Origin of the sequence: Calothrix anomala FACHB-343 (assembly GCF_014696435.1) — a bacterium.
GTDB lineage: Bacteria > Cyanobacteriota > Cyanobacteriia > Cyanobacteriales > Nostocaceae > Aulosira > Aulosira anomala_A.
The window spans coordinates 1-53,857 of the sequence record NZ_JACJQG010000070.1 but is presented as its reverse complement, the minus strand read 5'-3'; the positions used below and the strand labels follow the sequence as shown (position 1 = coordinate 53,857).

At 40.8% G+C, this 53,857-nt stretch carries 42 protein-coding genes and 1 tRNA gene; 27 read left to right on the top strand and 16 right to left on the bottom strand.

All coding sequences use genetic code 11. The annotated features are described in order from the left end of the window. Positions 1–344: 344 nt before the first annotated feature. A complete protein-coding gene (locus H6G08_RS29705; RefSeq protein WP_190549673.1) occupies positions 345–632 on the bottom strand; it encodes a hypothetical protein in 288 nt (95 codons plus the stop codon). A 523-nt stretch (positions 633–1,155) separates the two neighbouring features. Between H6G08_RS29705 and H6G08_RS29700 the strand changes: the two genes are divergently transcribed. Beyond that, positions 1,156–2,352, top strand: a complete 1,197-nt coding sequence (locus H6G08_RS29700) for a site-2 protease family protein (RefSeq protein WP_190549671.1) — start codon at positions 1,156–1,158, stop codon at positions 2,350–2,352. A 144-nt stretch (positions 2,353–2,496) separates the two neighbouring features. On the opposite strand, the gene H6G08_RS29695 is transcribed toward H6G08_RS29700, so the two are convergent. Beyond that, positions 2,497–4,263, bottom strand: coding sequence for a WD40 domain-containing protein (locus tag H6G08_RS29695; protein WP_190549668.1), 1,767 nt, complete (start codon positions 4,261–4,263; stop codon positions 2,497–2,499). Positions 4,264–4,439: 176 nt separating this feature from the next. On the opposite strand from H6G08_RS29695, the gene H6G08_RS29690 reads away from it, so the two are divergent. Further along, positions 4,440–5,633 (top strand): Coenzyme F420 hydrogenase/dehydrogenase, beta subunit C-terminal domain, encoded by a 1,194-nt coding sequence (locus H6G08_RS29690; RefSeq protein WP_190549660.1) that lies wholly within the window; start codon positions 4,440–4,442, stop codon positions 5,631–5,633. 184 nt (positions 5,634–5,817) lie between these two features. On the opposite strand, the gene H6G08_RS29685 is transcribed toward H6G08_RS29690, so the two are convergent. Continuing rightward, on the bottom strand, positions 5,818–7,047 hold the full coding sequence (locus H6G08_RS29685; RefSeq protein WP_190549658.1) for a methionine gamma-lyase family protein: 1,230 nt from the start codon (positions 7,045–7,047) through the stop codon (positions 5,818–5,820). An 83-nt stretch (positions 7,048–7,130) separates the two neighbouring features. On the opposite strand from H6G08_RS29685, the gene H6G08_RS29680 reads away from it, so the two are divergent. From H6G08_RS29680 to H6G08_RS29645, 8 genes are all read left to right on the top strand, one after another. Beyond that, complete coding sequence (locus H6G08_RS29680) at positions 7,131–7,949, top strand: acyl-CoA desaturase (RefSeq protein WP_190549656.1); 819 nt, start codon at positions 7,131–7,133, stop codon at positions 7,947–7,949. A 217-nt stretch (positions 7,950–8,166) separates the two neighbouring features. Next, positions 8,167–9,219, top strand: coding sequence for a fatty acid desaturase (locus tag H6G08_RS29675; RefSeq protein ID WP_190549654.1), 1,053 nt, complete (start codon positions 8,167–8,169; stop codon positions 9,217–9,219). 237 nt (positions 9,220–9,456) lie between these two features. After that, on the top strand, positions 9,457–10,587 hold the full coding sequence (locus H6G08_RS29670) for a fatty acid desaturase (RefSeq protein ID WP_390626529.1): 1,131 nt from the start codon (positions 9,457–9,459) through the stop codon (positions 10,585–10,587). A gap of 101 nt (positions 10,588–10,688) precedes the next feature. After that, complete coding sequence (locus tag H6G08_RS29665; protein ID WP_190549652.1) at positions 10,689–11,810, top strand: fatty acid desaturase family protein; 1,122 nt, start codon at positions 10,689–10,691, stop codon at positions 11,808–11,810. A gap of 464 nt (positions 11,811–12,274) precedes the next feature. Then, entirely contained in the window at positions 12,275–13,150 is an 876-nt protein-coding gene (locus H6G08_RS29660; RefSeq protein ID WP_190549650.1) for a hypothetical protein, read from the top strand. Positions 13,151–13,156: 6 nt separating this feature from the next. Continuing rightward, positions 13,157–13,864: a hypothetical protein gene (locus tag H6G08_RS29655; RefSeq protein ID WP_190549648.1), complete on the top strand. Its 708-nt coding sequence runs from the start codon at positions 13,157–13,159 to the stop codon at positions 13,862–13,864. Further along, positions 13,858–14,799, top strand: a complete 942-nt coding sequence (locus H6G08_RS29650) for an ATP-grasp domain-containing protein (protein WP_190549646.1) — start codon at positions 13,858–13,860, stop codon at positions 14,797–14,799. The genes H6G08_RS29655 and H6G08_RS29650 overlap by 7 nt, the downstream gene beginning before the upstream one ends. A 593-nt stretch (positions 14,800–15,392) precedes the next feature. After that, the gene (locus H6G08_RS29645; protein WP_190549644.1) at positions 15,393–16,586 is read left to right on the top strand and encodes an MFS transporter; all 1,194 of its coding nucleotides are present in this window, start codon (positions 15,393–15,395) and stop codon (positions 16,584–16,586) included. 44 nt (positions 16,587–16,630) lie between these two features. Here H6G08_RS29645 and H6G08_RS29640 read toward each other — a convergent pair whose 3' ends face one another. Then, positions 16,631–17,797: a nucleotide-binding protein gene (locus H6G08_RS29640; protein WP_190549642.1), complete on the bottom strand. Its 1,167-nt coding sequence runs from the start codon at positions 17,795–17,797 to the stop codon at positions 16,631–16,633. 350 nt (positions 17,798–18,147) lie between these two features. Between H6G08_RS29640 and H6G08_RS29635 the strand changes: the two genes are divergently transcribed. Continuing rightward, positions 18,148–18,978 carry a metallophosphoesterase gene (locus tag H6G08_RS29635; RefSeq protein ID WP_190549640.1) on the top strand — a complete coding sequence of 277 codons (831 nt, stop codon included), beginning with the start codon at positions 18,148–18,150 and terminating at the stop codon, positions 18,976–18,978. A 163-nt stretch (positions 18,979–19,141) separates the two neighbouring features. Continuing rightward, positions 19,142–19,975, top strand: coding sequence for a metallophosphoesterase (locus tag H6G08_RS29630; RefSeq protein WP_190549638.1), 834 nt, complete (start codon positions 19,142–19,144; stop codon positions 19,973–19,975). Positions 19,976–20,978: 1,003 nt separating this feature from the next. On the opposite strand, the gene H6G08_RS29625 is transcribed toward H6G08_RS29630, so the two are convergent. Then, on the bottom strand, positions 20,979–21,785 hold the full coding sequence (locus tag H6G08_RS29625; RefSeq protein WP_190549636.1) for a tetratricopeptide repeat protein: 807 nt from the start codon (positions 21,783–21,785) through the stop codon (positions 20,979–20,981). Positions 21,786–21,977: 192 nt separating this feature from the next. Then, entirely contained in the window at positions 21,978–23,081 is a 1,104-nt protein-coding gene (gene ruvB, locus H6G08_RS29620) for a Holliday junction branch migration DNA helicase RuvB (RefSeq protein ID WP_190549634.1), read from the bottom strand. Between the two features lie 155 nt (positions 23,082–23,236). On the opposite strand from ruvB, the gene hisF reads away from it, so the two are divergent. The 3 genes from hisF (at position 23,237) to H6G08_RS29605 (ending at position 24,468) form a co-directional block, all read left to right on the top strand. Then, positions 23,237–24,010, top strand: coding sequence for an imidazole glycerol phosphate synthase subunit HisF (gene hisF / locus H6G08_RS29615; protein ID WP_096643680.1), 774 nt, complete (start codon positions 23,237–23,239; stop codon positions 24,008–24,010). A 100-nt stretch (positions 24,011–24,110) separates the two neighbouring features. Beyond that, the gene (locus H6G08_RS29610) at positions 24,111–24,302 is read left to right on the top strand and encodes a hypothetical protein (protein WP_015128896.1); all 192 of its coding nucleotides are present in this window, start codon (positions 24,111–24,113) and stop codon (positions 24,300–24,302) included. 93 nt (positions 24,303–24,395) lie between these two features. Then, positions 24,396–24,468, top strand: a tRNA-Ala gene (locus tag H6G08_RS29605). Positions 24,469–24,587: 119 nt separating this feature from the next. Here the strand turns inward: H6G08_RS29605 and H6G08_RS29600 are convergent. Further along, positions 24,588–27,119, bottom strand: coding sequence for a CPBP family glutamic-type intramembrane protease (locus tag H6G08_RS29600; RefSeq protein WP_190549632.1), 2,532 nt, complete (start codon positions 27,117–27,119; stop codon positions 24,588–24,590). 293 nt (positions 27,120–27,412) lie between these two features. On the opposite strand from H6G08_RS29600, the gene H6G08_RS29595 reads away from it, so the two are divergent. Then, positions 27,413–29,542: a serine/threonine-protein kinase gene (locus H6G08_RS29595; protein ID WP_190549630.1), complete on the top strand. Its 2,130-nt coding sequence runs from the start codon at positions 27,413–27,415 to the stop codon at positions 29,540–29,542. Between the two features lie 113 nt (positions 29,543–29,655). Here the strand turns inward: H6G08_RS29595 and H6G08_RS29590 are convergent, their stop codons facing one another. Then, complete coding sequence (locus H6G08_RS29590) at positions 29,656–31,386, bottom strand: serine/threonine-protein kinase (protein WP_190549628.1); 1,731 nt, start codon at positions 31,384–31,386, stop codon at positions 29,656–29,658. A gap of 920 nt (positions 31,387–32,306) precedes the next feature. Here H6G08_RS29590 and H6G08_RS29585 point away from each other — a divergent pair. From H6G08_RS29585 to H6G08_RS29575, 3 genes are all read left to right on the top strand, one after another. Then, entirely contained in the window at positions 32,307–33,032 is a 726-nt protein-coding gene (locus H6G08_RS29585; RefSeq protein ID WP_190549626.1) for a L,D-transpeptidase, read from the top strand. A gap of 44 nt (positions 33,033–33,076) precedes the next feature. Continuing rightward, positions 33,077–33,394, top strand: a complete 318-nt coding sequence (locus H6G08_RS29580) for an SH3 domain-containing protein (RefSeq protein WP_190549625.1) — start codon at positions 33,077–33,079, stop codon at positions 33,392–33,394. Positions 33,395–33,575: 181 nt separating this feature from the next. Then, positions 33,576–33,905, top strand: coding sequence for an SH3 domain-containing protein (locus H6G08_RS29575; RefSeq protein ID WP_190549623.1), 330 nt, complete (start codon positions 33,576–33,578; stop codon positions 33,903–33,905). A gap of 412 nt (positions 33,906–34,317) precedes the next feature. On the opposite strand, the gene H6G08_RS29570 is transcribed toward H6G08_RS29575, so the two are convergent. Continuing rightward, positions 34,318–35,865, bottom strand: a complete 1,548-nt coding sequence (locus tag H6G08_RS29570; protein ID WP_242046322.1) for a YcjF family protein — start codon at positions 35,863–35,865, stop codon at positions 34,318–34,320. After that, positions 35,798–35,944: a hypothetical protein gene (locus H6G08_RS37790; RefSeq protein WP_242045622.1), complete on the bottom strand. Its 147-nt coding sequence runs from the start codon at positions 35,942–35,944 to the stop codon at positions 35,798–35,800. The genes H6G08_RS29570 and H6G08_RS37790 overlap by 68 nt, the downstream gene beginning before the upstream one ends. 107 nt (positions 35,945–36,051) lie before the next feature. Between H6G08_RS37790 and xseA the strand changes: the two genes are divergently transcribed. Further along, the gene (gene xseA / locus H6G08_RS29565; protein WP_190549619.1) at positions 36,052–37,284 is read left to right on the top strand and encodes an exodeoxyribonuclease VII large subunit; all 1,233 of its coding nucleotides are present in this window, start codon (positions 36,052–36,054) and stop codon (positions 37,282–37,284) included. Next, the gene (gene xseB, locus H6G08_RS29560) at positions 37,281–37,514 is read left to right on the top strand and encodes an exodeoxyribonuclease VII small subunit (RefSeq protein WP_190549617.1); all 234 of its coding nucleotides are present in this window, start codon (positions 37,281–37,283) and stop codon (positions 37,512–37,514) included. The genes xseA and xseB overlap by 4 nt, the downstream gene beginning before the upstream one ends. A 116-nt stretch (positions 37,515–37,630) precedes the next feature. Here the strand turns inward: xseB and H6G08_RS29555 are convergent, their stop codons facing one another. Continuing rightward, positions 37,631–38,056 (bottom strand): type II toxin-antitoxin system VapC family toxin, encoded by a 426-nt coding sequence (locus tag H6G08_RS29555; protein WP_190549615.1) that lies wholly within the window; start codon positions 38,054–38,056, stop codon positions 37,631–37,633. Beyond that, entirely contained in the window at positions 38,053–38,283 is a 231-nt protein-coding gene (locus tag H6G08_RS37785) for a hypothetical protein (RefSeq protein ID WP_242046321.1), read from the bottom strand. Before H6G08_RS37785 ends, H6G08_RS29555 begins: the two co-directional genes overlap by 4 nt. A gap of 249 nt (positions 38,284–38,532) precedes the next feature. On the opposite strand from H6G08_RS37785, the gene H6G08_RS29545 reads away from it, so the two are divergent. From H6G08_RS29545 to pstS, 3 genes are all read left to right on the top strand, one after another. Continuing rightward, entirely contained in the window at positions 38,533–39,273 is a 741-nt protein-coding gene (locus H6G08_RS29545; protein ID WP_190549612.1) for a cytochrome c biogenesis protein CcdA, read from the top strand. Positions 39,274–39,276: 3 nt separating this feature from the next. Continuing rightward, positions 39,277–40,677, top strand: a complete 1,401-nt coding sequence (locus tag H6G08_RS29540) for a cytochrome c biogenesis protein (RefSeq protein WP_190549610.1) — start codon at positions 39,277–39,279, stop codon at positions 40,675–40,677. A 450-nt stretch (positions 40,678–41,127) separates the two neighbouring features. Then, the gene (gene pstS / locus H6G08_RS29535) at positions 41,128–42,180 is read left to right on the top strand and encodes a phosphate ABC transporter substrate-binding protein PstS (RefSeq protein WP_190549608.1); all 1,053 of its coding nucleotides are present in this window, start codon (positions 41,128–41,130) and stop codon (positions 42,178–42,180) included. Between the two features lie 955 nt (positions 42,181–43,135). On the opposite strand, the gene H6G08_RS29530 is transcribed toward pstS, so the two are convergent. The 3 genes from H6G08_RS29530 to H6G08_RS29520 all read right to left on the bottom strand — a co-directional run bounded on the left by H6G08_RS29530 (position 43,136) and on the right by H6G08_RS29520 (position 46,136). Continuing rightward, complete coding sequence (locus H6G08_RS29530) at positions 43,136–43,714, bottom strand: Uma2 family endonuclease (protein ID WP_190549606.1); 579 nt, start codon at positions 43,712–43,714, stop codon at positions 43,136–43,138. Positions 43,715–43,920: 206 nt separating this feature from the next. Then, positions 43,921–44,631, bottom strand: coding sequence for a 5'-methylthioadenosine/S-adenosylhomocysteine nucleosidase family protein (locus H6G08_RS29525; protein ID WP_190549604.1), 711 nt, complete (start codon positions 44,629–44,631; stop codon positions 43,921–43,923). 632 nt (positions 44,632–45,263) lie between these two features. Continuing rightward, complete coding sequence (locus tag H6G08_RS29520; RefSeq protein WP_190549602.1) at positions 45,264–46,136, bottom strand: ferritin-like domain-containing protein; 873 nt, start codon at positions 46,134–46,136, stop codon at positions 45,264–45,266. Between the two features lie 152 nt (positions 46,137–46,288). Here H6G08_RS29520 and H6G08_RS29515 point away from each other — a divergent pair, with 152 nt between their 5' ends. The 3 genes from H6G08_RS29515 (at position 46,289) to hpnH (ending at position 51,085) form a co-directional block, all read left to right on the top strand. Next, entirely contained in the window at positions 46,289–48,976 is a 2,688-nt protein-coding gene (locus H6G08_RS29515) for an efflux RND transporter permease subunit (RefSeq protein ID WP_190549600.1), read from the top strand. Then, on the top strand, positions 48,976–49,959 hold the full coding sequence (gene hpnA, locus H6G08_RS29510; protein WP_190549675.1) for a hopanoid-associated sugar epimerase: 984 nt from the start codon (positions 48,976–48,978) through the stop codon (positions 49,957–49,959). Before H6G08_RS29515 ends, hpnA begins: the two co-directional genes overlap by 1 nt. Positions 49,960–50,068: 109 nt before the next feature. Beyond that, a complete protein-coding gene (gene hpnH / locus H6G08_RS29505) occupies positions 50,069–51,085 on the top strand; it encodes an adenosyl-hopene transferase HpnH (protein ID WP_190549598.1) in 1,017 nt (338 codons plus the stop codon). A 60-nt stretch (positions 51,086–51,145) separates the two neighbouring features. On the opposite strand, the gene H6G08_RS29500 is transcribed toward hpnH, so the two are convergent. Beyond that, the coding region (locus H6G08_RS29500) for a cadherin-like domain-containing protein (protein WP_190549596.1) at positions 51,146–53,857 on the bottom strand (2,712 nt) is incomplete at its 5' end.

Below are 53,857 nucleotides of genomic sequence, written 5' to 3'. Positions count from 1 at the left end.
GCAGTAGCGGATGCTTGGTTAAGTACTGCCCTTGTACCAACAGCGTTGGGAATAGGGACACAAAGGTTTACGGCTTGCTGGATGAACCAAGAATCCCCTGCCTTTTCCATTAAATGAGCGTAGCAAAATTTAATCAGGCAGGGGAGTGTCAAAATTTTTAGGAATAAAAGCGGGACAATCCTGAAAATTTATTCAGGTTGTTTCTCACCTAAATTGATGCGTTGCTACCGTTTTCAGATTAACTTAACGCTAGATATATTCTGATTAACGGATTCTATAGGCAGAAAGCTAGGTGCTTAGAAGTGCTTAGTTTTCTGCCGATTTTGAATATTTAATATTATTCTTCAACTATTAAGTTTTCTGACAGCATCACAAATTATAAAAACTATTTTGTAGCAAACCCAGCGAATTGGTTTGAGAATAAAAGTAAAGATAAAACCTTGAAAGGCTTCTTTCGCTGGTTCATAACAGTAATATAAAATCATCAGTAGCGGTAAAAATAGTGCATAAATACAAAAAGCCGGAAATACAGACATATTTCTAGCAATCTGACGCACTTGAATTTCACCGCGAGATAGATTTTCGCTGTCTATTTCATCTAGGCTTTCCATGTATAAAACTGGTAAAAGCATACTGTCTATCTCAAAAATATAGTATTACTAAATCCAGCGTTAACTTAACGCTAACATAATCTCTTTTATGTAAGAGTTCGGCTATTTACAAAAATGATAAAATGGGTAAATAAGCCGATACTTGAATTGTTAAAAGTCACAAAAAATTACTGATTATTAAGTAGGGAATGCATTGATTTCAGCAGATTTGCCGAACAAGACAGAAATTTGCTGTAATAAGTGCTGCAACAGTTTTAATAAATTTGATTAGTTTTACTGTCAGTCAAATTTGCAACTTGAGAAATTATGGTTGCTGACTGGGCACTTATCAGATTTATTGATTCTTGAGGAAGAATCAATTTATTTTCTCAAAGTGATTAAATATGATTAATTGTCTATTCTAGAAATGAGAGCATTACCCTCAAGACTTGGTAGATCTGAGTTTTGAGCGATCGCTCGCCCATAGGCAAATATTGAGTATAAAAACGTACTTGTATTATTTATATCACTTGGAAATGTAAATATCTACTTTTAGGACAATGTCATGCAAACAAATTGGAAAATCGGATCTTTATTTGGCATTCCACTATTTTTAGATCCTTTGTGGTTCGTAATTTTAGGGTTAGCCACCCTCAACTTTGGGGTAGCTTATGAAGCATGGGGAAGCGTGTTAGCTTGGAGTGCGGGAATGGTAATGGCACTGCTGCTATTTGCTTCAGTGTTATTACACGAACTCGGTCATAGTTTAGCAGCGCGATCGCAAGGAATTCGAGTTAATTCCATTACCTTATTTTTATTCGGTGGAATTGCCGCAATAGAAGAAGAATCGAAAACACCGTTTAAAGCATTTCAAGTAGCGATCGCGGGGCCTTTAGTAAGTATTGGGTTATTTTTTATCCTGCGGTTACTATCTTATGTCTTACCAGAAACTAGCCCCATTAGCGTTATGGTGAGCGATTTAGCGAGAATTAACTTAGTTGTCGCCTTATTTAACTTAATTCCCGGCTTACCCCTAGATGGCGGACAAGTACTCAAAGCTGCATTATGGAAAATTACAGGCGATCGCTTTCAAGCGGTACACTTAGCAGCAAGGGCGGGACAAATTTTAGGTTATGGAGCGATCGCTTTAGGTTTTGCCATAGACTTTTTTACCAGAGAACTAGCCTTAGGTTTGTGGATTGTCTTGATAGGTTGGTTTGGCATTCGCAACGCCAACACCTACGACAGCGTCACCACATTACAAGAAACTCTGTTAAAAGTCCCAGCTAGCGATGCAATGACTCGCGATTTTCGCGTAGTTGACGCCGAGCAAACATTGCGTTCCTTTGCTGATTCCTATTTATTAGATAGTAATGCGCCACCAATTTATTTTGCAGCTGCTGATGGACGTTATCGCGGTATGGTTGCCATTGATGATTTACGCTTAGTAGAAAGAAGCGCCTGGGAAACTCAAACTATCCAAAGTATCGTGCATCCTTTATCAGAAATACCTACAATTGCCGAATCTACTGTTTTAGCAGAAGTAATTAATAAAATGGAGAATGAACAGTTACCAAGGATTACCGTAATTTCTCCTGCTGGTGCAGTAGCTGGCGTCATCGATCGCGGAGATATTGTCAGGACAATAGCGCAAAAACTCAATTTACGAATTGGTGATGCAGAAATTAAACGCATCAAAGAAGATGGTAATTATCCCTCAGGTTTGCAATTAGGTGCAATTGCCAAATCAACTACAAATTAATTATGAATAGGGCATGGCAATGCCATGCCCCTACCAATTGGTCACATTTTTTTTGAGAAGAATGATTAGTTAAATTTTCCAACCTGATGGTTTTACCGCAACAAAAACCGACAATTAATTAACTCGGCTTTGATTATTAACTTGCTATTGTTTGAGAAACTTTTGATAAGCCTGATTAAGTGCTTGCATTGATGCTTTAGCATTCTCAGAAGTATTGATATCAGGATGATACAATCTAGCTAATTGACGGTAAGCAAGCTTTACTTCTTGAGGATGAGCATTTTTATCGACACCCAAAACTTCCCACCAAGAGCTAGAAAGTAAATTATGGATTATTAATTCTTCAAAGCTTTGAGTTTGTTGCCAAATTTTGGCTGTACCATGATTACCCCCACTAATCAAGGTTTTACCATCTGGGCTAAAAGCTACGGGACTAAATCCATAAAAAGTTTGGATAATTTCCCCTGTTAGAATATCCCAAATGTTAATTATACCATCACTGCTGCTACTAGCTAAAGTTTTCCCATCACGGCTGAGACTAATAGATAAAATAGCCGTTTTGTGTCCATTTAGAGTACGGATTAATTCGCCATTGTTGAGATGCCAAAGTTTAATTGTGGTGTCTGTACTGCCACTAATCAAAGTTTGACTATCAGCACAAATAGCAATTGTATTAACTGCTCCTAAATGTGCAGATAATATAAAGCGCTGTTTACCAGTTTTGATATCCCAAATTCTGATAGTTTTATCTGCACTACCACTAATAATATAGTTACCATCTGGACTGAAAACAACAGATATAACTGCATCTAAATGTCCATTTAACGTAGATTTGATTGTTCCCGTATCACTTCCCCAAATTCTGATAGTTTTATCGCTACTACCACTAGCAATGTATTTACCATCTGGACTAAAAGCTACTGAATTAACAAAACCATTATGACTGTAGGGAGAGTTTAAATAAGAATATGTCCGCCAGAATTTTTGAGTATTTATCTGCCAACTGCTAATTTTGCGATCGCCACTACCACTGATAATTTTCTGTCCATCGGGACTAATCGCTACAGATAAAACGGCTTCTGCTTGCCCAGAGAAGGTATACAGCCATTTTCCAGTCCTTAAATCCCAGAGATGAACTTGTTTGTCATTACTGCCAGTAGCCAGGATTTTACCATCAGGACTAAGAGCGATCGCATTGATTGCCGCTAAGTGTCCCTTAAGTGTGTTCACACATTTCCAAGCTTCAGTTGCTGGGATGATGACAGGAATTATTTTTTTTTGAGTTTTGGGAGTCTCAGGTTGAGGATTAACAAATTTATCATTCTGGGTTTTCTGTTTTTCCTTGAATTTAGCCTTCAATACTTGCAACTCATCTTCAATTTCCAAAGCCGCAAATTTTTGATTGAGATCCTCACCAGATAAAAATGCTTCCAACTCCATCACTGCTGCGGCAGAATAATCCATCTGTAAGACTTTCTCTTCCATTCGTTCAAAAACCTGTGTGGGAGTTTCCCGAATTTCCGATTCATCTAAAAGCTTGGCGATACCATAAGCAGCCAGTCCTACCACCGCACCAACTCCTACCATAGGTACTGTACCAATACCAAACGCCAGCCCTATTTTTGGTGCAACTAATCCCATACCACCCACGACGCTAGAAAAGCCAGCACCACCAACTGCGCCAATTCCCATTGCACCGAAAGCAGCCGCATCTCCTTGTGCTATTGCTGTAAAAGCGCCATAAACTGCTGCACCACCGACAGCACCAATCCCAACTACTGGAACTGTACCAATTCCTACAGCACCAAATCCTCCGGCTAACCCCATCCCGCCAACTGTTGCGGAAACACCAGCGCCTGTTATGCTACCTCCAGCAATAAATGCTGCACCTGTTTGAGAATTTTTAGTCACTTTAAATTGATTTGGAGAATCTCTTAATCAACGATGCTCCAAATAAAAAACAGATGAGAATGGAAAAAATACTTAAAACTGTGTCTATCCTCTTCATGCTCAATTTCTATCGTGAAGTGCATAGCCTATGAAGGTATTGTAGTAAAAGCGATGCCTGGATAAAACAACGAATTTATATGACTTCGGTTTCTCCTCATAAAAAAGCCAAAGCCTTAAAACCCACTAGCCGCCGCCCTGCTAAAGAACTGTGCAGCGAGTGTGGATTGTGCGATACATACTACATCCACTACGTCAAAGAAGCCTGCGCTTTCATTAATCAGCAGATTGGCGACTTAGAAACACAAGCCCACAACCGCCCCCGCAACCTCGATAACCCCGATGAACTCTACTTTGGCGTTCATCAAGACATGATGGCGGCGCGGAAACAGCAGCCTATCGAAGGCGCACAATGGACGGGTATTGTCAGTTCCCTCGCCATTGAAATGTTGAATCGCGGCATAGTTGAAGGTGTTGTTTGCGTGCAAAATACCAAAGAAGATCGCTTTCAACCAATGCCCATCATCGCCCGTACCCCAGAGGAAATACTGGCAGCACGAGTAAATAAACCAACACTATCGCCCAATCTCTCAGTTTTAGAGGAAATCGAAAAATCGGGGATGAAGCGGCTATTAGTAATTGGCGTTGGTTGCCAAATCCAGGCATTAAGAGCCGTAGAAAAACAACTAGGCTTAGAAAAGCTCTATGTTTTAGGTACACCTTGCGTAGATAATGTCACCCGCGCTGGACTGCAAAAATTCTTAGAAACCACCAGCCGCTCGCCTGAAACAGTCGTGCATTATGAATTTATGCAAGACTTCCGCGTTCACTTCAAACATGAGGACGGATCTACAGAAACCGTGCCCTTCTTTGGCTTAAAAACCAACAAACTCAAAGATGTCTTTGCCCCCTCATGTATGAGTTGCTTTGATTACGTTAATTCCCTAGCCGATTTAGTTGTCGGCTACATGGGCGCGCCCTTTGGCTGGCAATGGATTGTGGTGAGAAATGATACAGGTAAAGAAATGCTGGACTTGGTAAAAGATCAGTTAGATACTCAACCTGTAATGTCCCAAGGTAATCGTAAAGAAGCTGTACAGCAAAGCATTCCGGCTTACGATAAAGCTGTGACTTTACCAATGTGGGCAGCAAAATTAATGGGTGTGGTAATTGAGAGAATCGGCCCGAAAGGTTTAGAATATGCAAGATTTTCGATTGATTCTCACTTTACGCGGAATTATCTGTATGTGAAGCGGAATCATCCGGAGAAATTAGAGGCGCATGTGCCGGAGTATGCTAAACGGATTGTTGAACAGTATAAGTTACCGGAATAAAAGGCAGAGGGCAGAGGGCAGGAGGCAGAAGGAAAAATGGTCTTTGCATTTTTGCGGCTACAGTCAAAAGCCAGGAAAACGAAGGGTAAAAAATATACCAAAATTAAAGATTTGGTGGCTCTAATTACTGATTAAGTGAATATTCCCACCCTACTTAAACAAAACCTCCTGCCTCCTGCCTTCCTCAAGCAGGCCCCACAGATGCGATCGCCGCTTCCAATGCGATCGCAATATGCGTCCAATGCGTCCCCCCTTGGCAATAAACTACATAAGGCTCGCGCAACGGCCCGTCCGCAGAAAATTCTAAGGTGCTACCCTCAATAAACGTGCCTCCAGCCATGACTACTTGGCTCTCATACCCCGGCATTTCATCGGGGATGGGGTCTAGGTAGGAACCGATAGGAGAATTCTGTTGTACGGCTTTACAGAAGGCAATTAGCTTTTCGGCGGAACCGAGTTTGATGGCTTGAATGACATCGCCACGGGGCGCTAAAGGTGCTGGATTGACAGGATAACCTAATTTATCAAATACATACCCTGTCAGATAAGTGCCTTTCATCGCTTCTCCTACCATCTGGGGTGCGAGAAATAAGCCTTGGAATAAAAGCCGATTTTGGTCAAAGGTAGCACCGCCATAACTGCCAATCCCAGGGGCGGTAAGGCGACAGGCTGCGGCTTCGACTAAGTCAGCACGACCGGCGACATAGCCACCGGCAGTGACAATAGTGCCACCTGGATTTTTAATTAAGGAACCAGCCATTAAATCGGCACCCACATGGGTGGGTTCTTGAGTTTCGATAAATTCGCCGTAGCAATTGTCTACAAAGCACACAGTATTGGGATTTTGCTGTTTGACTAATTTGACAATTTTTTCAATATCAGCAATCGATAAACTCGGTCGCCAAGAATAACCACAAGAACGTTGTATTAATACTAAACCTGTGTTATTAGCCACGCTAGTACTTAAAGCCTGCCAATCTATAGTTCCTTCGCTAGTTAAGTCTAATTGGCGGTAATTTATGCCAAACTCAATAAGGGAGCCTTGTCCTTGACCCCTTAAACCAATGACTTCTTCGAGCGTATCGTAGGGAGAACCGACCACTGCTAACATTTCATCTCCAGGACGCAACACACCAAATAAGGCACAAGCGATCGCGTGAGTCCCAGACACAAACTGCACCCGTACTGCCGCAGCCTCGGCACCCATTACTTCGGCAAAAACTTTATCTAAAGTTTCTCTTCCTAAATCATCGTGACCGTAGCCACTTACACCTGCAAAGTGGTGTGCCCCTACACGTTGGTGACGAAAGGCATTTAAAACTCGTTGAAGATTTTGCTTGACCTGAGCGTCAATTCCAGAAAAAATCTCTAACAGTGCCTGTTCTGCTTGCCGCAGCTGTTCCAAGCTGTTCATTGGTTCCTCATTAAAAATTAAATAAATATGCGGATTTTTGGGATCGCGCAGATTAGGCTTAACCGTTCCTATTCAGGTTTCTCATGACAATTGCTACCTCAACCAAACTTCAAATTAACTGGGTTAATACCCTATTCTTTGCTGCGTTGCACATCGGAGCGCTGTTTGCCTTGCTACCTAGCAACTTTAGCTGGACAGCAGTTGGTGTCGGTTTATTGCTCTACTGGATAACTGGTGGATTAGGTATTACTTTGGGTTTTCACCGCCTGGTTACCCATCGCAGTTTTCAAACTCCCAAATGGTTGGAATATCTACTGGTGCTTTGTGGAACTCTCGCCTGTCAAGGCGGGCCAATTGAGTGGGTAGGTACACACCGTATCCATCATCTACACTCGGATACGGAAAAAGACCCCCATGATTCTAATAAGGGTTTTTGGTGGAGCCATATGGGTTGGCTGATTTATCACGCACCCGCTCACGCTGAAGTTCCTCGCTTCACTAAAGACATTGCCGAAGACCCAGTTTATCAGTTTTTGCAAAAATATTTTATTCTCGTCCAAGTGGCTCTGGGTTTGTTGCTGTTGGCGATAGGTGGTTGGCCGATGGTTGTTTGGGGAATTTTTGTGCGGATTGTCTGGGTTTACCACTGCACTTGGTTAGTAAATAGTGCTACTCACAAGTTCGGTTACCGCACCTATGAATCTGGCGATAACTCAACCAATTGCTGGTGGGTAGCTGTACTGGTATTTGGTGAAGGCTGGCACAATAATCACCACGCTTACCAATACTCAGCTCGTCACGGCTTGGAATGGTGGGAAATTGATCTGACTTGGATGACGATTCAATTGCTACAACTGCTTGGTCTCGCTACAAATGTAAAGCTAGCAGAGAAAAAGTCATAAGTCAGTCAATGCGGCTCAGTCCAACCTTGACATGAGAAGGTTGACTGTAGACAGTAAATTAGTGACAAAGTTTTCTTAGCAACAAAAATATCCATTTACTAATTCCGCATACAGGATGGGTTAGGTTGCTATAATCCAAAACGTTAATGTTAAGAAACTTTGCGGCAAACCACTTTGTGGTGTGTAGGTGATAGGTTGTGTTGTTTTTCAGGTTTTCATGACTACATCAATAATCAAAAATCAAAATCAAACTTATGACCTTGGGAACTCCGACCTAAGGCTAAAAGATATTATTAAAACCTTGCCAAAGGAGTGCTTTAAAAAAAATCGGTTTAAAGCTTGGACAAATGTGGCGATCGCAGTTTTGATGGTTGCTTTAGGCTACGTCAGTATCGCTATTTCTCCTTGGTTTCTCTTACCCTTTGCTTGGATTTTTACAGGCACTGCTTTAACAGGTTTTTTTGTCATCGCTCATGATTGCGGTCATCGTTCGTTTGCTAACCGTCGTTGGGTAAATGATTTAGTCGGGCATGTATTACTCCTACCTTTGATTTATCCCTTCCACAGTTGGCGGATTAAGCACAATCATCACCATAAACATACAAATAAACTGGATGAAGACAACGCTTGGCATCCAATTAGACCAGAAGTATTTGAAACTTGGGGCCCATTCCGCAAAGCAGTATTTGAAGGCTTTATGCGTAATCGCCTTTGGTGGCTAGGTTCTATTGGACATTGGGCAGTTGTTCATTTTGATTGGCGGAATTTCAAAACCAAAGACCAATCTAGTATTAAATTCTCTGTAGCTGTAGTTGTTCTATTTGCTGTAGTTGCTTTCCCGCTTCTCATCGCCACAACTGGTATTTGGGGATTTGTCAAATTTTGGCTGTTACCCTGGATGGTTTACCATTTTTGGATGAGTACTTTCACAATTGTTCACCATACTACCTTTGATGTTCCTTTTGTCGCCGCTCACAAGTGGAACGAGGCACTAGCACAACTATCTGGTACTATTCATTGTGATTATCCACGCTGGATAGAATTTCTCTGCCACGATATCAATGTCCACGTACCACATCATCTATCTACGGCAATCCCTTCTTATAATCTGCGATTAGCTTACAAGAGCATCAAAGAAAATTGGCAGCCTTACTTACATGATGAAAGTAAATTTTCTTGGGCATTAATGAAGGAAATTACAGATAAATGTCAACTCTACGTCACTGATGTGGGCTATATCACATTTGACGAATATCATGCAGGGCGATAAATCAAAGATGAAGTATAACTGGGGGAGTTGTATAATATGATTCCGACCAGTTATGTCTTGATCTGTGCTTTAATTTAACCTTGTTTAGCAATCTTAATTCTGGCAGTTTCTCTTAATGAAAATTGTTTAAGAAATTGCCAGAAACGTCCTCGTGCGGGTTTTTGAGAACAGAAATGTCTTCCATAATTTCCATTGCAGAGGTAACTTTTCCTTGCTTTGAGCAAGACTAGAATCTACATTTCATCGAATCCAGTGTCATTAAATAGTATTCCTGCCAATAACCCTCAGCTAATCCCTGTTTCTAGCTCACAATCATCTGCAAATTTACCAAAATTGCCCTTTACCCTTCAGGAATTAAAAGCTGCAATCCCTCCTGAATGTTTTCAGCCAGATTTAGGTAAATCTCTTTATTACTTTTTCCGAGACATCCTGATTATTGGTCTACTCTATGCAGTGGCTAATTACCTAGATTCTTGGTTTTTCTGGCCGATTTTTTGGCTCATGCAAGGAACAATGTTTTGGGCTTTGTTTGTAGTTGGACATGACTGCGGACATCAATCTTTTTCTAAAAAGAAATGGCTCAACGATTTGATTGGTCATCTTGCACATACACCAATACTCGTCCCTTATCATGGTTGGCGAATTAGCCACAGAACCCACCATCTCAATACTGGCAATATCGATAATGATGAAAGCTGGTATCCTGTGAGCGAATCACAATATAAAGAAATGCCGTGGGAACAAAAGATAGGCCGATATTATGTGTTTTTCTTGGCTTATCCGGTATATCTGTTTAAACGCTCTCCTAATAAAGAGGGTTCTCACTTTTTACCCGGTAGCCCACTGTTCAAGCCATCAGAAAAATGGGATGTGATTACTAGCACTGTCCTATGGACTTGCATGGTAGCTTTGCTTGGGTTTCTCACATATCAATGGGGTTGGATGTGGTTATTAAAAAATTACGCCGTACCCTACATTGTGTTTATCATTTGGCTAGATGTGGTGACTTTTCTGCATCATACTGAGCCAGATATCCCCTGGTATCGAGGAGAAGATTGGACTTTCTTAAAGGGTGCTATTTCTAGCATTGACCGTAATTACGGTTTCATCAATCATATCCATCACGATATTGGTACTCATGTAGCTCACCATATCTTTCTCAATATTCCTCACTACAATTTGTTAAAAGCAACTGCAGCAATTAAACCTGTAATGGGGGAATTTTTCCGTGAGTCTCACGAACCAATATGGAAGTCGTTATGGCGTTCATGTATCAGCTGTCATTTTGTACCAGATTCTGGGGGAAAAGTTTACTATACATCTCATAGTAAACGCTATAAAAGTTCATCAATAGACAATATTGTCTGAAGTGAACCCTAAGCGTAGGTTAGGAGATTTGAAGTTTATTGATACTGCATATCTCCCTACGCTTTTTATGTTTCGACATGAAATTTACGCGAGCAAATTCTATGACAACGACACCAGAAACAAGAGTCACTTTTACTAAAAACCTTGGTTTTAGAAAAGAACTCAATAAGCGAGTAGATGCTTATTTTAAGTCTAATAACATTGCTCCCAGAGATAATCCTGCAATGTATTTTAAAACATTCACTATCGCAATATGGGTGATTTCTGCTTGGACATTTACTCTGTTCGGCCCGCCGCAAATCTGGCTAAAAATAATTGGCTGTATGGTTTTAGGTTTGGGTATTGCTGCTGTAGGATTTAGTATTGGACATGATGCTAATCATGGTGGCTATTCGAGTAAAAAATGGGTGAATACTCTGATAGGTTCGATATATGACGTAATTGGATTATCTAGTTATTTATGGCGATATCGACATAATTTTTTACATCATACTTACACCAATATTTTAGGTCATGATGTGGAAATACATGGTGATGGCTTAGTGCGGATGACTCCTTATATGGAGCATAAATGGTATCACAGATTTCAACATATATTTATTTTATCTATCTATACAATCATTCCTATTTACTGGTCTTTTGCTGATATACATATCATTCTGTTTAAGCGTAAATATCATTCCCATGTAGTTCCTACACCTAAACCGCTAGATATGCTGATTCTGTTTGGCGGTAAAATTATTTGGTTAGCACTGTTTTTAGGAATACCCATTGCTGTTGGATACAGCCCAATACAAGCATTATTAGGATTTATCATCACTTACATGACCTATGGCTTTTGGATTTGTATCGTCTTTATGCTGGCTCACGTAATGGATACAGCAGAGTTTATCCAACCAAATGGACAACCAGAAGAAATTGATGATGAATGGGCGATTTTTCAAATTAGAACAACTGTAGATTTTGCACCCAAGAATTATTTTCTGAATTGGTATTTGGGCGGATTAAATTATCAAGTTGTTCATCATTTATTTCCCCAAATCTGTCATATTCACTATCCGAAAATTGCTCCTATTTTGGCAGAGTTATGTGAAGAGTATGGGGTTAAGTATAATGTATATCCCACATTTTGGGGAGCGCTGGCTTCTAACTTCCGATGGCTGAAATATTTAGGAACTACACCAAATGTAGAATATCAAGTTTTACCTTTAGTTAAGAGCTAGGACAATTTATCTTTCTCTTTGCTAGTATTTTTTGGGGACATAGTTATACTATGTCCCTGATTTTTTTGCGACTAATACAAAAGGCGATCGCATTACACCAATTTAAATAGCAAAACAGTTCAGTTAGCGGCAAAAACCTTAAGCTGCGTAGGTTGGGTTGAGGAACGAAACCCAACATTTCCAGGGGTTTTTTGGGTTTCACTTCGTTCAACCCAACCTACAATTATCCTTAACTGAACCATATTGATATAAATAGAACTTACGCAAAAATTGCCAAAAAGCTTAATTTATTGAACCGCCAACGCGCAGCTTCTCCCCTTGGGAGAAGAATTCGTAGGGTGTGTCAACAAGGATTGATCGTGCAGAAGGGTTTTATTTGCCAGAAAAAGGTACCCTAAGGGGTAATACCCATCACCCAATCTAGAAAGTTAAGTTTGATATGTAGTTGCTCTGTAAACAAATATATGACAGACATATCAATCGGCATCATTAGACAAAAACCTACTTTAGTTTCTACTTTTGAACTACTAGTCAAACCAATTACCCCTGTTACTGCTCCTGGTACCGAAGCTGTTGCGCGTACCGTTGTTCAAGGTTACTTTTTGACTATTGCCAATACTAGTAATTCTGATGTCAAACTGACGTTGCAATTTACTGCGACTACACCAGCGTTAAATATCGCGGATACAGTGACAATCACTGATGTTCAAGGAACTAATGACTTTAGCGATCTCACCCCTGTTCCTGGCGATCCTAGCAGATTTACTTTTAGTTTGGGTATTCGAGCTAATGATACAGCTTTGCTTACTTTGCTGCCTGATGTTAGCAAAATAGAGATTGTCAAAGCTGCAAAATTAGAGATTCGCGGATATGTGGAAATTCTTGTCAATTCTCCTTCTGCAGCTACTCCTGTTAACTTGCTATTGACACCAGAACATAGAGGTACATTCTTACCTCAAAATCTATCCTCTCGCAATCTTGACTTGGATCAATTGGCTTATTCTATACCCACATCTACTGGTGGTAGCCTGTTTACCCTTTCAGGCCCTGTAGCCAAAATGAGCAAGGAGTTAAAGATAGAAGTCAAGGAGTTTGAGAAAATTCAAAAAGAGAAAGACTTCGAGAAAGTTCAAGTTGAAAAACTTCCAGAAATCGATCAATTGGCAAATCCAATTCCTGTAAATGCGGGAAATGATTTACAACGATTAATTGGTTTGATGGCTCAACGTTTGGATCAAATAGAACAGCAAATGGGTAATACCCAAAATGGTAAGTCTTTTATCCAAGCTCAAGAACGTCCCACTGTTGGTCAACAAGTAGTTAATCAACCAAGGAATTAAAACAGGGTGTTAGTTATTGTCGCCAGTCGCCATGACAAAGCCGCCGAGGCGCTGGTTGCTAATTGGGCGGCTGATGGTGTAAGCCTTCTGACACCTGAAGATTTGTCCGTGGTGGGATGGCGACAATACTTAAATTCTCCGGCAGATTCTCAAGCCGTGGTAGGTGAGCGATCGCTCTCTCTCGATCAAATTACTGGTGTTCTCTCTCGCCTACCGGCAATTTTACCACAGGAACTTTTACACATTGTCCCGGAAGACCGGGTATATGTGGCAGGGGAAATGAATGCCTTTTTGATTGCTTGGCTGTCTAGCCTCAATTGTCCAGTCTTGAACCGACCAACACCAACATATTTATTGGGGCCGGCTTGGCGATTGGAACAATGGGCTTATGCAGCTGCTCAACTGGGTATTCCGGTACGTCCAGTCCGGCGACAAAGTTCGCTGTTATCTCATGTTAATTCCCAGGTAAGCGAACCAGCTGGAGTTAAGGTGATTGTAGTAGGCGATCGCTGTTTAGGTGATGTTGATAACCAGCTAAAAGTTTATGCGAGGCGGTTGGCTGATGCGGCGCAAGTTGATTTGTTGACGGTTTCTTTTAGCAGTCGCGAAGCCTCAGCAGAGTTTGTGGGCGCTGATTTGTGGACTGATATTTCTGTACCAGATGTCAGCGATGCCATATTTGAATATCTGAGTGGAGGCGATCGCAAATGTTGATTTTATTGTGGGGAATTTCCGAAGAATCTCCTTTAGCAGCAGTCTACTCAGAACTCAATCATTTAGGTGTACCTACAGTCATCCTCGACCAACGAGATATTTTAGATACAGAAATTGAACTTTGTGTAGGCGATTTACAGCGACCGATTCAAGGACAAATTCGTACTTGGTATCAAAAAATCGACTTAAGCGAAATTACCGCAGCTTACTTACGCCCTTACGACTCCCGCCGTTTGCCGCAAATTACCGCATCAGGGGCAAATAGTCCAGCTTGGCAACATGCGATCGCGGTTGATGATACTTTGATGGGTTGGTCAGAAATTACACCTGCTTTTGTTATCAATCGCCCTTCATTCATGGCGGCTAATGGTTCTAAACCTTACCAATTACAGCAAATTCGCTCGTTAGGGTTCAAAGTTCCGGACACGCTTGTAACTACAGATCCTGAAGCTGTACGGGCTTTTTGGCAACTTCACGGTAATGTAATTTATAAATCAATTAGCGGTATTCGCAGCAAAGTCTCCCGTTTGGGAGTTGAACATTTAGAACGACTTGATGATGTAGCTTGGTGTCCGACTCAGTTTCAACAGTACATACCGGGGAGAGATTACCGCGTTCATGTTGTGGGAACTGAAGTTTTCGCCAGCGAGATAGTTTCTCAAGCTGATGATTACCGCTATGCAGCAGAGGATGATGAATCTACAGAAATTCGTGCTTGTTATCTACCACAAGAAGTAGAACAGCAATGTAGAATATTGGCAAAAGCCATAAATTTACCTCTTTGCGGTATCGATTTACGCCGGACACCAACGGGTGAATGGTACTGTTTTGAAGTAAATCCTTCACCGGGATTTACTTACTACCAACAGTTTACAGGTCAACCTATTAGTCAGGCGATCGCTAATTTACTTATAGGTAACAATCGCATTCGTTAAACTCGTTGACGGTTGACGGTTGACGGTTGACAGTCATCAGTCAACAGTCATCAGTCAACAATATCGGTTAAAATCGCCCATTTCCCTAGACAATATGCTTCACAGTTGTCAGGCTAGATTTAGCCGAAATAGTTGTTTTACACATTAAAATCTCACAAAATCTACAACTAACGACAGTTGACAAATAACTCGTGACCAATAACTAATAACTTTGGCAGAATTTTATTTTTTGATGGGTATCAACCCCTAATTCCCTTACAAACAAAATTAATAGAATAAAAAATATCTGTTGCTTGGTAATTACCAATTATCATGTTGCTTGCTGCATGGATAAATTATTAGCATTGGGCTTGAATGTGCAAAATAATACTTGTTACCAGCAAAATAAACTTGCTTTTGTGATGGGTAAATTATGAATTTATTGCTAATAATAAATAATTATTGACTGATTAAGTGCATATTTTTCCCAAGCCAAATGTAAGTATCAATTAATAGGTGGGTTGCGACATCAGCATTAGGCAATTTATAATGCGGTTTTCCTATCAGACTTGTCCCGGAATCACACCACTGGTACAAGAAAGTGAGGCACGATCGTGGTGAAAACTTTTGATGCTCGGACAGAGATTTTATGGCAACAGGTTTGGGGATTAGCGGCGTTATTGGCGGCTATTATCTTCAGTTGGATAGTGTATAGTTTCTATCAGCCAAAAATTTTACATCGGCTAGAATTTGGTGAATTAGTTGGTTGGTTAGCAATTATCCAAGGTTTATTAGCTATTGTTACCGAACCAATAATAGGTAAATTCTCCGATCGCTTACAACAATTAATAGGTAATCGCCTACCGATGATTAGTGTTGGCGTAACCTTAGCTGGGTTAATTTTGGCGATTATTTCCCTATTAGTGGAACAAAATTTACACGGAATAATCCGTTGGTTAGTACCAGTATTAATGACTGCGTGGCTATTAGCGATGATTATATTTCGCAGCCCGGCGATCGCATTATTAATCCAGTTTGCGCCGATGAGCGAATTACCCCAGGCTAATGCGGTTTTAGTCTTCGTCTTTGGCTTTGTGGCTTCACTGGAGCCAATATTAAGAATTCTGTTAAATAATTTGGGTGCGTCAATCACTTTTTTATTAGCTGCGATCGCTTTAATGATGGCTGCATATATTTTGCGATCGCTAATTCCTACGCATACCTGGAAGCCTGATTCTGCTAATGAAGAGATTCCCAGCAAAACTCACAATTTATTATTAATTTTACTGTTTGTCGTTGGTTTAGGTACAGGGTTAGAAATAAATTTGTTAATGTCCGTATTTCCCCAAGAATTACAACGTCAATTCCCGGCGGTAAGATTAGAATTTATTACCTCTAGTATCCTGATTGTATCGGCAATGGCTGCTGTAATTTTTGGCGAATGGACCGCACAAATAGGCGCTAATAAAGCGTTGTTACTCGGCTTAGGTAGCCTCACAGGCTTAATGGGTTTAGCACTATTAAACGATATCGATACATTTATCGTCGGTTATATTTTTGCTTTTGGTATCAGTGTTAGCTTAATTTTAGTCAGCATGATTCCCTTTTGCTTAGGAAAGTTACCACCACATCAAGCAGGTTTAGCTACTGGTTTATTTTTTGGTGGTGCTGCTGGTGCTACGGCTTTAGTATCGCTTTTCGTTAAACAAGGATTAATTGGAGCGTTAGGAGCATTTTTACTTTCTGAGCTAGCTTTTTTCGTAGTAGCTGGATCTGTTGTGATTATGAAAAAAATTCAAATTAGTTAATTTTGCAATCTTCTAAATATATTTTTAATGACAAGAAAAGTCTCTTAGTGATTCCGCAAAAATCCAATACCAGCTTTCGTTTCAATGTAATCAGCTAAACTGATAAAGTCTTCACGGGGATAACATCTTCCACCTATTAGATCAAATGCTAATCTACTGGCAGGATTTGTTGGGTTTTCGATAATATGTATACCCCAGTAATAAAGTAAGTCACTAGCTCTGATACAAACTTCTTCCGGGTCTATACAATGAAACTTATCATCTGTTTTACTAATTTCCTTATAAGCATCAAAATAAACATTTTTTAGAAGTTTTAATCGCCTTACTCCTGGATCTTTAAAGTTGTTGACTAGGACAAACAAATGAGCATTTTGATTCAATTCGCGTATTTCTTTAACAGTATCTTGAATAACTTTACCATGCTTGTTAATACCTAGCGGATTTAAAGTTGTTGGGATAATGCAATAATCTAATCGCTTAACTAGCTCTTCTGGATTACGCTCTAATGCAGGTGAACAATCACAGATAACTATTTGACAATCACGGGCAGAATCTTCATGCCAATCACCTTCATCAAATACTTGGATGGTTGTACCAATACCTGTAGTATTAGGAACAAAAATGCCATCACCGACTAACTTTTGTAAATTTTTTTCTGGATCTAAATCTACCAGAGCAATATTAAATCCTTGCAGGGCTAATGCTCCTGCTAAGTGTGCTGCTACAGTTGTTTTACCTACTCCTCCTTTACAAGTAAATACTCCAAAATAGACTTTTTTTGGAAGATTTGGCTTGGGGTATCCTGAATTATCTTCGTCATCAATTCCAATACCAGTATCAAAACTAATTAACTTATTTTCTTGAGCAATTACACAACGGATTTTACTATTTTTACCCCAGCTTCTAATTAATGCCTGTGCTGGGCCACCAAAACCTTTTGTAGTTACAAACAAACCAAAATTAAATTTTTTACCTTCCTCTGAATCTAAAAAATTAGCAAAAGCTAAAAGCTGAGGTGCTGTCACATTATTTTTTAGCCACTTCACCTGAACGGCACCTACTAAATTGTCTTTTTTAAGAACTAAATCATAACCACGCTGGTTTGTTTTAGCAGTTTCAACTGTCCAACCCGCCCTATGGATCAGTTTTGCTACGTGCTGCTCAAAATGAATAAAGTCTTGGATATATGCTGGCTCTAAAGATGATTGCATAAATAAAAGCTTTTGAAATTTTTTCAAATTTGCAGAGTGGTTTAATTAAATAGATTTGATAATGAGTAATATTTAAGTAATTTATTTTTTAAATATAAAAATAATGTCGCTAACTCTGTATTAAAACCACACTTCTAGTATTATTTTATTCCAAATCAACCAAGAAGGGTTGAGGGAATTTACTTCTGCTTGACAAAAGTCTTCAGCAAACAAATTTGTATTATTTAAGTATAAATGCGTAAATCAGTTACAAACTTCATGAAGTTTTGAAGAAGTTGTATCATTAGCACAGGCGATCGCATAATTTTTAGTTAAGCTATAAGCGCTAATATTTAGAATTATTGCGCTTTATGCACTGGTTACTATCTGGGCCGTTGAGTATCGAGAAATTGACGGTGAAGATTGCAGATTTACCTGCTTCCTTACAAGGTAAGAAGCTGGTGCAAATGTCAGATTTCCATTATGATGGTTGGTGCTTATCGACAGCGATGTTAAAAAGAGCGATCGCAGTTAGTAACCAAGCTGAACCAGATTTAGTTTTATTGACTGGTGACTATGTCAATGCTAATCCAAAACCGATTCATAAATTAGCTTTACATCTGAAAAATCTTCAAAGTCGCGCTGGTATTTATGCCATATTGGGTAATCACGATCTATGTTACCAACAATCAAGAGGAGAAATTACAGAGGCGTTAAATAACATTGGGATTAAAGTTCTCTGGAATGAAATCGCCTATCCATTTGGGAGTGTATTACCTTTGGTGGGTTTAGCAGATTTTTACTCAAGGGAATTTAACCCTGTAGCAGTGATGAATCACCTAGAAAATCATACTCCCCGGATTGTTTTATCTCACAACCCAGATACAGCCGAATTATTGCAAACATGGCGAGTAGATTTACAATTATCCGGTCATACTCATGGGGGACAAATTGTCATTCCCGGATTCGGGCCTGCATTACAATATTACAAAAAAATAGTGCGAAAAATTCCTAAAAAATTGCGGCGTCGAATTCCCTATTTTCGTGGCGATAAATTTGTAGTACATCGTTGGGAATGGGGACAAGGTTTCCATAAAGTAGGAAAAAATCAATTATACATCAATCGCGGGTTAGGAACTTATCTACCTGGGCGTTTATTTTGCCCGCCAGAAGTGACAGTCATCACCTTACAACGAGAGTAATTTAGTAACAAAATTACAAATAAATTAGTAATTAAATTGATTATTTTACGTATTACATATTTTCTCGCTAAATAAAAAGTGCTGTAATTGATAGCAATAAATTAAGATAGATTTTATTTTTTGGTAAGCTGTAAGCGCTGCTATTGGGAGTTTATATTGGACTATGCATTGGTTATTTACAGGACATTTAAGGGTAGATGAAATCACGGTTAAGATTGCTGATCTACCTGCATCTTTAGTAGGAACAAAGATTGTGCAATTGTCTGATTTTCATTATGATGGAATGCGGCTATCGGAATCTATGTTAGCAGAAGCGATCGCGCGTAGTAATGAAGCTGAACCCGATTTAGTTGTCTTAACCGGTGACTATGTTACTGACGATCCCTCCCCAATTTACAGATTGGCGCAACGACTCAAATATTTAGAAAGTCGTTATGGTATTTATGCCATACTTGGTAATCATGATATCCGTTACAACCAATCAAAATCAGAAATTACAGATGCTTTTACTAGCATTGGCGTGAATGTTTTATGGAATCAGATTGCCTATCCATTAGGTGAAGAATTACCCTTAATTGGATTAGCTGATTATTGGTCAAGAGAATTTCAACCTGCGCCAGTCATGGATCAAATAGACTCCGCTACACCGCGCATCGTTTTATCTCATAACCCAGATACTGCTAAAATATTGGAACAATGGCGAGTAGATTTACAGCTATCTGGTCATACCCACGGAGGACATATTGCATTACCAGGTATTGGCCCTTTAGTGTTTCACTATAAAAAGCTGTTGAAAAAACTACCCAAAAAATTGCGGTCTTGGGTGTCTTTATTTTTAGGAGATTTCTCGAAAGTGGTGCGATATTGGGAATGGGCGCAAGGTTTTCACCAAGTAGGAAATAATCAGCTATACGTCAACCGAGGTTTAGGAACTTATCGCCCAGGACGCTTATTTTGTCCCCCAGAAGTCACGGTAATTACTTTAGTTGGTCAATAGTTAGTTGTCAGTTGTCAGTTGTCAGTTGTCACTGGTAATTATTGATTTATTCTCTGCTTCGTAGTTTTGACTTTGGACTATTGACTATTGACCATTGACCATTGACCATTGACCAAAACAGTTGAAACCGCCTCTAGCTACGATGGGAGAATATCGGTAGCTTGGGCGGTTCCTTGAGAACGCAATCGTTCGAGAAATTTTAAAATTCAGAGGAAATAACTAAACTAATGTGAACTACGGACAACTTTCGCAACCCCATCTCTCAAACCAGAACTGCTTGCGCATCCACGATCCGACTAGGCAGGTATTTCTGGCTATACGTTATATCACCTCCACGACAATTATCTATCAATGAGCTTAAGGCGAAAACACTTAAACGGATGCGACAACTGAGTGGGGAAATGCGAGGAAATTAGAGCAGGAGGCACAGGCTCTAATATCAAAGGTTTTGATGAACTTTTAACCTTTCTGTACCTTGCTCTTAATGTAGCACCTTATTTTCTATCCGCACCATGTATTTACTAAACTTGATCGCTATTTATTTATTGCAATAATTTAGCAATATTTCTTAAAAATTTCCTACCTAATTAAAAGAACTCACCAATAAAATTGATGAGTTCGTAGTTAATCAAGAAAGTGCTTGGTGAATGCAGAATCAATAGGGAGCATCCCAAATGTGCAAAAACGCTCTCACCCTATAAGGGTGGGGCTAGAAATACGAAGCCTGCCTTCGCAGGCTATCAAACTTTTAGCCTGCCAAGGCAGGCTTTGTTGGTATAGCAATACCCTTCTAGGGTATTGCGTCAAAATTGGGATGCTCCCGAATCAATAGGGAGCATCCCAAATGTGCAAAAACGCCCTCACCCTATAAGGGTGGGGCTAGAAATACGAAGCCTGCCTTCGCAGGCTATCAAACTTTTAGCCTGCCAAGGCAGGCTTTGTTGGTATAGCAATACCCTTCTAGGGTATTGCGTCAAAATTGGGATGCTCCCGAATCAATATTCTACTGAAGTTTCAAAAACTTATCTAAAGCAGCTACCATGCTAGGAGGCCAACGACGGGTATTTTGCACCCAATCAATGTCTTTGTAGCGGTTATCTAGCCCATAAGCGGCTACCCAATTGCTTTCAGCTTCGCCTGGATTTCCGTTTACCCAGTAAGCAGCAGTTAAAGCTGCACGCATATCGGCAAATTTCGGATATTTACGAACAATATTGCGCATTTCGCGAATAGCTGTGTCTATTTTTCCAGTCTCATACAAAGCTAAGGCGTAGTTTGCGCGAGCAAAGGCAAAATTTGGGGCAATTTCTACGGATTTTTTATAATCTGCGATCGCATCTTCCCAATTACCCAACCCAGCTTGAGCATTACCACGATTGTTATATGCCATCGCATCGTTCGGATCTAATTCTAGGACATGATTATAATCCGCGATCGCCTCTGACCATTTACCCAAACCTTCCAATGCTGTACCACGATTTAAATAAGGATCGGTGACATTTGGGGCTAATTCTATCGCTTTGTTGTAATCTGTCAGCGCAGCTTCTAATTTATTCTGACTCACGCGAGAATTTCCGCGATTACTCCATGCACCTGCATTAGTGGGAAATTGCTCAATTATCTGTGTCCAGAAACCTTCCGCCGTGGCAAAATCACCTTTATTTGTGGCTGCAAAAGCCTGATTTGCCCATTCATTTCCCTGTTCTAATTGCTCTTGCGTAAATGTGGGTTGTGGAGATTGTGCCATGACTGGTGTTGCCCAGCCAAACACAACCAACAGACTGAGAAAAATACTAATTAACTGAATCATCTAATTTGTCGATTTGTGTCTATCTGTAATGGGCATAGGGCATAGGGCATGGGGCATGGGATGTGGGGACAAGGAGGACAAACAATTCAAAATTCAAAATTAAGAATTCTATTTGACTTTTGACTTTTGACTTTTGACTTTTGACTTTTAGCCAATGCCCAATGCCCCATACCCATTTCCTATCTAAAATCATTACAGCAAAGACATCTGTTCGTTAGGTGGCTTAAAACCTAAATGTTTGTATGCTGCGGTTGTGGCTGTTCTCCCACGGGGGGTGCGGCTAAGATAGCCAATTTGCATTAAATATGGTTCGTAGACTTCTTCAATTGTTTGAGTATCTTCCCCTGTGGCGGCGGCGATGGTTTCTAAGCCGACTGGCCCGCCATTAAATTGTTCAATTATCACACTCAACATTTTGCGATCTGTCCAATCTAAACCGCATGGGTCTACCTGGAATAGCTGTAATGCTTCACCAGCAATACTTTGGTTAATTTCACCAGCTTTTTTTACTTCCGCATAATCCCGGACTCGCTTTAGTAGTCGATTTGCTATCCGTGGCGTACCGCGCGATCGCCTAGCAATTTCTGTAGCTCCATCTTCTGTAATTGGGGTCTGGAGTAATTGGGCAGTCCGGAGTACAATTTTGCTGAGTTCATCAACTTCATAAAATCGGAGTTTTTGGACTAAGCCAAAGCGATCGCGTAATGGTGAAGTTAAAGCACCAACGCGAGTTGTAGCTCCCACTAGGGTAAATTTTGACAGGGGTAAACTGCGGATGCGGGCGCTGGAACCTTTACCGACGGTAATATCTAAGCGATAATCTTCCATTGCTGGATAAAGAATTTCTTCTGTCATCCGCGAAAGCCGATGAATTTCATCGACAAACAGAATATCCCCTGGTTTTAAGTTCACTAGTAGCCCTACAATATCCCGTGGACGTTCTAGTGCAGGCGCACTTGTAATTTTGTAGTTTACCCCCATTTCTGATGCTAAAATCATTGCCATTGTGGTTTTACCCAATCCCGGCGGCCCGTATAGTAGCAAATGATCCAGCACTTCATTTCGTGACTTAGCAGCTTTGATGGCAATATCTAGCACATCTTTTAAGTCTTTTTGACCAATGTAATCGGCAAATCGCTGTGGCCGAATACTTTCTTCCTGCTTACCTTGTTCATCCACAGCAGCTTCGGCTTGCAAAAGTTCTTGATGAGAAGAAGCTTTCACAGATTCCTGCGGCTGCTTTTTTGGTTGTCCATTGGGTTCTTGAGGCTGTTTTTTCGAGGAGATAATCGCCATAATTCAGCTATCAACTTTAACTTAAGGACTATGTGAGGGAGATTTGGGACACAAAACTAGGCATAAACAAGGCATCCAAAGATTTTCGCAACAGAAGACGCACGCCCATTTAAAATTTAAATTCCGGACAATTACCCAGGAGTTAAAAAAATTTTATGTTATCTAAAAGAATCTTACCTTGCTTAGATGTGAAGGCGGGACGGGTTGTTAAAGGAGTTAACTTTGTTGACCTCAAAGATGCGGGCGATCCGGTAGAACTGGCTAAGGTTTACAATGATGCCGGTGCTGATGAGTTAGTGTTTCTGGATATTACGGCGACTCATGAAGACCGAGACACAATTATTGATGTAGTTTACCGCACGGCTGAACAGGTCTTTATTCCCCTGACTGTGGGGGGAGGGATTCAAACCTTAGAAAATGTTAAAGGTTTGTTACGAGCTGGGGCAGACAAGGTTAGTATTAATTCTGCGGCAGTACGCGACCCAGACCTCATTAATCGGGCAAGCGATCGCTTTGGTAATCAATGCATAGTAGTTGCTATTGATGCTAGACGCAGAAATGACCCACAAAACCCAGGCTGGGATGTGTACGTGCGCGGTGGAAGGGAAAATACAGGTAAAGACGCCTTACTTTGGGCGAAAGAAGTTGAAAAACGGGGAGCCGGAGAATTATTAGTCACAAGTATGGATGCTGATGGGACTCAAGCCGGTTATGACCTGGAATTGACAAAATCTATCGCTAATGCTGTGCAAATTCCTGTCATTGCTTCTGGTGGTGCTGGAAATTGCGAACATATCTATGCTGCACTCACCCAGGGGAAGGCTGAAGCAGCATTATTAGCATCGCTGTTACATTACGGGCAATTGAGTGTAGAACAAATCAAAAATTATTTGCGCGATCGCTCTATTCCAGTAAGAATGCTTAACTGAACCATGAATTATCCTTATACTCACATCTATCCCAGGTCAGAGACGCTTCCCCAAAACAGTGTTAATATGAATTAACTAGTATGAATAAATATTAACAAATATGTTGATTCCTATTTTATTATTTGATGTAGCACTAGTGGCTTGGTCACTACACCTGATGGAGAAAGCCTTTGAGCACAAGGAATTCTCGCTAATGTTAGCTGGTACATTAGTCGCCCTAGCGGCTGCTGCTATGTTAGTAGTTTACTTTCTCATGGGTCACTGTATGAGCTACCTGCTACAAGTTTCTTAATTTAACTGCTGAGTACTTGTTTATTTGGTAGCCGCAAGCGATTTATTGTTGACAAACCTCATCTGTTTAGGCATAATAGATAAGGCTTCTCAAGGGGTTATAGCTCAGTTGGTAGAGCACTTCAATGGCATTGAAGGGGTCAGCGGTTCGAATCCGCTTAGCTCCACTCTTAAATTAAAGAATTATTTTCTGAAACAGAATAGTCATAACTGAGTGCTAGTGAAGGCGATCGCTCAACACATCACCATAGCACCACTTAATATTACAGCATAATTAACAGCATAATTACATCTTAGATGGCAAAATTTTTTGCTGAGGATCTAATTTGGCAATACCACCAAACATAATTAACCAAGCTACGACTACAACCCAGTGAATACAAACTATCACCCATAAAGAACCTGTTAGCCTATAGGCAACAGTGCAGATAATCCCTAACAATGTAGCTAAAGCTAAAAAATCACGCTGCATAAAGGTGGGATTGCCAGCTTTAAAAAAGGTTTTAGCATTTAATGGATGATAGAAAATAAATAGTAATAAACTGACTATTGCTGATAAACTCCAGGTGAGAAAATTGCTATGTTCGCTAGGATGAGGCAATAAAAATACCCGAAAAATCAGTTCTTCCAGCAATGCGGGTGCAAATAAGCAGCGCAAGCTTAACAAACTTTTATGTCGCCAATTTGCCGCCCAAACTTGTATATTTAAAAATTGAGATTTATGTCCATAAGGTAAGGCAATCAAGCTATAAATTAGTAACATGACAACAATTACTAACCAATCTTGAATTGTGGGAATTGCTAATGAACCTAAAAACCGATTGAACAGCAGTGACAGTGGTGCAATATCGGTAAAGGGAAGCTGAATTTGTCCTAACAATATTGTTGGCGCAATTGGTATAATATCCGCTTGCCAACCGCCTACTTGATTGGTGCGTAATACTTGCATCATCGCCCCATGTGTTAAGAATATCGTGGCAAAGTCATCATGGGCTTGTCTTGGCATGATAGTTCGCCATGTTGTCAAACCAGCCCAAATACTACGATCTTGAAATACTTTTTGGGTTTTGTCTCTTCCTGTCCCCGTTAGTATACCAGCTTGGCTTTGCCAATCAGCGCGAACTATACCCAAGGGTGCTAATTGTTTATCTAGTGATTCGCCTAATTTCATTAGCTGCTGAAAGCGTAATGCTTCTGGGTGGTTGGCGTTGGCTTTTAACCAAGTTTGAATTTTATCGTTTGCAGCGACTTGATTTTTAATTGCGAGGATAGCTGCAAATAGCGCTTGGCTGGAGTCTTGGATACATGAAGTAGCAGGTGATACCATTGCCCCACCAGTACCATCGCCAACCCGATAACGCGCCATTGTGACTTGTAATTGTCGCTGGAATTCTTCTAAAGGGGAAATTTTCATCTCGTCAAAATTGTAATCTTGGGTGACAGGAGGAAATTTGATGAGAATATCCGATACTGGGCGAGTTGCTAACCAACCGCGTTGTAAATTACCCATATAATCAGCCCATGTATGTTTAGCAGCAATAATGCCATCGGGGTTATGGGTATAGATTTGATAATATTGAGGATCAAACCGTAATTCTTGCGTAAACTCGTCGCGGATAACTTCAGCGATACCAAAAGCAAAATGTCCGGTAACTGTATATGGTACTCCTAGAGATTCTGCTTTATTGCCGCCAATGCCGCCAAACAGATGAAGTGCGATCGCTTTATCGCCTTCCTGCCATTTTACAATAGATTGACTGGGTGAATTTTGGGGATCTAGCAATAATGTATTCAATTCGCCTTTATTTTTTGCAGGATTTCGCCAATTTGTAGTTTGAATATAATTGATTGCTAATTGCTCGTCATTAATAATTTGACGGGGTTGAATTTGCAATAAAGAACGAGGCACAAGCGCCCTGACAGTAAATACATTTTTTGCATCTTGGGCACCATAAATATACCACCCATCTTTACCTGCCGGTGATTTTTCAATTGCTTGGATGCTTGAAGGTGCAAAATTTCGTGTATCGATAATTTGTTGGGGAATGCGAATAGTTTCTTGCACGCCATCAAACTTCTGAGAACTGGGGTTATAATGTTGGACTAAAAAATAATCATTTGGCGGATTTGCTGGGGAAGATAAAAGATTTTTATTGATATTTTTAATCGGATTAAGAATTTTGACTAAGCCGTAAAACCTACCAGTCACAATAATCGGTTCATGCTCAATTTGTAAAATATTTGTTTTACCGCTTGTCGCAATATTTGTCGTCGCATCTAAAGCCACAATTGTCTCATCATCAGGATTCGCACCAGCTAAAGAACGTAAAACCCCTACCTGACGGACTCCATTTAAGCGTACAGGATGAATGTTACCTTTTTTTAAGCTTTCTAAGATTTCCGCATTGAAATTTATATCTTGTTTGACAGATTCAACGTAATTGAGGACATCTGGATTATTTTGCCATTCTAAACGCACTATTTTACCTACTAAATTTTGTGCATTCGCAGGCGCATATTGTACTTCCATCCATACCCAATCTTGACCATCTTGTAATTGTTGTTCTGTTGGTAAAATTAATCTACCCACCCAATCAGCAATTGGTTTATAAATTTGAGCCTGGGGAATTTTATCAAGAGGATAAAAGCGAGATTGATTAAAATTTTGGCGGATATGTATGGCGTAATGGCTTTGTTTATCTATGGCTGGAGTGGGTTTTGCTGAAAGTTGCAAAACAGCAATTGAGGCGATCAATGCTAACAATAAAGAAATGGTAAATCTTGACCTGGTTTTGCGATTCAATCGACGCCGAATCATATAAGATCAAAAAATTTTACTTCCCAAGTATCTTACTCTAAATACGGTGTTTTGCGTCGCGGCTTATTCTTCTGTAATACTGCGTAAGCGTTGTGAAAATCTTTTTTTAATGAACCGCCAAGTACGCCAAGTACGCCAAGATAAGAGAAGAAAGTGAGAGGTTGTAGATTTCATAAATGATTGAGGATTGTTATACCTCAGCCAGTAACCGATTGAAAGTTATACCCTGTGAATCCGGTTCGCCTGTGTCAAGATTGGAATCAGATATTATCGCATTAAACTAGGCAAACCAGATGTTGGGAAACACACTTGTTGGTAGATACCAAATTGTTAGTCACTTGGGAGGAGGTGGATTTGGGGAAACGTTTGTAGCTTGTGACACTCAATTACCAGGTTCGCCGCCATGTGTCGTTAAAAAACTAAAGCCGCAAGCAAGCGATCCGGTAACTTTAGAGACTGCGAGACGTTTATTTGATACAGAGGCGCAAGTTCTGTATAAATTAGGAACTCATGCATCTATTCCCCAGCTTTTAGCATATTTTGAGGAGAATGCCGAATTCTATCTAGTACAAGAATTTATCGAAGGGCACGATCTGAGTCAAGAATTAGTACCAGGGAAAACTTTCAGTCAAGATGAGGTAATTGCTTTATTAACAGAGATATTACAAATCTTAGAATTTGTTCATCAACAAAAGGTGATTCACCGCGATGTCAATCCGCGAAATTTACTCAGACGTAAATCAAATAATCGCTTAGTTTTAATTGACTTTGGTGCGGTTAAACAAATTACTACCCAAGTGATTACACCCCAAGGACAAACTAAAGCGACTGTGGCGATTGGAACACCTGGATATCTTCCTGGAGAACAAGCACAAGGTAATCCCAAATTTAGCAGTGATATCTATGCGTTGGGGATAATTGCGATTCAAGCTTTGACAGGATTACCTCCAGAACAATTAGCAAGAGATGCTGATAGTAATGAAATTATCTGGCAAAATCAGACTCAAGTTTCGCCGGAGTTTGCCCAAATTTTAGACAAAATGGTATGTTATGATTTTCGGCAACGCTACAGTTCAGCTACGGATGCTTTACAGGCATTACAAGAGTTAACAAAACCCACTCCTAAAACAGTGGCGTTAATTCCCTCTTTGCCATTTAAAAATTTAACAACATATCAATATAAAAAAAATATAATTCCCAAGATGTTTGCCGGGATATTAATTTTAGGTGTCGGTGGTATAGCAGGTTTATTTATTATTGATGGTTTACATACTAAGAACGCTACAGAATTATATAAACAAGGCAATACTTTATTTGATTTACAACGCTATCAAGATGCATTAGCTATTTATGATAAAGCGGTGAATATTCGCCCAGATTATGCTGAAGGCTGGTATGGAAGAGGTAATACGCTCTCGGCTTTAAAGCAATATCAAGAATCTCTAGCCGCATACGATAAAGCTATTCAACTTGAGCCAGATTACTTAGAAGCTTGGACGAGTCGTGGCTTTGTTTTGCAAAAATTACAGCGCTACCAAGAAGCGATCGCGTCTTTTGATAAAGCTCTACAATTAGAAAATAACTCTCCCGCAATTTGGAATGCTAAAGGTGATGCCTATAGTAATTTAAAACAATATGAGAATGGAATTAAAGCTTACGAGCAAGCGATTGAATTGAAAAAAGATTATTACATTGCCTGGTATAATAAAGGATTAGCACTGCAAAACTTAAAACGTTATGAAGATGCAGTTACAGCCTACGATAAAGCCATAGAATTAAAACCAGATAATGAATCATTTTGGTATAATCGGGGTAATTCTCTGGTAAATTTAAACCGCTACGAAGATGCATATAGAGCTTACGAAAAAGCGGTACAATATAAACCCGATTATTACCAAGCTTGGTTATCTCTGGGTAATGTGCTAATGACTTTAAGACGTTATCCCGAAGCGGTAGAATCCTTTAGTCAAGTAATTAAATATAATCCCAATAATTACCAAGCTGTATATAGCCGAGGTTGGGCATTACATCAAAGTCAACGCTATGCAGAAGCGATCGCAGCTTATAATCAAGCAATAACTTTGAAGCGTAACGATTATCAAGTTTGGTATAACTTGGGAAATTCTCAATACAATTTACAGAAATATCAAGACGCGATCGCATCCTACAATCGCGCAGTCCGTTACAAACCAGACCATTACGAAAGCTGGTATAGTCGGGGTAATGCCTTAGTCAATTTACAGCGCTATCAAGAAGCGATCGCATCTTATAATCAAGCTATCAAATACAAGCCAGACTATCAACAAGCCATCACCGCCAAAAAGCAAGCAGAAAATCAACAGCAAACCATCAAACCACAACCTGTAGTTGTTCCCGTCATTCCCATTCCCAATCCCTTATTTCCCAATCAAAAACCGCGTTAGACAATACGAATTATACATTAAACTTAAGTATTAACACATAGAATGGCACTGTCAACTCTAGCAAAATAAAGCCGACAGCGCCCCCTCCTGTGACCTTCGATCTCATTCATGTATTAAAAGTAACGGCTATCTGAGCGAGATTTTTTAGGTGCAGAATTGCTGCGGGATAAAGCTACTTTACTAGATTGCGATCGCAAGCGTTGCTTTTGGGTATATTCGTTTAATTTCATTTGAGCTTGGACGTAAACAGGTGTGTTTTTGGGAACCTTGCGCAAAAATTGCATAGCATCGTCAAATTCGCCCAAAGAAGCTTTGTTATAAGCTTTTTGGAGAAAATAAGTAGCGCGAATTTTTTGCTTTTGATCGTACTCCGCCAATTTTTGCTGAACAATAGCACCAGCAGAACTGTTAATGGGAACTTGACGCAAATACTCAATAGCGCCAGAAAAGTCCTTTTTATTAGCGCTTTCGTAAGCTTTGGCTAATAAATCTTGCGTTTGCGCTTCTACTTGGTTGCGTGCTTCTTCTACCAGTTTATCGGTTTTCGATTGCCAATATAAAATATCTGGCACATTAGCCGCAATTCGCAATACATCTGACCATCTACCCGCACTAGCAGCAGTTTCCAGTAATTGATAGTTTTTAGCAGCAATTTGCCATTGCTCTTGCCATTCATCTGCTGTAGCTTGCGCTTCTGGATAAATTTTACTATCTGAGGGAATGGATTTCACCAGAGCGATCGCTTCTTTTAAATCTCCTGCTTGATATTCTTCCGTAGCCTGATATAAAGTTTCCTTTTCCGAATATGCGGGAGAATTAGTAAATACCGAATACATCCCCAATCCCAGCAACACCGAATTAGTCGCTATCCCGACTTTCATTCCAGTGATTAAGGGAGGCGATTTTGGAGATTTATAATTTTCTGGTAACCGACTCGCTGTAGCTGGTTGCTCCACAAGTAAGCTCCCCTCTACTTCTTGTATGCTGGGGACATCGGTTTCCCAGAGCATTTCCTGAAGTATGTGTAATACTTCACTTGCAGATTGAAAACGGTCTTGATAATCGTAGCGGATCATTTGGCTAAGAATAGCTGCTAAATAATCATTCACAGCTATATGGGGAGAATGCCAAATAATCTCATTAGTATAAGGGTCTAATTTAAATTCTAATGGTGATAAACCTGTTAAAGCTTGGATAGCAATGATTCCCAAGGAATAAATATCACTGTTGGGCTGAGTTTGACCAATAAATTGCTCTGGTGGAATATATCCCAAAGAAGTTACAGGAACCGAATGAATCGGTAATTCTGTGTCTTCACCAAAATCAACCGGCTGGATTGAGCCAAAATCAATCAGCACTAATTTGTCATCAAACGCCCGTCTAATCAAATTTTCTGGTTTGATATCGCAATGAATTACCCCCTGAGAATGAACAAAATCCAGAATTCCCAAGACATCTTCCAGAAATTCGATGACTTCTGTTTCACTCCAAATTTTCCCACACTTTTTATGAATAGGTAATTCTTCTGTCAGTGGATGTCCTTCAATAAATTCTTGCACTAAGTAGAATCGCTCATTTTCTTCAAAACAGGCGATCAGTTCCGGAATTTGTCTATGTCTTCCCAGACGCTTCAAGGTTTCAGTTTCCGTGAGAAAACGCAGCCTTAAGTCATCTAAATAACTGGGGTGCATATTGTTAACTTTGAGTTGTTTAACAACGCACTTGGGATTTTCTGGGTATTCTATGTCTACAGCAATGTATGTCTGTCCAAATACCCCTGCACCTAGGCTTTGGACAATTTGGTAACGCGCTTGTAGTACTTTACCGATCATGGGGTGGGTCATGAGCTGGTTACTGAGTAAGTCCTGATATAGGTTTTCTCAGTTTTTACTCCTCTTTCCGGAATGCCTGATAATTAATTCTACGGAGAGATGGCTCCCACAATGCCCAGCGTAGTAATGTAAGTATTTTTTACCAGAAAAAATAGTACTTTCAGGTTTTTATACAAAATGTGATATTTACAAGCTTTGTATTAAATAGTGCCAATGTTACGAAATCCTTAAGTTTGTGCAGATATCAAAACAAAGTCATTCACCATCATGATTCAGAAAGTGTAAAAAAAAACTGCATTATGTAACAAAAAGTAAATGCAGATCTTTGAGCGAAGAGGCGGAGGGGCAGGGAGCAGGGGGAGCAGTCCCCTACCCTGGAGCCGTGGAGCGGAGCGGAACACGGGTATCAAGCCCCGCCCTTCTAGGGCGCTCTTACCGGGGCGGAGTCCAAGCTTCGTTCCAAGCCTTCCCCCTTGCTCCCTGCTCCCTGCTCCCCTGCCTCTTGTGACAGTATTTTTTGCTTCAACTTTACATACAGAAGCAATAGCAATATGTATCAGTATCTTATCTTTGGTTGTTATCAGACAAAATATACACTTTGTTTTCAGTAAATACTCTGAGATATAAAGAAATTGGTTCAGAGTGAGTTTGAGGATAAAGTTGTTGAATTAGATATTGCTCAAAGCAATATCCATGATTTACCGACTGAAGATTTAGTGAAGTTTTGAAATACAACCTCATGCGCATAATCACGCTCAGTAAGCAGAACATTTGTTCTGCTTAATTAGAAGTTATGAGTATCTAAATATATTTTTAAGTTAAAAATACTAAATTTTACGCAACTGCTAATCAATTCAAAGTTACGAGTAATTCCTCATGTTATAGGCTAAAAATGGCGATTATAGTCGAAAAACAAATCACTAAACAGGTAAATGTTTTTTCGATTACTTTTAATAAGTTTAGTTTGTGTAGTCACTACTAGTTGTAGCGCTAATGCAGAAATTAAAACATCAGGAACTTCAAATAATGAACAAACTGCTGAGAAATTAATATCAGCTAAGACAGAGAAAATTAGCAGTACTAATACAGCTAAAATTCCCCAACAACATGAAACAGATAAATTTACCGCCCCTGTAGGTAATTTAACAAATGTATCTGCTCAACCTAATGAACAGAATTTGAGTAAAGGTAATCCCAAACCTAACCAATACTCAGTTGCAACAAGCGGTACTTACATGCAGTTAGTGAAAACTAACGAGGTGAATCAGCTGGGAAACCCGATATATGGTTTGCTGCTTTACGCTAACGGCCAACAAGTCGGTGCATACAGAACCGTCACAGGACGCGCGCATACTCAAAATAGAGACCGCGATCGCTCTGGAACAGAAGCACCCCTACCAGATGGAAGATATACAGTTGCTAAACAAGTAGTTCGCGGGACTATTGCTGAAGCTGGCGATAGATTTCTAGCAATACAACCACAATTTCGCACAGGTCGTACCGCTTTAGGCATTCATTACGATCCATCTTTCGATAAAAACAACGGTGAAGATGGAACATCCGGATGCATCGCCTTAACTAATCGACAGGAATTGACAGAGGTTTTGGAATACGTTCGTACCTACAAACCTCAATTTATTAACGTATCTATTCGCTAAATTTTTCACTGCAAAACTGTTAACTCAAAAGGAAATTATCAACCATGTTTAAACTATTAATGGCCGGTGCTTTAATCTTGACAGCAGCATTACCTGTAGGCGCTCAAGAAGTAAACTCTAAATCTTTTAAAATAGCTCAATCTTCTTATCCTGCTTATGTATGTACCAACGATGTTGGTGGTACTCTAAATTTACGTAGAAGACCTGGTCAAAACCAGAGAATAATGCTTCAAATTCCTAGAGGACAAGGTGTTTATGTTATCAGCGATTCTGTAAGAATTAATGGTAGGGATTGGGTGAAAGTTAGCTATGGCAATAAAACTGGATGGGTTGATTCTCAATATATTTGTGCAGTCCCTTAATAGTTAGTTAAGTAATGGGATTGGGCAAAAAATTGTATCAATTAATAATTATTATTAATTTGGTCACTGCTCAATCCCCGCCATATTGTAGCCTTTAAAATTTATTTAATGGCTACATAAAAACCAACTTAACTACATTTATCACCTTCAGAGTAGTTAACTTGAAATGGAGCGATCGCATATGCGCAAATTACTCATGGCGAGTGCATTAATATTCGCAGTAGCATTACCCGCAAGTGCAGGAGAATTATTCCCCGAAGTTGGTCAGATATCTCATACAGAAGGTTATTCTGCTTCTGTATGTACTAACGATCCTAGTGGGACATTACCTTTACGCAGTGGCCCAGGACAACATCACGATGAGATCCGACAAATTCCTTCGGGAAAAAACGTGAGGGTATTAAATAGTAGAAGAAGTCAGGATGGTTTTGACTGGTTTAAAATTTCTTACAGAGATATTCGTGGATGGGTGCGTTCTGACTACGTTTGCAATTCTCGTTATACCGATTAACATTTGTCATTTGTCATTTGTGAGAGTTTTAAGCTTATTTAAGTTCGTAAAATAGACATAATTATCTGATTGCCTAGTAAATAAATTTTGAAGGGACGTTATGATGTAACGTCTCTTTAATTATGAGAAAATATCCTAGTACAATACGGCGTCAAGAAACATACCATTCTCAATGGCGCAAAAGTCCAGAATATTAAGTCTTTTGACTTTTAACTTTGGGAGCATCCCAATTTTGACGCAATACCCTAGAAGGGTATTGCTATACCAACAAAGCCTGCCTTCGCAGGCTAAAAGTTTGATAGCCTGCGAAGGCAGGCTTCGTATTTCTAGCCCCACCCTTATAGGGTGAGGGTGTTTTTGCACATTTGGGATGCTCCCTTAACTTTTAACTTTTAACTTCCGCGTAGCGATACTAGCTATTGGCTTCTGTATCTTCTTTAACTACCTCAATATTGCCTTGTAAAGGCTTGACTACTCGCGCGATCGCTTCAGAGACAAAAGCCTTGATAAATTCATCCCGGCGATTAATTTGAAACTGTCGCTGAACAACTTCTGTCATCCCTCCATCACCCCAATCTTGATCGTGACGGAAATATTCAATAAAACTTTTCCCCGCAATCCGAGTTAAATAGGCGGCTGTTACACCTTGAACTGCTCGCCCGACAATAAAAGTAGCCGGATTAGTTTGCAAAGCTGTCGATAATAATTGAATCGCACCTTTAACAATTCCCAAACTGGCGATGGTTTTAGCTAAGGATAAGGCTAACTCCCGCCCGCGTTCCATGTTTAATTCGCAACCATAAATTCTGCCGATTTCTACGACCATTTGGGCATTTACTGCCGCAGTTGCTAGTAAATCTACTACAGGTAAAGGCGTAACTGATACTACGCCAGCGCCAATCCACTGAAACCTTTCGACAATTTTATCGGCTTGGCGGCGACGTTGAGCGTCGATGAGTTTGCGGGCTTCTTCTCCTAAGCGTAGAGATTGCAAGAGAATATTATCTGCCACTAAATCTTCACCTTCAGCGCGTAAAATCGCCGCCATCCGCCGCAACAGGGGGACAATATCAGCTTCTGGTTGGTAAATTTCACCGGTTTCTAGTTGGGCGCTTTGGGGATTAGCCGCGATCGCAACGACATCGTTAGTCGCAATAAATCCGCGCACTCGTTGACGCAATCTCGCTAAGATAGCTTCTTTATCTTCGTCAGTGTATAAATCAGTTTTGTTGAGAATCAACAGCGATCGCTTACCAATTTCGGCTAAACCCCGCAATGGTTCATATTCGGAACGGCGTAAATCATTATCCACCACAAATAACAGTAAATCGGCTTCCGTTGCCAAAGCCCTAGCGAGTTGTTCCCGTTCTGTTCCTGCTACCCCTGCTTCTAAAATCCCTGGTGTATCGGTAATTAAAATTTTCCGTTCTAATCCCTTCAACCGCAGACAATAGGTTTCGCCTACTTGGGTTGTACCCATCGGTGCATTTACCTCGCCTACCATGCGCCCCATAATGGCATTTACCAGAGAAGTTTTGCCGGCACTTCCCGTACCAAATATCACAACTTGAATTTCCCCCCGTGCTAAATTGACTTCAATTTCCCGCGAGCGGCTGAGTAAAGCTTGTTTAGCTACTTCATCTTGAATTTGTGCTACTTGTTGACGCACAGCTTTTAAAGTTGTTGAAGCTGCATCAGATTTAGCGGCGGGAATTTGCGCAGGTGTAACACGGGGACGTTGACGACGCGATCGCGTTTCACCTGCTTGCAACACCATCACATAATAAACAAAGGCTGCTACTAAACCAGCAATCAGCACAATCAACAGCAGCAACAGCAAATTGCCCAGCAGTGGCGAATACGACAACTGCCAGTAAAGGCGTGACAGGGAATCAATCAGCCACAGGCTTAACCCCAAAATAACTATCAAACCAACAATCAGCGTGACTATCCGTGACAGAGGCATAACGGGTATTCAGTAGGCGGATGTTTCTCATCTTAATAGGTTGATGGGGTATTGGGCATTGGGCATTGGGCATGGGGCATTGGGCGAAGACGCGATTCATCGCGTCTCTACAATTGTCTCCCTGCTCCCTGCTACCATTTGAATAGTCTCTTGCTGGTGTATCCTTTTTAGGCGTCTTCGATGACTTCTGATTTTGTCAATTCTGTAATTCCTCAGACTGCCCTATCTGTCGCTGGATTAACTGACTACATCCGCTTGCTATTGGAACAGGATGAACACCTGCGTCAAGTTTGGGTGGTGGGAGAGGTTTCTAGTGCTAATCACCATCGCAGTGGTTTATTTTTCACGTTGCAAGATCCTGATGGTACGGCGGGAATTAAGTGTGTAGCTTGGAATGGGCAATTGGCGAAATTGGCACAAATACCAGTTCCAGGGGAGCAAATCATTATTTTAGGTAGTCTCAGGGTTTATCCGCAAAGGGGAGAATATCAGCTATCTGTATGGCAAGCTTTCCCGGCTGGTGCGGGTTTACAAGCGTTACGCTATCAACAGTTAAAAAATCGCCTGCTGGCTGAAGGATTGTTCGATCCCGCAAGAAAGCGATCGCTTCCTTTGCATCCCCAAACTATCGCTGTTGTCACTTCACCAACGGCTGCGGCTTGGGGCGATATCCAAAAAACCCTCAAACATAGGTATCCAGGGTTACATATATTATTTTCACCCGCAACAGTACAAGGCGAGCAAGCGCCGGAATCTATAGTTAAAGCCATTGAACGAGTAGAAAAAGATGGTCGTGCCCAGGTGATAATTTTAGCTAGGGGCGGCGGTGCGGTGGAAGAATTAGCTTGCTTTAATGATGAACGAGTAGTGCGATCGCTCGCTAATTGTTCTATACCTGTAATTACGGGAATTGGTCATCAACGAGATGAATCTTTAGCTGATTTAGCCGCAGATGTCTGCGCCCACACCCCGACAGCCGCAGCCGAGATAGTTGTCCCCGCTCTAGCAGAATTGTATACTCAACATCGGCAGCGAGTGGCAGTTTTACAGGAGGTAATGCAATACTCTGTAGAAACTGCACAAAATAAATTACAAGTGTTGCAAAATCGGTTAAGGCATTTACGCTTAGATCGACAAGTAAAGCAAGAAGTAGAAAAACTAGCCTGGAAACGTCAGCAATTAATTCAAGCGACAAAAAGGCGATCGCAGCAATCCAGCCAACATTTGGAACTGTTGCGGCAAAAATTAGCTACACTTGACCCCAAAGCCGTATTACAGCGTGGTTACGCCGTAGTTAGACAAGAAAATGGCGCGATCGCTCGTTCTGTTGCTGAGTTAGCTGTTGGGGATGAATTATTGATTCAATTAGGGCAGGGCGAAGCTAAAGTTAAAGTTACGGAAGTACAAGAATGATTAAACGTAGTAAAGCTGAGAATTCTGAAGCAATGACGGCGGGGAATTATGAAGCGAAAGTGGCGGAAATTGAAACAATCATCACTCGCATTGAAACAGGCGAGTTGGAATTAGAACAAGTATTTGCTCAGTTTTCCACTGCTGTGGAATATTTACGTCAATGCGAGAATTTTCTTCAACAGCGACAACAGCAGGTAGATTTGTTAATTGAAACCTTAAGCGATGATTGAAATGGGCATTTGTCATTAGTCATTTGTCATTTGTGACAAGGCTGATGACATCAAATATTTTCTTGCTCACTCCATTCTTTGAGGATTGGTAAAACAAAATCAATTGGCGATCGCCTTTAATTTTCTAAAGTCCAATCTTCAAGTTTCAAATTCGGAACCTGCTCAAAATCTCGTAGATTGCGGGTTATGACAGTTCCTTTTACAGCTAGTGCGATAGACGCTATTCTTAAATCTCTGGTTCCAATCCGAATTTTTTGCCGGATTAGATTGTCATAAATTAGCGAAGCTTCCGGCGTAAAATCTAGAACATTGAGAGTTTGCAAATCATCTAATAACTCTTTTAAACGTCGGTAAGCCAAAACTAGATCGTTATTGGAACTTGCTCGTCTAATGATATTCAGTCTTCCGCGAATTTGTTCTTCGGCTGAAATAATAGTAATAGCAATTTCCTGTACCTTAACTTGACTAATACATTTGCGGATACCTGGATGTCCTCGTTGTAAAAGCGAAAAATGATCGGTATCGAGAATCCACAAACTCACTTAATTTCCTCTTGCGCATCAAGTTCTTTTCGTTCAGCTTCTATGTAAGCTAACATTTCATCAAATTGGGGATCGTCTTTGTATTTCCCAGCCAATTTTAGCCAAGGATTATCCCCATCCACTAATTCTTTTTGCAGTAACTCAAATATTGCTTTCTTTCCTTCTATAGGTAATTGTTGGACTAAGGCGATTACTTGCTCAACTGTTACATCTAATAATATCGGCATACTGATAAATTCAGCAGATTTATTCTAGTTTTACTACATCTATAGCAATCCTAAATGAATTATAAATACTTATCTTCCTTGTCCCCCTTGTCCTCCTTGTCTTCCTTGTCCCTTTTGTTTGCATCTCAAATAGGATTGCCATATATGAGTTTTAGCCATGCCACTATATTAACCCACCGGCTTCCTCACCCTCTAGCCAAAGTAAGCTAAAATTCAAGCATAGTAAGCATTCCCTGCCTAAGATGCCCCATGCTTGAGACTTTGCAAATCCAACTTTACAAACTCGAACAATTTGCCAACGCCCTTGTTGCTAATCAACTTGGACACCTCAGCTTGGTGAGTATTGGCATTATTTTTCTAGCTGGTTTACTTACCAGCCTCACGCCCTGTATGCTGTCGATGCTGCCGATTACTATTGGTTATATCGGCGGTTATGAAGCAAAAAGCCGTCTACAAGCCGCAGCCCAATCTACTTGGTTTGCGTTGGGATTAGCAACCACACTCGCCGGATTGGGAATTATCGCCGCTTTTGTGGGCAAAGTTTACGGACAAGTGGGAGTCGGCTTACCAATTATTGTGAGTATTATCGCCATTCTCATGGGGTTGAATTTACTAGAAGCTTTACCCCTGCAATTTCCTTCTTTAGGCGAAACTAATTGGATTTCGACGGATTTACCGCCGGGAATTCGTTCTTACGCCTTGGGTTTAACTTTTGGGTTAGTCGCCTCACCTTGTAGTACCCCCGTTTTAGCTAGTTTACTGGGTTGGGTGGCAAGTAGCCAAGACTTAATTTTAGGGGCTGTTTTACTCATTGCTTATACAGCAGGCTATGTTGCACCCTTAATTTTGGCAGGTACTTTTACTGCTGCAATTAAAAAGCTGTTAGAAATGCGTCGCTGGTCTGGTTGGATTAATCCAGTTAGCGGTGTGTTATTGGTAGGATTTGGTGTATTTTCGTTAATTTCGCGGATTCCCTTAGGAAGTTTTTAAGTAATGACAACAGACAATTCCCCCACCACACAAACAAGTTGGTGGTCATTACCTGGTCGCTTCTTGCGGCGAGAGTTTTTACCTGTACTCACAGATTTACGTTTAGCGATCGCACTTTTACTGATTATCGCTTTATTTAGTATTAGCGGTACTGTCATTGAACAAGGTCAGACACCCGCTTTTTACCAAGCTAATTACCCCGAACATCCAGCTTTATTTGGTTTCCTGAGTTGGAAAGTCATCCAGGTAGTAGGATTAGACCATGTATATCGTACCTGGTGGTTTTTAGGCATACTCGTCTTATTTGGTACGAGCTTGACTGCTTGTACTTTTACCCGCCAACTTCCCGCATTAAAAGCAGCCCAGCGTTGGAAATATTACGAAGAACCGCGCCAATTTCAAAAGTTAGCTTTGAGTGCAGAATTAGAAACAGGTTCTTTAGATAGCCTCAGCCAAATATTAAAAAATCAGCGTTATAAAATTTTTCAAGAAAAAGACGATATTCTTTATGCGCGTAAAGGAATCGTGGGACGCATCGGCCCGATTATCGTGCATATTGGCATTGTCACCATTCTCTTAGGGGGAATTTGGGGTGCAATGACTGGTTTTATGGCTCAAGAAATGGTTCCCAGTGGTTCTACATTTCAGGTAAAAAATATTATCGATGCGGGGCCTTTAGCATTATCGCAAGTGCCTAAAGATTGGTCTGTTCGCGTCAATCGCTTTTGGATTGATTACACTCCTTCAGGCGGAATCGATCAGTTTTATTCTGATATGTCTGTGTTAGATAACCAGGGAAAAGAAGTTGACCATAAAAAGATTTTCGTCAATCAACCACTGCGTTATCACGGCGTCACATTCTATCAAACTGATTGGGGAATTTCCGGGGTAAAAATTAGATTTAATAATAGCCCCATTTTTCAATTACCAATGGCACAGTTAGATACCAATGGTGCAGGGCGAATTTGGGGTACATGGATTCCCACTAAACCAGATTTAAGTGAAGGCGTTTCTTTAATCGCCAAAGACTTACAAGGAATGGTATTAATTTACGATGAAACTGGTAAGTTAATAGATACAGTCCGTGCGGGGATGTCTACCCAAGTTAATGGGGTGAGATTAAGAATTTTAGAAGTCATTGGTAGTACAGGTTTACAAATTAAAGCCGATCCAGGTATACCAATTGTTTATACAGGCTTTGCTTTACTGATGTTGGGTGTAGTAATGAGTTACTTTTCTCATTCGCAAATTTGGGCATTAAAAAAAGGTGATCGCTTATTTGTTGGCGGTAAAACCAATCGCGCCCAAGTCGCTTTTGAACAGCAAGTGTTGGATATTTTAGAGCAGTTGAATAATCCCTCAGAAAGTCAAGTTAAAACCCCAGTCAGTGGCGTATCCTCTTGATATTTGCCAGACAAAATTATCAAGTTTTTAAATTGGTGGGCAATGCTCACCAATTTACAGCAGTTTTCACCTATTTGAACCACATCTATCGTAGGGAACACCGACAATCTTTTAATACATACAATAATTTTACTGATGCCGTGCCCCTACAGCGTGGTCTATTGACCTGAAAACTGCTGTAACATAAACCACATCTATTTTGAGAACCATAGTTTTAAAAGTAGTGGGAGCATCTTGCTCCCTGGGCTTCTTAGCGGGTAAGACTTCGGCGTGAGCGCTCAGTCGAACGCTGCCCGCACTACTCCAGGTTTCAAAATGGACGAGGTTTCTAAAACTATCACAAATCTTTTAATCAACTACTATAATCATCTGACGGTTGACTGTTGACCGTTGACCCTTGACTATTGACTATTGACTATTGACTATTAATTATTGAAACTCTAAATTTTCATGTTATCTCATCTCCAATTTAAGCGATCGCCTGCTCTTATCCCCTTAATTGCGGTCTCATTAAGTTTAGCTTCCTGTAGTGCTAACTCTAAAAACGTCAATACTGTTTCTTTGATAGGTGCTGGCGCAAGTTTTCCTGCACCTTTATACCAGCGCTGGATTGCAGACTACAATCAGGTAAATCCTCATGTGGAAATTAACTATCAATCTTTAGGTAGCAGTGTCGGCATCCAACAATTGATTGATGGTACTGTAGACTTTGCAGGCAGTGATATCGGCATTACCCACGAACAAGTAGCTAAAATTAAAAGAGGCGCGATCGCTTTACCGATGACTGCTAGTTCAGTCGTATTAGCTTACAATGTGCCAAATATACCCAATAATCTTAAGCTATCACGCCAAGTCTACACAGATATATTTTTAGGGAAAATTACCAATTGGAACGATCCCCGCATCGCCAGCGCTAATCCAGGGATACAATTACCGAATCTCCCCATTCAAGTCATCCATAGAACCGATGGTAGTGGAACTACCAGCGTTTTAACAGAACACTTCAGCGCTATTAGTCCAGAATGGAAGAATAAAGTCGGGGCTGGTAGATCTATACAATGGCCTGTGGGAATTGCTGCTAGAGGAAATGAAGGCGTTACCGCCCAAATTCAACAAACTGTGGGGGCGATTGGCTATGTTGAATATGTCTACGCCACACATAACAAATTACCTGTAGCCGCTTTAGAAAATAAATCTGGTAATTACATTATCCCCACACCAGAGTCAGTAGCTAAAACCTTAGAAGCAGTCAAATTACCCACCGATACCTTGATTGCTTTTATAGCCGATCCGATAGCAGCTGAATCTTACCCCATTGTCACTTATACCTGGTTGTTAACTTATAAAAAATATCCAGATCCAGCCAAAGCCCAAACAATCCAAAACTTTGTCAACTGGGCTGTGACTGAAGGACAAAAATCTAGTTTAGAACTGGGATATATTCCTCTGTCTCCCAAAGTGGTAAGTCAAGTAAAGTCAGCAGCACAGCATATTGAGAAATAATTCTTAATTACGGGCTAGGGGCTAGGGACTGTTTTCAAACCCTAAATTAGACTTCAATGTAGGTTGGGTTGAGGAACGAAACCCAACATTTACGTTACTAGGGGTTAGGGTTAGGGGAGAGAAATTTTTGTGTTTGATTTTAAGAGTAATTTTAAACAAGAATGCGACTGTAGGGGCATGGCAATGCCATGCCCTCTAGAATATGTGGATATGCCGCTTGATTTGTCAGCAACTGCGATTAGCAAACAGAAAAGTAGAAAATATGTAAAGCAATCGTTGCAATTAATGAGTGGGAATTATCAAAGTAGTAAAGTTTAATTTCAGTATGAGATCTCAGAATTTAATGATGTTATTTTAATGATTGAAGCTACAGAGCTTCCCTGGCAGATACAACAGCCAAGATGATAGAGTCCACGTTAGTTAAGAGGTAAAACAAGCTGTTACATAGTCTGTCTCGTCAACAAACAACAACACCCAACTCGAAAGCTAATATTTCCTCAATATGGTAAAGAGGGGGTTATACAAATAAACATTAATTACATGGCGAGTATGTAATTATGAATTGTATCCCCAGATGTCATGATAAAGCAGAGGAAATCACTAAGCAGGTCGCAGCTTGGGTGTTGTTGTATTTATGGGCATTGGGCATAGATTTCGATTATTTGGTTGTCCTGAATGTTATGGGTAAATAGACCACACTGTAGGGAACATCCACAATTTTCTCGTACATACAATAATCTTACTGGTGCCGTGCCCCTACTACTACGATTGTGGTTCAAATGCATGAAAACTGCTGTAAATGTAATTCGATTAGACATCAGCATTTATCCATTCGATCAATGCTTCTGTTGATTTTGTTTTAGCATTAATGAATCTGACAACTGATTCGACTTTACAGACTACCAAGCTATCCGACTCGGTTTGATATTTGGAGGGAGATTTTTATCGCTTTTTTTCATTCCCAAATTTTCTGCAAATTTAAAATAAATCCGGGTAACACATCTTCGGCGATAAAGCTTTGAGGTGCTGGTAAAATTTCGACTTTATAATCGGGACGATAGATTTCTAATTCTTGCTTTTTGCGATTAATTAATAAACCGAGACGACAGCCATTGTCTAAATACTCTTGCATTTTTTCTTGGACTTTTTGCAATCTATCTGATGGAGATAGTATTTCAATGACAAAATCGGGGCATAGGGGAATAAATTTTTCTCGTTGTTCTTTTGTTAAAGCATTCCAGCGACTTTTTTCAATCCAAGAAACATCAGGAGAACGATCTGCCCCATTTGGTAAAGTAAATCCAGTGGAAGAATCGAAAACTTCTCCTAACTGGTTTTGTTCGTTCCATTGAGCTACTTGCAGAATTAAATTAACATTACGTTTTCCTGTTTCTCCTCCGGTAGGTGGCATGATAATTAATTCTCCTGCGGCGTTTCGTTCTAGCTTCAAATCGGGGTTATCTTGACATAGCTGATAAAACTCTTCTGAAGTTAGTTTGATTACAGAATTGAGATTTAATGTAAGTGGTGTCATAAGGGTATTTCCCATTTTTTATTCACCGACTGCAATACATATATATAAATATTATTATCGATGACAAGTTAGACTCTGAGTGCTTCTGGCTGATTCCGAAATAACGCCGTCACCCTCAAGGGTGCGGCTAATAGAACAAAGCCCACCTTTGTGGGCTAAATTTCCCCAGCCCACAAAGGTGGGCTTGGTAACGATAGCCCCAGGCTTTAGCCTGTGGGCGTTATTTCGGGTAAGTGAGGAATTAGAATGTTTTTGCTGACTTCTTCTAATACTTTTAATCCCTGTAAAGAACTACGAATTAAACGAATAGCAGCAATCGGCTGTTTAATAAATGTCATTGCTAAAGGTAACGGGCGCAGGGAACCATCGGGGCTAATGGCTGATGTTAAGTCGGGGATATCATGGTGACAATCATCGCTGACGACACGCAATATTGTGACTGCTACGCCAAGAGAATTGAAAAATTCTAAGGCTGCAAATCCTTCCATATCGACAACATCAGCGCCTAGAGTTTCACCAAGTTGGCGTTTTTCGGCGGCGGAACAAATTACGCGATCGCTTGTTAGCCCTTTAACTAAGGTAAGCTGTGAATTTAATTGCGATCGCATCTGTGCTGTGAAAGTGCGATCGCACTCTTGCACTTTTCCCTGATAAATACAGTTTTCATACAATACAATCTTTCCCACTGGGTAATTGGGCGATAAACTACCACACACACCCATCAGCAGCACTTGTAGCTGTGGATGATTGCTAAATATTCCATCTGCTTGCAATTTATGCAGATATGTGGTTAATGGTTTTATACCTACAGGAATCGAAATGACATTTGGCTTGGTGGTAGTGACACGGCTTAAGCCACGACACACAGCTTGATATTCTGCGCCTTGAGGGACAAGGATTAATGGGGCATGGGGCATGGGGCATTGGGCATGGGGTAAGCTTGAGTTTTGAGATTGATAAATTAAAGAATGAGGTTCAAAGACTCGTTAATCAGGCTCAAAGACTCGTTAATCAGTCTCAGATACTCGTTAATCAGTCTCAAAGACTCGTTAATCAGTCTCAGATACTCATTAATCAGTCTCAAAGACTCGTTAATCAGTCTCAGATACTCATTAATCAGGCTCAAAGACTCGTTAATCAGGCTCAAAGACTCATTAATCAGGCTCAAAGACTCGTTAATCAGTCTCAGATACTCGTTAATCAGTCTCAAAGACTCGTTAATCAGTCTCAAAGACTCAAAAAGCACTGTCAATGGACAATGCTTTTTGTTCCTATTCTCTTATTTTTCTGAGATAGAATGGGTGCGATCGCTTAAAGCTCAATACGGTTCAGTGAAGGATAAATTGTAGGTTGAGCTTACCGTGTGTAAACCCAACAAGCCGCCGAAAATGTTGGGTTTCGGGACATCCAATTTTTTAAATACCCAATTAATTTGTAGTGCGTTCGCGTAGCGTGTCCGAAGGACAAACGTCTCGCTCGCTTTAGAACAACAGCGAGCAAGATGCTCGCACTACGGAATATGGGTAATTTATTTTTTGTAAGTAATTTTTTAATCAAATACGATCTTGTCTGTCTTCTCCTTAATACTTGACTGCTGGCGCTTCTTAGGAATTAACTGCAGAGTGCGGTAAGCAATAGTAGCCAGTTTGGGCATTAATTCGGGTTTGAGTAAGCGCTCGTCATACTTGCTCATGCGCGAGTAATTTTCCTGAATGCATACGCTGAGAAACTTTTCTAATGTCAAGTCGTCGGTGAAAGTGCTAGCACCAGTGGCGGTAAAACCCGTACCGCTAGGATCGGAATCGCCAAAGGCGGTAATTAAATTACTCAGTGCTTTGCCATAGTATCCTAAAGTTCTAACGATCCGCAGAGGGAGAAATCCTTGACGGCGATTAATCTGAATGTAGGTAAACCAGTTGACAAAAAAGACAATATGCCTTGCTTCTTCGTCCAAGATGGGATCGAAAATTGTGAAGAGTGCTTCTGGAAAGACTTTGGCGTCACGGGCAATACCAAATAGCCCAAAGGCAAAGAAAGAATCCAGGCATTCTTCAAAGCCAAAGGTGGTGAATGCTGGCTCAATCTTGGGGGGTAGTACCACCGGCGGACGTTCCGGCATGTTGATACTATAACGGTCAATTAGGGTTTTAATCAGCCTAGCATGGCGCGATTCTTCTCTACCTTGGAGAGCGATCGCTTCATGTAACAGGGGATCTGTAACAGTGGCGGCGTAACTGCTAACCATTGCGCCGGCTTCCCGTTCAATATCTAGTGCTTTCTCCCAAAAGGGAATTGCTTGCAAACGAGCTAAATCTGCTTCATTTAAATTCGGCCAAGGCAAATTTTCCGGCTCATATTCCAAGTGGCTATCTAAAAAGTTGCGGCAGAATAATTCCTTGTGTTCAACAGAGCCAAGTTTCATATCTCAACTTTCCATTTAGTATAAAAAATTAATTCATACCAAGGTGAGAACATTCAGCAATCTTGCTGATTAGGGATTACCCGAACTCGTAAACTGTAAGTGATTACTGTAGCATGTGAATAATTGTGTCACCCGCACGATAATTTTCCAAGATGGTCAAGCCTAATAGCCCTAAATCTGCAAGAGAACGCTTCAATATTTCTAAATTGGCCATTGAATTTTCGTGGCTGACGGTAAGTTTTTGGATTGCTGTGACGGTAGCTGGACTTTTAGCTTTCAGTTCCCTCAAGTATGCTTTGTTTCCAGATATTACCTTTCCGGTGGTGGTAGTAAATGCGACTGCTCCTATCTCCACAGCCCTGGATACTGAGACAAAACTTACCCAACCACTGGAACAGCAGTTAAAATCCCTGGAAGGAGTTGAGGATATCCGCTCATCTACTTATCCGGGACAAACTGCTGTTAGTTTATCTTTTGTCGTCGGTACCAATTTAGAAACATCGACGCGCCAAGTTGAGAATACAATCAAGAATTTGACTTTAACTGAGGGGGCAAAGTATAAGATTATTCCCCTAAACTTAAATGAGTCTTCAGCGATTAGTTATGCAATTGAGAGTCCTAACGGGAATCTCACGGATTTGGCGAAGTTGGCAAAAGATAAAATTGTGCCAGCGATCGCTAAATTGCCAGGAGTGTTAAAAGTTGTATTGTTAGGCGAACCGAGTAATTCCCCAACCCAGTTATCAGCTGATACAGCAGCTTTACCGGAAGGTGGCGCAACTTTAATTCGCTTTAACGGTAAGGATGCTTTAGCATTTCAGGTAATTAAAAAGGGGACGGCGAATACTTTAGAAGTTGTCAGCCGAGTGGAAGATGAAGTCCAAAAGCTGCAATCTTCTCTCAAGGATGTCAAACTCACCTTAGCCGCCACTCAAGCCGAGTATATCCACAACGCCACCCAATCAACAATCAATGCACTGATTGAAGCTGTAGTGTTGTCAATTATCGTCATTTTTCCTTTTTTGTGGAATTGGCGAGCAACTCTGATTTCCGCCTTGGCGATTCCCACCTCTTTGTTGGGCACATTTATCGTCATGGCGTTTTTTGGTTTTAACTTAGAAACGATTACATTGTTAGCCTTGGCGTTAGTTATCGGCAGCGTCATCGATGATGCGATTATTGATGTAGAAAACATCATGCGCCACATTGATGATGGGGAAAGTCCTCGCCAAGCCGCTTATTCAGCTACCAATGAAATTGGATTAACAGTCATCGCCACCACTGCTACAGCAGTAGCAGTTTTTTTACCTATAGGTTTAATGGGTGGGGTAGTTGGACAATTTTTTAAGCCATTCGGGATTACGGTTTCCGGTGCTTTTATTGCTTCTACATTAGTTGCTCGAACTTTGTCACCAGTTTTGGCTAGCTACTGGCTAAAACCTAAACCTTCCCATTCCCCGCACCAAGAAGCAAAAATTTGGCTGAGTTTTACCCAATTTTATCGAGACTTGCTGCGGTGGTCTTTAACTCACAGAAAGATAGTTATGGGATTAGCTTTACTCAGCTTAATTGGCGGTATGGCACTGATACCTTTGATTCCCAAAGGTTTTATTCCCAAACTCGATCGCGGCGAATTTAATATTACTTACAGCACTCCTTTAACTGTACCTGATGCTTTTCGTTCAGCAGTAGATGCAGCAGCGCAGTTAGTTTTGGGGGGACAAGGGGGAGGAAATACTTCATCTATCCCTAATCCTTTAGAAGATTCGCTACAAGTGGCGAAGAAAATAGAAGAGGTGGTGAGAAAATCGCCAGATGTGCAAACAGTATTTACTACTGTGGGTTCTCGTGAAGGTGAGCCGAACAAAGGCACAATTTACGTCAAACTTAAAGAAGACCGCAAAATTACAACTGCGGAATTACAAGAGCAATTTCGTGCTTCTTTACCAAGTCTTCCCAATGTAACTACCAGTGTGGAAGATATTCAATTTGTTGATACTGGTGGTCAAAAACCCTTACAGTTGGCATTAAGAGGTGATAATCTTCAAGAACTCAGCCAGACAGCCAAAGCAATTAAAGACCGAGTAGTCAAATTACCGGGATTTGCTGATGTGACTGTAACAGGTGAAAAAAATATCAACGACCAAATTTTTCAAATCGAGCGACTAAATAATCAACGAGTAGCTTATATTAGCGCTAACTTAGGCAAAGATTTGTCCTTAGGTGATGCTACCGATGAAGTAGTAGCAGCAGCTAAAGCAGTGTTACCGCCTACTGTTTCTTTAGATTTGGGAGGAGATTCTGCCCGTCTGGGTGAAGTTGTGGGTAGTTTTGCCACTACTCTAGTTTTATCAGCACTGTGTATTGTCGGAGTACTGATTTTGCTGTTTAGAAGCTGGGTAGATCCGGTAGTGATTGGTGTTTCTTTGCCATTAGCACTAGTAGGCGCATTACTAGCATTACTCATTACTAAAAGTGACTTTGGCATGATCTCGCTGATTGGTTTTGTCTTCTTGCTGGGTTTGGCAAATAAAAATGCGATTTTGCTTGTAGATTATATCAATCAGCTACGTCAATCTGGCTTAGAGCGTACCGAAGCAATTTTAAAAACTGGAGTAGTGCGCCTCAGACCAATTATGATGACAACTGCTTCAACTATCTTAGGGATGCTTCCCATTGCTTTAGGATTTGGTGCGGGTTCAGAATTGCGATCGCCTATGGCTGTGGCTATTGCTGGCGGTTTAGTTAGTTCGACAGTCCTCAGTTTAATTGTGGTGCCTGTAGTCTACGCCATTTTAGATGATTGGTTTCCTCGATTTAAAAAGAGGTGGAATCCTTGATGCAAGCCTTTGTCACCGGCGGAACTGGTTTTATAGGTGCCCATGTAGTTCGCTTGTTGCTGCAAGAAGGATATACAGTCAAAGCCCTGGTACGTCATAGCAGCAACCTAGAAAACTTGCAAGGGTTAAAGGTGGAACTTGTCAAGGGCGATTTAAATGATGCCAATCTTGCAGAGAAAATGCAAGGTTGTCAGTATTTATTTCATGTCGCCGCCCATTATTCCCTATGGCAGACAGATAAACAGCTACTTTACCACCATAACGTCCAAGGTACGCGCAACGTACTTGCCGCCGCCCAACAAGCGGGCATTGAACGCACAGTATATACTAGCTCCGTTGCTGCCATTGGCGTCGGGGAATCTGGTAAAGTCGTAGATGAAACTCATCAGAGTCCCTTAGAAAAATTGGTTGGTCACTATAAAAAGTCCAAATTTCTGGCAGAACAAGTAGCTATGCAAGCAGCTATTAAAGGTCAGGAAATCGTTGTAGTCAATCCTAGCAGCCCAATTGGGCCATTGGATATTAAACCGACGCCAACAGGTGATATTATTCTGCGATTTTTGCGGCGACAAATGCCATTTTATGTAGATACAGGACTGAATTTCATTGATGTACGAGATGTAGCCTGGGGACATTTACTAGCTTTACAGCGAGGTAAAAAAGGCGATCGCTATATTCTAGGACATCAAAATCTCAGTCTCAAGCAACTGCTAGAACAACTCGCCGAAATTACAGGTTTAACAGCACCGCAAACCGCCGTACCTAGTTGGCTACCCCTGAGCGTTGCTTGGATTGATGAAAAAATTCTCGCACCCTTAGGTAAACCACCCTCAGTCCCCTTAGATGGTGTACGCATGGCGCAACAACCAATGTATTACAATCCGGCAAAAGCAGTCACAGAATTGGGCTTACCTCAGTCTTCCCTGAAAACAGCACTACAAGATGCTGTTGATTGGTTTACAAGTAAGGGATATGTCAACTAAGGCAAACCTCACCGATAATACCAATGCCCAATGCCCAATGCCCAATGCCCCTTAGAAGAGTGAGCTTTTCGTGGTGTTTTTCTACTTAATCGAGGAGTGAACAGAGTCAATGGCAATTAATTTACAACAAGCTATAGATATCGGGAAATATTTGGTAACTCAGCGTTTAAAAGGACGCAAACGCTTTCCCTTAGTATTAATGTTAGAACCGCTATTTCGGTGTAACCTTGCCTGTAACGGTTGCGGTAAAATCCAACATCCACCGGAAATCCTCAAGCAAAACCTCACCCCAGAACAGTGCTTCGCTGCTGTGGAAGAATGCGGCGCACCAGTAGTTTCCATTCCGGGAGGCGAACCCTTACTACATCCGCAAATTGATGAGATTGTTCGCGGATTAGTTGAACGCAAGAAATATATTTACTTGTGTACCAATGGTTTGTTACTAGAAAAAAGTCTGCATAAATTCCAACCTTCCCCTTACTTAACATTTAGCGTCCATTTAGATGGAATGCGCGAGTTACACGATCAATGTGTTGATCGCCAAGGGGTTTTTGATATTGCTGTCAAAGCCATTCGTGCCGCTAAAGCCCAAGGTTTTCGAGTCACAACTAACACCACTATCTTTAAGGATACTGACCCCACAGAAATCCAGAAATTTTTCGACTTTCTGGAAACCTTAAATACTGATGGAATGATGATTTCCCCAGGTTACAGCTACGAATGGGCACCAGATCAAGAACATTTTCTCAAACGCGAACAAGCCCACGCCTTATTTAGAGAAATTCTTGCACCCCATCAATCTGGTAAGAAAAACTGGAATTTCAATCACAACCCCTTATTCCTAGACTTCCTCACCGGCGAAAAAGACTATGAATGTACACCTTGGGGTAGCCCTAGTTACAGCGTTCTGGGCTGGCAAAAACCATGCTATTTATTAAATGAAGGCTATTACGCCACCTTTAAAGAATTACTAGAAGACACCGACTGGAGTCAATACGGTCGCGCTAGCGGTAATCCCAAATGTGCCGATTGCATGGTTCACTGCGGCTATGAACCCACAGCCGCAATGGATGCAATGCAACCGCAAAATATCGCCCGTTCCTTAGGTACAGTGTTTGGTAAATAATGATTGGCTGAATTGATATAACTTATTGAGGCGGGGTTTCCCCCGCCTTTTACAGCAATCCTAAAAAATCAAGTTGCTTTGATTAAAGTTACCAGCAGTAAAGTTGTTAATTGTAACTAACGTGCTAAAACTAGCATTGGTACCCAAACCATCACTGTCAATTTGAATCAAAGTATTTGCCCCAGATTGTACGGCTCTAACATAACCATCAGCAATGGGATTAGTGCCGCTATAGTTCAAATTAACCAATAGGGTTTGCAACACTAATACATCATCTGTACGGCTAAAGTCGGTAATGGTATCAATGCCTTCACTTAAACTCTCAAAAACAAATCTATCATTACCAGAACCACCACTTAGCTGATCTTGACCAAATCCACCCACTAGTACATCGTTACCTAAACCACCAGATAAACTATCATTGCCATCGTTACCATAAAGGCTATCATTGCCGTCATTTCCTCTCAAAGTGTTAGTACCAGAGTTACCAATGAGGATGTTATTGAGATTGTTACCTGTACCAGTATTGTTACCAGTTCCAGTTAGGGTTAAGTTTTCCAGGTTATTACCCAAAGTCCAACTAACAGAGGAATTAACTAAATCTGTCCCCGCATCCAATTCTTCGGTAATTACATCAGTACTAATATTGACAACGTAAGTGTCGTCACCTAAACCACCGATGAGACTATCCTGACTGGCACCACCATCAAGGAAATCGTTACCTTCGCCACCTAACAATGTATCATTGCCGGAACCACCATTGAGGCTATCATCGCCCAGTCCTCCGCTTAAAGAGTTAGCTCCGGTATTTCCCGTAATCAGGTTATTGAGATTGTTACCTGTACCGTTAATCGCTGAACTACCACTCAAAGTCAAATTTTCTACATTTGCGCTGAGAGTCCAGGTTACAGAGGAATTAACTAAATCTGTACCGGCATCTACACCCTCAGTCACGATATCATTGATGTTGTCTACGGTGTAAGTATCATTGCCTAATCCACCATCAAGACTATCACTTCCGGCACCACCAATTAGGCTATCATTGCCATCTCCCCCAATCAAGGTGTTAGCCCCGCTATTTCCCGTAATCAAGTTATTGAGATTGTTACCTGTACCATTAATCGCTGAACTACCACTGAGAGTAAGATTTTCTACATTTGCGTTTAAAGTCCAGGTTACAGAGGAATTCACTAAATCCGTACCGACATCTACACCCTCAATCACAACATCATTAATACTATCTACGGTGTAGTTATCATTGCCTAATCCACCATCAAGAATATCATTGCCAGTACCGCCAATTAGGGTATCGTTACCGTCACCAGCAACTAAGTTGTCATTACCTGAACCACCATCTAAGCGATCGTTACCGTCACCAGCAGCTAAGATATCATTACCACCACCACCAACTAGGGTGTCGTCACCACTTCCTCCACTTAAGGAATTAGCTCCGGTATTTCCCGTAATTAAGTTATTGAGATTGTTACCTGTACCGTTAATTGCTGAAGTACCACTCAAAGTCAAATTTTCTACATTTGCGCTGAGAGTCCAGGTTACAGAGGAATTAACTAAATCCGTACCTGCATCTACACTTTCAGTCACAATATCATTGATGCTGTCTACGGTGTAATTATCATTGCCTAATCCACCATCGAGACTATCATTGCCAGTACCACCAACTAGGGTATCGTTACCTGCTTCTCCAAACAAAGTATCATTGCCAGCACCGCCAACTAGACTATCATTACCATCGCCACCATTAAGGAGATCGTTATTATCCAGCCCTGAGATTGTATCATTGCCCTGAAGGCCTGAGATCATATCTCTTTGCGTAGTACCAGTTAAATTGTCTGCACCTGAAGTGCCATTAATCACATTGAAATTAGGATTAATAGTTAAGTTGACAGTGGCAGTGCTGGTGAGTCCTAATACATCAGTGATGGTGTAAGTGAAGCTATCAGAACCAAAATAGCCAGTAACAGGAGTGTAAGTGTAAGTGCCATTGTTGTTAACTAAAGTTCCTTGGCTAGGTTGGCTAAAAGAAATAATACTTAAGACATCTGTAACATCTACATCACTATCATTGCTGAGTAAGGTAGCGGCACTAATTGAAATAGGAGTATTTTGAACAGTAGTGACAGCATCATTTGTAGCAACAGGAGCATCATTGACAGCAGTCAGACTGAAAGATTGAGTCGCCGCAACATTACCACCATTACCATCGACTACGTTGTAGGTGAGGTTAACTGTGCCGTTGAAGTTGGCATTTGGGGTAAAAGTGTAAGTGCCATCATTGTTGTTGACTAATGTGCCGTTAGTCGCTGTCAAGTTGGCGACTGAGAGAGTATCGCCATCGACATCGCTAAAGCCTTGGAGTAAATCTGAAACCTTAATGCTGTAAGGGGTATCTTCTGTTGCATTGTCTAAGGATGCACTGGCTGTACCCGTGGGTGCATCATTCACAGCAGTCAGATTGAAAAATTGAGTCGCCGCAACAGTACCACCATTACCATCAACTACGTTGTAGCTGAGGTTAACTGTGCCGTTGAAGTTGGCATTTGGCTCGAAAGTGTAAGTACCATCATTGTTGTTGACTAATGTGCCGTTAGTCGCTGTCAAGTTGGTGACTGAGAGATTATCGCCATCAACATCGCTAAAGCCTGACAGTAAATCTGAGACATTAATGGTGTAATTCTCATCTTCTGTGCCATTTGCTAAGGATGCACTGGCTGTACCCGTGGGTGCATCATTGACAGCAGCCAGATTGAAAGA

What these genes read in the sequence shown, in the direction of transcription:
- H6G08_RS29705 (WP_190549673.1), bottom strand. Translation starts at nt 632, where the DNA reads ATGCTTTTACCAGTTTTATACATGGAAAGCCTAGATGAAATAGACAGC.
- H6G08_RS29700 (WP_190549671.1), top strand. Translation starts at nt 1,156, where the DNA reads ATGCAAACAAATTGGAAAATCGGATCTTTATTTGGCATTCCACTATTT.
- H6G08_RS29690 (WP_190549660.1), top strand. Translation starts at nt 4,440, where the DNA reads ATGACTTCGGTTTCTCCTCATAAAAAAGCCAAAGCCTTAAAACCCACT.
- H6G08_RS29685 (WP_190549658.1), bottom strand. Translation starts at nt 7,047, where the DNA reads ATGAACAGCTTGGAACAGCTGCGGCAAGCAGAACAGGCACTGTTAGAG.
- H6G08_RS29680 (WP_190549656.1), top strand. Translation starts at nt 7,131, where the DNA reads ATGACAATTGCTACCTCAACCAAACTTCAAATTAACTGGGTTAATACC.
- H6G08_RS29675 (WP_190549654.1), top strand. Translation starts at nt 8,167, where the DNA reads ATGACTACATCAATAATCAAAAATCAAAATCAAACTTATGACCTTGGG.
- H6G08_RS29665 (WP_190549652.1), top strand. Translation starts at nt 10,689, where the DNA reads ATGACAACGACACCAGAAACAAGAGTCACTTTTACTAAAAACCTTGGT.
- H6G08_RS29660 (WP_190549650.1), top strand. Translation starts at nt 12,275, where the DNA reads ATGACAGACATATCAATCGGCATCATTAGACAAAAACCTACTTTAGTT.
- H6G08_RS29650 (WP_190549646.1), top strand. Translation starts at nt 13,858, where the DNA reads ATGTTGATTTTATTGTGGGGAATTTCCGAAGAATCTCCTTTAGCAGCA.
- H6G08_RS29640 (WP_190549642.1), bottom strand. Translation starts at nt 17,797, where the DNA reads ATGCAATCATCTTTAGAGCCAGCATATATCCAAGACTTTATTCATTTT.
- H6G08_RS29635 (WP_190549640.1), top strand. Translation starts at nt 18,148, where the DNA reads ATGCACTGGTTACTATCTGGGCCGTTGAGTATCGAGAAATTGACGGTG.
- H6G08_RS29630 (WP_190549638.1), top strand. Translation starts at nt 19,142, where the DNA reads ATGCATTGGTTATTTACAGGACATTTAAGGGTAGATGAAATCACGGTT.
- H6G08_RS29625 (WP_190549636.1), bottom strand. Translation starts at nt 21,785, where the DNA reads ATGATTCAGTTAATTAGTATTTTTCTCAGTCTGTTGGTTGTGTTTGGC.
- ruvB (WP_190549634.1), bottom strand. Translation starts at nt 23,081, where the DNA reads ATGGCGATTATCTCCTCGAAAAAACAGCCTCAAGAACCCAATGGACAA.
- hisF (WP_096643680.1), top strand. Translation starts at nt 23,237, where the DNA reads ATGTTATCTAAAAGAATCTTACCTTGCTTAGATGTGAAGGCGGGACGG.
- H6G08_RS29610 (WP_015128896.1), top strand. Translation starts at nt 24,111, where the DNA reads ATGTTGATTCCTATTTTATTATTTGATGTAGCACTAGTGGCTTGGTCA.
- H6G08_RS29600 (WP_190549632.1), bottom strand. Translation starts at nt 27,119, where the DNA reads ATGATTCGGCGTCGATTGAATCGCAAAACCAGGTCAAGATTTACCATT.
- H6G08_RS29595 (WP_190549630.1), top strand. Translation starts at nt 27,413, where the DNA reads ATGTTGGGAAACACACTTGTTGGTAGATACCAAATTGTTAGTCACTTG.
- H6G08_RS29590 (WP_190549628.1), bottom strand. Translation starts at nt 31,386, where the DNA reads ATGACCCACCCCATGATCGGTAAAGTACTACAAGCGCGTTACCAAATT.
- H6G08_RS29585 (WP_190549626.1), top strand. Translation starts at nt 32,307, where the DNA reads ATGTTTTTTCGATTACTTTTAATAAGTTTAGTTTGTGTAGTCACTACT.
- H6G08_RS29580 (WP_190549625.1), top strand. Translation starts at nt 33,077, where the DNA reads ATGTTTAAACTATTAATGGCCGGTGCTTTAATCTTGACAGCAGCATTA.
- H6G08_RS29575 (WP_190549623.1), top strand. Translation starts at nt 33,576, where the DNA reads ATGCGCAAATTACTCATGGCGAGTGCATTAATATTCGCAGTAGCATTA.
- H6G08_RS37790 (WP_242045622.1), bottom strand. Translation starts at nt 35,944, where the DNA reads ATGCCCAATGCCCAATGCCCAATACCCCATCAACCTATTAAGATGAGA.
- xseA (WP_190549619.1), top strand. Translation starts at nt 36,052, where the DNA reads ATGACTTCTGATTTTGTCAATTCTGTAATTCCTCAGACTGCCCTATCT.
- xseB (WP_190549617.1), top strand. Translation starts at nt 37,281, where the DNA reads ATGATTAAACGTAGTAAAGCTGAGAATTCTGAAGCAATGACGGCGGGG.
- H6G08_RS37785 (WP_242046321.1), bottom strand. Translation starts at nt 38,283, where the DNA reads ATGCCGATATTATTAGATGTAACAGTTGAGCAAGTAATCGCCTTAGTC.
- H6G08_RS29545 (WP_190549612.1), top strand. Translation starts at nt 38,533, where the DNA reads ATGCTTGAGACTTTGCAAATCCAACTTTACAAACTCGAACAATTTGCC.
- H6G08_RS29540 (WP_190549610.1), top strand. Translation starts at nt 39,277, where the DNA reads ATGACAACAGACAATTCCCCCACCACACAAACAAGTTGGTGGTCATTA.
- pstS (WP_190549608.1), top strand. Translation starts at nt 41,128, where the DNA reads ATGTTATCTCATCTCCAATTTAAGCGATCGCCTGCTCTTATCCCCTTA.
- H6G08_RS29530 (WP_190549606.1), bottom strand. Translation starts at nt 43,714, where the DNA reads ATGACACCACTTACATTAAATCTCAATTCTGTAATCAAACTAACTTCA.
- H6G08_RS29525 (WP_190549604.1), bottom strand. Translation starts at nt 44,631, where the DNA reads ATGCCCCATGCCCCATTAATCCTTGTCCCTCAAGGCGCAGAATATCAA.
- H6G08_RS29520 (WP_190549602.1), bottom strand. Translation starts at nt 46,136, where the DNA reads ATGAAACTTGGCTCTGTTGAACACAAGGAATTATTCTGCCGCAACTTT.
- H6G08_RS29515 (WP_190549600.1), top strand. Translation starts at nt 46,289, where the DNA reads ATGGTCAAGCCTAATAGCCCTAAATCTGCAAGAGAACGCTTCAATATT.
- hpnA (WP_190549675.1), top strand. Translation starts at nt 48,976, where the DNA reads ATGCAAGCCTTTGTCACCGGCGGAACTGGTTTTATAGGTGCCCATGTA.
- hpnH (WP_190549598.1), top strand. Translation starts at nt 50,069, where the DNA reads ATGGCAATTAATTTACAACAAGCTATAGATATCGGGAAATATTTGGTA.